The organism is Sphaerisporangium fuscum, from assembly GCF_018531465.1.
Lineage (GTDB): Bacteria > Actinomycetota > Actinomycetes > Streptosporangiales > Streptosporangiaceae > Sphaerisporangium > Sphaerisporangium fuscum.
This window is the reverse complement of record NZ_JAHDTF010000010.1, coordinates 170,065-226,382: the sequence shown is the minus strand read 5'-3', so window position 1 is coordinate 226,382 and position 56,318 is coordinate 170,065. Positions and strand designations below refer to the sequence as shown.

At 72.5% G+C, this 56,318-nt stretch carries 52 protein-coding genes (2 of these 52 only partly in view); 22 read left to right on the top strand and 30 right to left on the bottom strand.

The window, feature by feature from the left end:
- Together KIK05_RS13480 and KIK05_RS13475 are read left to right on the top strand one after the other, a co-directional pair.
- Positions 1–443 carry the 3' end of a 5'-3' exonuclease gene (locus KIK05_RS13480; RefSeq protein WP_214411002.1) on the top strand. It extends 463 nt beyond the left edge of the window, so only the last 443 of its 906 coding nucleotides appear in the window; its start codon lies off the left edge, out of view; it ends in the stop codon at positions 441–443.
- A gap of 101 nt (positions 444–544) precedes the next feature.
- Complete coding sequence (locus KIK05_RS13475) at positions 545–1,945, top strand: RNB domain-containing ribonuclease (RefSeq protein WP_308249894.1); 1,401 nt, start codon at positions 545–547, stop codon at positions 1,943–1,945.
- 54 nt (positions 1,946–1,999) lie between these two features.
- On the opposite strand, the gene KIK05_RS13470 is transcribed toward KIK05_RS13475, so the two are convergent.
- Positions 2,000–4,750 carry a DEAD/DEAH box helicase gene (locus KIK05_RS13470; RefSeq protein ID WP_214411001.1) on the bottom strand — a complete coding sequence of 917 codons (2,751 nt, stop codon included), beginning with the start codon at positions 4,748–4,750 and terminating at the stop codon, positions 2,000–2,002.
- Positions 4,751–5,036: 286 nt separating this feature from the next.
- Here KIK05_RS13470 and KIK05_RS13465 point away from each other — a divergent pair, with 286 nt between their 5' ends.
- Positions 5,037–5,924 (top strand): diacylglycerol/lipid kinase family protein, encoded by an 888-nt coding sequence (locus KIK05_RS13465; RefSeq protein WP_214411000.1) that lies wholly within the window; start codon positions 5,037–5,039, stop codon positions 5,922–5,924.
- 95 nt (positions 5,925–6,019) lie between these two features.
- On the opposite strand, the gene tatC is transcribed toward KIK05_RS13465, so the two are convergent.
- Genes tatC through KIK05_RS13440 form a run of 5 tightly spaced genes read right to left on the bottom strand, consistent with a single transcriptional unit; the run spans position 6,020 to position 9,530 of the window.
- Positions 6,020–6,880, bottom strand: coding sequence for a twin-arginine translocase subunit TatC (gene tatC, locus KIK05_RS13460; RefSeq protein ID WP_214410999.1), 861 nt, complete (start codon positions 6,878–6,880; stop codon positions 6,020–6,022).
- A 52-nt stretch (positions 6,881–6,932) separates the two neighbouring features.
- Positions 6,933–7,289: a Sec-independent protein translocase subunit TatA gene (gene tatA, locus KIK05_RS13455; protein ID WP_214410998.1), complete on the bottom strand. Its 357-nt coding sequence runs from the start codon at positions 7,287–7,289 to the stop codon at positions 6,933–6,935.
- Between the two features lie 31 nt (positions 7,290–7,320).
- Entirely contained in the window at positions 7,321–7,545 is a 225-nt protein-coding gene (locus KIK05_RS13450) for a hypothetical protein (RefSeq protein ID WP_214410997.1), read from the bottom strand.
- Between the two features lie 49 nt (positions 7,546–7,594).
- The gene (locus KIK05_RS13445; RefSeq protein ID WP_308249893.1) at positions 7,595–8,551 is read right to left on the bottom strand and encodes a helix-turn-helix transcriptional regulator; all 957 of its coding nucleotides are present in this window, start codon (positions 8,549–8,551) and stop codon (positions 7,595–7,597) included.
- Positions 8,552–8,585: 34 nt separating this feature from the next.
- Complete coding sequence (locus KIK05_RS13440) at positions 8,586–9,530, bottom strand: helix-turn-helix transcriptional regulator (protein ID WP_214410996.1); 945 nt, start codon at positions 9,528–9,530, stop codon at positions 8,586–8,588.
- A 37-nt stretch (positions 9,531–9,567) separates the two neighbouring features.
- Between KIK05_RS13440 and KIK05_RS13435 the strand changes: the two genes are divergently transcribed.
- The 4 genes from KIK05_RS13435 (at position 9,568) to KIK05_RS13420 (ending at position 13,021) form a co-directional block, all read left to right on the top strand.
- A complete protein-coding gene (locus tag KIK05_RS13435; RefSeq protein ID WP_214410995.1) occupies positions 9,568–10,641 on the top strand; it encodes a DUF3866 family protein in 1,074 nt (357 codons plus the stop codon).
- Between the two features lie 84 nt (positions 10,642–10,725).
- Entirely contained in the window at positions 10,726–11,394 is a 669-nt protein-coding gene (locus KIK05_RS13430; protein WP_214410994.1) for a serine/threonine-protein kinase, read from the top strand.
- Positions 11,298–12,416, top strand: coding sequence for a WD40 repeat domain-containing protein (locus KIK05_RS48845; protein ID WP_214410993.1), 1,119 nt, complete (start codon positions 11,298–11,300; stop codon positions 12,414–12,416). The genes KIK05_RS13430 and KIK05_RS48845 overlap by 97 nt, the downstream gene beginning before the upstream one ends.
- A gap of 122 nt (positions 12,417–12,538) precedes the next feature.
- Positions 12,539–13,021 (top strand): ATP-binding protein, encoded by a 483-nt coding sequence (locus KIK05_RS13420; RefSeq protein ID WP_214410992.1) that lies wholly within the window; start codon positions 12,539–12,541, stop codon positions 13,019–13,021.
- A gap of 3 nt (positions 13,022–13,024) precedes the next feature.
- Here KIK05_RS13420 and KIK05_RS13415 read toward each other — a convergent pair whose 3' ends face one another.
- Positions 13,025–13,591 (bottom strand): CGNR zinc finger domain-containing protein, encoded by a 567-nt coding sequence (locus KIK05_RS13415; protein WP_214410991.1) that lies wholly within the window; start codon positions 13,589–13,591, stop codon positions 13,025–13,027.
- 85 nt (positions 13,592–13,676) lie between these two features.
- Here KIK05_RS13415 and KIK05_RS13410 point away from each other — a divergent pair, with 85 nt between their 5' ends.
- The 3 genes from KIK05_RS13410 to KIK05_RS13400 all read left to right on the top strand — a co-directional run bounded on the left by KIK05_RS13410 (position 13,677) and on the right by KIK05_RS13400 (position 16,081).
- Positions 13,677–14,552 carry an alpha/beta fold hydrolase gene (locus KIK05_RS13410; protein WP_214410990.1) on the top strand — a complete coding sequence of 292 codons (876 nt, stop codon included), beginning with the start codon at positions 13,677–13,679 and terminating at the stop codon, positions 14,550–14,552.
- Between the two features lie 137 nt (positions 14,553–14,689).
- The gene (locus KIK05_RS13405) at positions 14,690–15,553 is read left to right on the top strand and encodes an NAD(P)H-binding protein (RefSeq protein WP_214410989.1); all 864 of its coding nucleotides are present in this window, start codon (positions 14,690–14,692) and stop codon (positions 15,551–15,553) included.
- A gap of 78 nt (positions 15,554–15,631) precedes the next feature.
- Entirely contained in the window at positions 15,632–16,081 is a 450-nt protein-coding gene (locus tag KIK05_RS13400; RefSeq protein ID WP_214410988.1) for a nitroreductase/quinone reductase family protein, read from the top strand.
- A gap of 25 nt (positions 16,082–16,106) precedes the next feature.
- On the opposite strand, the gene KIK05_RS13395 is transcribed toward KIK05_RS13400, so the two are convergent.
- A complete protein-coding gene (locus KIK05_RS13395) occupies positions 16,107–16,913 on the bottom strand; it encodes an SAM-dependent methyltransferase (RefSeq protein WP_250562708.1) in 807 nt (268 codons plus the stop codon).
- 114 nt (positions 16,914–17,027) lie between these two features.
- Between KIK05_RS13395 and KIK05_RS13390 the strand changes: the two genes are divergently transcribed.
- Positions 17,028–18,359, top strand: coding sequence for an MFS transporter (locus KIK05_RS13390; RefSeq protein WP_214410987.1), 1,332 nt, complete (start codon positions 17,028–17,030; stop codon positions 18,357–18,359).
- Positions 18,360–18,384: 25 nt separating this feature from the next.
- Here KIK05_RS13390 and KIK05_RS13385 read toward each other — a convergent pair whose 3' ends face one another.
- Together KIK05_RS13385 and KIK05_RS13380 are read right to left on the bottom strand one after the other, a co-directional pair.
- Positions 18,385–19,710, bottom strand: coding sequence for a glycosyltransferase (locus tag KIK05_RS13385; RefSeq protein WP_214410986.1), 1,326 nt, complete (start codon positions 19,708–19,710; stop codon positions 18,385–18,387).
- Entirely contained in the window at positions 19,703–20,305 is a 603-nt protein-coding gene (locus KIK05_RS13380; RefSeq protein WP_214410985.1) for a TetR/AcrR family transcriptional regulator, read from the bottom strand. The genes KIK05_RS13385 and KIK05_RS13380 overlap by 8 nt, the downstream gene beginning before the upstream one ends.
- A gap of 24 nt (positions 20,306–20,329) precedes the next feature.
- On the opposite strand from KIK05_RS13380, the gene KIK05_RS48095 reads away from it, so the two are divergent.
- The 3 genes from KIK05_RS48095 (at position 20,330) to KIK05_RS13370 (ending at position 22,411) form a co-directional block, all read left to right on the top strand.
- Positions 20,330–20,458, top strand: a complete 129-nt coding sequence (locus KIK05_RS48095) for a hypothetical protein (RefSeq protein ID WP_284681303.1) — start codon at positions 20,330–20,332, stop codon at positions 20,456–20,458.
- Between the two features lie 100 nt (positions 20,459–20,558).
- Positions 20,559–21,995, top strand: coding sequence for an MFS transporter (locus KIK05_RS13375; protein WP_214410984.1), 1,437 nt, complete (start codon positions 20,559–20,561; stop codon positions 21,993–21,995).
- Positions 21,996–22,003: 8 nt separating this feature from the next.
- Positions 22,004–22,411 carry a PPOX class F420-dependent oxidoreductase gene (locus KIK05_RS13370; protein WP_214410983.1) on the top strand — a complete coding sequence of 136 codons (408 nt, stop codon included), beginning with the start codon at positions 22,004–22,006 and terminating at the stop codon, positions 22,409–22,411.
- Between the two features lie 33 nt (positions 22,412–22,444).
- On the opposite strand, the gene KIK05_RS13365 is transcribed toward KIK05_RS13370, so the two are convergent.
- The 17 genes from KIK05_RS13365 to prcB form a co-directional block, all read right to left on the bottom strand.
- Positions 22,445–22,897, bottom strand: a complete 453-nt coding sequence (locus KIK05_RS13365) for a MarR family winged helix-turn-helix transcriptional regulator (RefSeq protein WP_214410982.1) — start codon at positions 22,895–22,897, stop codon at positions 22,445–22,447.
- 97 nt (positions 22,898–22,994) lie between these two features.
- The gene (locus KIK05_RS13360; RefSeq protein ID WP_214410981.1) at positions 22,995–23,471 is read right to left on the bottom strand and encodes a DUF3291 domain-containing protein; all 477 of its coding nucleotides are present in this window, start codon (positions 23,469–23,471) and stop codon (positions 22,995–22,997) included.
- 32 nt (positions 23,472–23,503) lie between these two features.
- Positions 23,504–24,142 (bottom strand): helix-turn-helix transcriptional regulator, encoded by a 639-nt coding sequence (locus KIK05_RS13355; protein ID WP_214410980.1) that lies wholly within the window; start codon positions 24,140–24,142, stop codon positions 23,504–23,506.
- A gap of 148 nt (positions 24,143–24,290) precedes the next feature.
- A complete protein-coding gene (locus tag KIK05_RS13350; protein WP_214410979.1) occupies positions 24,291–25,238 on the bottom strand; it encodes an FKBP-type peptidyl-prolyl cis-trans isomerase in 948 nt (315 codons plus the stop codon).
- 205 nt (positions 25,239–25,443) lie between these two features.
- Positions 25,444–26,802 carry a Pup--protein ligase gene (gene pafA, locus KIK05_RS13345; RefSeq protein WP_214410978.1) on the bottom strand — a complete coding sequence of 453 codons (1,359 nt, stop codon included), beginning with the start codon at positions 26,800–26,802 and terminating at the stop codon, positions 25,444–25,446.
- 123 nt (positions 26,803–26,925) lie between these two features.
- A complete protein-coding gene (locus tag KIK05_RS13340; protein WP_214410977.1) occupies positions 26,926–28,647 on the bottom strand; it encodes a hydantoinase B/oxoprolinase family protein in 1,722 nt (573 codons plus the stop codon).
- The gene (locus KIK05_RS13335) at positions 28,644–30,680 is read right to left on the bottom strand and encodes a hydantoinase/oxoprolinase family protein (protein WP_214410976.1); all 2,037 of its coding nucleotides are present in this window, start codon (positions 30,678–30,680) and stop codon (positions 28,644–28,646) included. The genes KIK05_RS13340 and KIK05_RS13335 overlap by 4 nt, the downstream gene beginning before the upstream one ends.
- Positions 30,681–30,782: 102 nt before the next feature.
- The gene (locus KIK05_RS48090; RefSeq protein WP_214410975.1) at positions 30,783–32,165 is read right to left on the bottom strand and encodes a PucR family transcriptional regulator; all 1,383 of its coding nucleotides are present in this window, start codon (positions 32,163–32,165) and stop codon (positions 30,783–30,785) included.
- The gene (locus KIK05_RS13325) at positions 32,149–33,141 is read right to left on the bottom strand and encodes an ABC transporter ATP-binding protein (protein WP_250562707.1); all 993 of its coding nucleotides are present in this window, start codon (positions 33,139–33,141) and stop codon (positions 32,149–32,151) included. Before KIK05_RS13325 ends, KIK05_RS48090 begins: the two co-directional genes overlap by 17 nt.
- A gap of 37 nt (positions 33,142–33,178) precedes the next feature.
- Positions 33,179–33,949: an ATP-binding cassette domain-containing protein gene (locus tag KIK05_RS13320; RefSeq protein WP_214410974.1), complete on the bottom strand. Its 771-nt coding sequence runs from the start codon at positions 33,947–33,949 to the stop codon at positions 33,179–33,181.
- Positions 33,946–34,818: an ABC transporter permease gene (locus KIK05_RS13315; protein ID WP_214410973.1), complete on the bottom strand. Its 873-nt coding sequence runs from the start codon at positions 34,816–34,818 to the stop codon at positions 33,946–33,948. Before KIK05_RS13315 ends, KIK05_RS13320 begins: the two co-directional genes overlap by 4 nt.
- Positions 34,819–34,891: 73 nt before the next feature.
- Entirely contained in the window at positions 34,892–35,908 is a 1,017-nt protein-coding gene (locus KIK05_RS13310; protein ID WP_214410972.1) for an ABC transporter permease, read from the bottom strand.
- Between the two features lie 3 nt (positions 35,909–35,911).
- Positions 35,912–37,531 carry an ABC transporter substrate-binding protein gene (locus KIK05_RS13305; RefSeq protein WP_214410971.1) on the bottom strand — a complete coding sequence of 540 codons (1,620 nt, stop codon included), beginning with the start codon at positions 37,529–37,531 and terminating at the stop codon, positions 35,912–35,914.
- Positions 37,532–37,547: 16 nt separating this feature from the next.
- Positions 37,548–39,077 carry a hydantoinase/oxoprolinase N-terminal domain-containing protein gene (locus KIK05_RS13300; RefSeq protein ID WP_214410970.1) on the bottom strand — a complete coding sequence of 510 codons (1,530 nt, stop codon included), beginning with the start codon at positions 39,075–39,077 and terminating at the stop codon, positions 37,548–37,550.
- The gene (locus KIK05_RS13295) at positions 39,074–40,174 is read right to left on the bottom strand and encodes an S-methyl thiohydantoin desulfurase family protein (RefSeq protein WP_214410969.1); all 1,101 of its coding nucleotides are present in this window, start codon (positions 40,172–40,174) and stop codon (positions 39,074–39,076) included. Before KIK05_RS13295 ends, KIK05_RS13300 begins: the two co-directional genes overlap by 4 nt.
- Positions 40,175–40,796: 622 nt before the next feature.
- A complete protein-coding gene (gene prcA / locus KIK05_RS13290; protein ID WP_214410968.1) occupies positions 40,797–41,582 on the bottom strand; it encodes a proteasome subunit alpha in 786 nt (261 codons plus the stop codon).
- Between the two features lie 39 nt (positions 41,583–41,621).
- Entirely contained in the window at positions 41,622–42,455 is an 834-nt protein-coding gene (prcB, locus tag KIK05_RS13285) for a proteasome subunit beta (RefSeq protein ID WP_214410967.1), read from the bottom strand.
- Between the two features lie 215 nt (positions 42,456–42,670).
- Between prcB and KIK05_RS13280 the strand changes: the two genes are divergently transcribed.
- The 6 genes from KIK05_RS13280 (at position 42,671) to KIK05_RS13255 (ending at position 51,045) form a co-directional block, all read left to right on the top strand.
- Entirely contained in the window at positions 42,671–44,038 is a 1,368-nt protein-coding gene (locus KIK05_RS13280) for an extracellular solute-binding protein (RefSeq protein WP_214410966.1), read from the top strand.
- 149 nt (positions 44,039–44,187) lie between these two features.
- Positions 44,188–45,072 carry a carbohydrate ABC transporter permease gene (locus KIK05_RS13275; protein WP_214410965.1) on the top strand — a complete coding sequence of 295 codons (885 nt, stop codon included), beginning with the start codon at positions 44,188–44,190 and terminating at the stop codon, positions 45,070–45,072.
- Complete coding sequence (locus KIK05_RS13270) at positions 45,069–45,938, top strand: carbohydrate ABC transporter permease (protein ID WP_308249892.1); 870 nt, start codon at positions 45,069–45,071, stop codon at positions 45,936–45,938. Before KIK05_RS13275 ends, KIK05_RS13270 begins: the two co-directional genes overlap by 4 nt.
- A complete protein-coding gene (locus KIK05_RS13265) occupies positions 45,935–46,999 on the top strand; it encodes an ABC transporter ATP-binding protein (RefSeq protein ID WP_214410964.1) in 1,065 nt (354 codons plus the stop codon). The genes KIK05_RS13270 and KIK05_RS13265 overlap by 4 nt, the downstream gene beginning before the upstream one ends.
- Entirely contained in the window at positions 46,996–48,231 is a 1,236-nt protein-coding gene (locus KIK05_RS13260; RefSeq protein WP_308249891.1) for a CehA/McbA family metallohydrolase, read from the top strand. The genes KIK05_RS13265 and KIK05_RS13260 overlap by 4 nt, the downstream gene beginning before the upstream one ends.
- Positions 48,232–48,297: 66 nt before the next feature.
- Positions 48,298–51,045, top strand: a complete 2,748-nt coding sequence (locus KIK05_RS13255; protein ID WP_284681302.1) for a glycoside hydrolase family 38 N-terminal domain-containing protein — start codon at positions 48,298–48,300, stop codon at positions 51,043–51,045.
- Between the two features lie 162 nt (positions 51,046–51,207).
- Here KIK05_RS13255 and KIK05_RS13250 read toward each other — a convergent pair whose 3' ends face one another.
- Complete coding sequence (locus tag KIK05_RS13250) at positions 51,208–51,417, bottom strand: ubiquitin-like protein Pup (RefSeq protein ID WP_189167324.1); 210 nt, start codon at positions 51,415–51,417, stop codon at positions 51,208–51,210.
- Between the two features lie 233 nt (positions 51,418–51,650).
- Between KIK05_RS13250 and KIK05_RS13245 the strand changes: the two genes are divergently transcribed.
- Complete coding sequence (locus KIK05_RS13245; protein ID WP_214410963.1) at positions 51,651–52,055, top strand: hypothetical protein; 405 nt, start codon at positions 51,651–51,653, stop codon at positions 52,053–52,055.
- A 121-nt stretch (positions 52,056–52,176) separates the two neighbouring features.
- The gene (locus tag KIK05_RS13240) at positions 52,177–53,064 is read left to right on the top strand and encodes a serine/threonine-protein kinase (RefSeq protein WP_250562706.1); all 888 of its coding nucleotides are present in this window, start codon (positions 52,177–52,179) and stop codon (positions 53,062–53,064) included.
- A gap of 57 nt (positions 53,065–53,121) precedes the next feature.
- Here KIK05_RS13240 and dop read toward each other — a convergent pair whose 3' ends face one another.
- On the bottom strand, positions 53,122–54,639 hold the full coding sequence (dop, locus tag KIK05_RS13235; RefSeq protein WP_372455587.1) for a depupylase/deamidase Dop: 1,518 nt from the start codon (positions 54,637–54,639) through the stop codon (positions 53,122–53,124).
- Positions 54,640–54,820: 181 nt separating this feature from the next.
- Positions 54,821–56,318, bottom strand: the 3' portion of a protein-coding gene (arc, locus tag KIK05_RS13230) for a proteasome ATPase (RefSeq protein WP_214410962.1). Its footprint extends 266 nt past the window's final position; the window shows 1,498 of its 1,764 coding nt (coding positions 267–1,764); its start codon lies beyond the right edge, outside the window; it ends in the stop codon at positions 54,821–54,823.

Here is a 56,318-nt window from a genome sequence, read left to right as displayed (position 1 = left end):
ACACGATCAAGGGCATCCGCAACCTGCAGGTGTTCGACGAGGCGCAGGTGACCGCCAAGTACGGCATCCCGGGCCGGGCCTACGCCGACTACGCCACGCTGCGCGGTGACCCCAGCGACGGCCTGCCGGGTGTGCCCGGGGTCGGCGACAAGACCGCCGCCGCCCTCGTCACCCGGTTCGGCTCGCTGGCCGCCATCCTGGAGGCGCTCGACGACGGCGTGGCCGAGGGCTTCCCGGCGGGGAGCCGCACCAAGCTCGCCAACGCCCGCGACTACCTCGAGGTGGCGCCGAAGGTCGTCAAGGTGGCGCACGACGCGCCGCTCCCCGACGTCCCTCTGGCCCGCCCGGTCGCCGCGCGCGATCCCGAGGCACTGGTCGCCCTGGCCGACCGCTACGGCCTCGACGGCCCCCTCAACCGCCTGCTGGCCGCCCTCGCCGGCTGACCGCACCTTCCGGCCGCTCCCGGCCCGGTGCGGGAGCGGGCCCAGGTACGCGGGATGGAAAGCGCCTAAGATCCTGGTTTGTGCGTCACAGAGCGATTCATGTGTCCGAGGCTCCGAGGCTCGCCGAGGGCTTCGAGCGTATCCGCGGTGAGCTGGAGCTTCCCGAGGAGTTCCCGGCGGCGGTGCTGGAGGAGGCCGAGCGGGCGGCCTCGGCCGCCCTCCCCTCCCTCCCCGACCGCACCGACCTGCCGCTCCTGACGGTCGACCCGCCCGGGTCGATGGACCTCGACCAGGCGCTGTGCATCGAGGAGCGGCCGCGGGGCTTCCGCGTCTGGTACGCCATCGCCGACGTCGGCTCGTTCGTCCGGCCGGGCGGCGCGATCGACGCCGAGGCGAGGAAGCGCGGCGAGACGGTCTACATGCCGGACACCCGTGTCCCGCTGCACCCGGCCGTCCTGTCGGAGGGGGCCGCGAGCCTGCTGCCCGGCGTCACCCGCCCGGCGGCGCTGTGGTGCCTCGACCTCGACGCCGACGGGCGCACCATCGGGGCCGACGTGACGCGCGCCCTGGTGCGCAGCCGGGAGCGGCTCGACTACGACTACGTGCAGGCGGCCCTCGACACCGGCACCGCCGACGGCACGCTGCGGCTGCTGCCGGTCGTGGGCGCGCTGCGGTCGGAGCTCGAACGCGAGCGGGGCGGGGTGTCGCTGCCCACGCCCGAGCAGGAGGTCGTCGCGCACGGCGACGGCTACCGCGTGGAGTTCCGCACCCCGCTGCCGGCCGAGGCGTGGAACGCCCAGATCTCGCTGATGACCGGCATGGCCGCCGCCGCGATGATGCTCGACGCCGAGATGGGCGTGCTCCGCACGCTGCCGCCGGCTCCACGCGAGACGTCGGACCGGGTCCGCCGCATCGCCGCCGCCCTCGGCGTGCCGTGGGCGGACGGCGAGAGCTTCGGGGAGGCCGTGGCGAACCTCGACCCCAAGATCCCGGCGAACGCGGCGTTCCTGCGGGAGTCGGCGGCGCTGCTGCGCGGCGCCGGGTACACCGCCTTCAACGGCGAGCCGCCGAAGGACGCCACCCACGCCGCGGTGGCCGCGCCCTACGCCCACGTGACCGCCCCGCTGCGCCGGCTCGTCGATCGCTACGGCACCGAGGTGTGCCTGGCGGTGGCCGAGGGCGTGCCGGTGCCCGAGCCCGTCCAGCAGGCACTGGAGGAGCTGCCGTCGCTCATGACCGGAGCCGGGCACCGGGCCTCCGCCGTCGAGCGCGCGTGCGTCGACCTGGTGGAGGCGTTCGTGCTGCGCGACAAGGTCGGGCAGACCTTCGACGCGGTGGTGGTGGACGTCCAGGAGGGCAGGCCCGGCGGCGTCGTGCAAATCACCGACCCCGCGGTGGTCGCCCGCTGCGACGGCGACGGCCTTCCCCTCGGCGAGAAGATCCAGGTACGCCTCACTCGCGCCGACCTCACCACCCGGGAGGTCCGCTTCACCGTCGCCTGACCCGACCCGCAAGTTCCCCGCTCGGAGACGCCGCCGAGCGGGGAACGACAGTGGTCAGCCGACCGAGGAGTAGGCGACGACGCCCCGGCGCAGGGAGTCGATGGCCTTCCCGGCGTTCTGCTTGACCTTGCTGTTCTGGGGGGCGGCCTTGCCGACCTGGTCGAGCAGGTCGATCAGCTGCTTGACCCAGCGCACGAAGTCGCCCGCCGCGAGGTCGCCGTCGGTGAGCACCGCGTCGAGGCTGTGCCCCTTGGCCCACCGGAACGCCACCCACGCGAACCCCAGGTCGGGCTCCCTGATGAACTGCAGGGCGTGGTCGCGCTCGATGTCCTCCAGCTCGGCGAAGATGCGCACCATGGCCCCCAGGGCGTCCTTGGCGCGTCCCTGTGGGATCTTGGGCGGCCGGGCGTCGTCGGCCTGCCGTGACTCGAACACCAGGGACGACACGCAGGCGGTCAGCTCGGCCGGGTCGAGCTCCTCCCAGATGCCGGCGCGCAGGCACTCGGAGGTGAGCAGGTCGAGCTCGGTGTAGAGCTGGGCGAGCCGGCGGCCCTCGGGCGTCACGGTCTCGCCGTCGAGGTACCCGAGCTGGTCGAGCACCCCGCACACCCGGTCGAACGTACGGGCGATCACGTGCGATCTGCTCTCGACCCGCCGCCGCAGCCCTTCGGTCTCGCGGAGCAGCTTGTGGTAGCGCTCGGCCCAGCGGGCGTGGTCCTCGCGCTCGTCGCACCCGTGGCAGGGGTGGGCGCGCAGCTCGCGGCGCAGCTCGGCGATCTCCCACTCGGGGGTGCCGGGCGTGGCGCCCCGGGCCAGCATGGCCTCGGCGTCGTGGTCGCGGGCCCGGACGGGGCGGCCGAGGTCACGGTCGCCGATCTTGGCGTGCAGGGTCGCGACGAGGTTGGCGCGGTCCTTGGGGGCGCGCGGGTTGAAGTTCTTGGGGATGCGCAACCGCTCGACCGGCTCCACCGGCACCGGGAAATCGGCCGCCGACAGCCGCTTGACCTGCTTGCCGATCGTGAGCACCAGCGGCGAGGGCCCTTCGGTGCGCATCGTGAGACCCGGATCGAGGATGACCGCCAAGCCGGCGCGCCGGCCCCCGGGGACGCGGATCACGTCGCCCGGCTTCAGCGCCTCCAGCGACCGGACGGCCTGCGCCCGCCGCGCCGAGCCGCGCCGGCGCGACAGCTCGGCCTCCCGGTCCGACAGCTCCCGGCGCATCCGGGCGTACTCCTGGAAGTCGCCGAGGTGGCAGGTCATCGCCTGCGCGTACCCTTCGAGGGCCTCCTCGGACCGCCGTACCTGCTTGGCGATGCCCACCACGGCCCGGTCGGCCTGGAACTGGGCGAACGACGACTCCAGCAGCGTGCGGGCCCGCTCCCTGCCGACCTGGCCGACGAGGTTGACCGCCATGTTGTACGACGGGCGGAAGCTGGAGCGCAGCGGGTAGGTGCGGGTGCTGGCGAGGCCGGCGACCGCGACGGGGTCCATGCCGGGCTGCCAGGCCACCACGGCGTGCCCCTCGACGTCGATGCCGCGCCGCCCCGCCCGCCCGGTGAGCTGGGTGTACTCCCCCGGCGTCAGGTCGGCGTGGGTCTCGCCGTTCCACTTGTCGAGCTTCTCGATCACCACCGACCGCGCGGGCATGTTGATGCCGAGCGCGAGGGTCTCGGTGGCGAACACCGCCTTCACCAGGCCGCGGGTGAACAGCTCCTCGACGACCTCCTTGAAGGCCGGGAGCATGCCCGCGTGGTGGGCGGCGAGGCCCCGCTCCAGGCAGTCGCGCCATTCGAGGTAACCGAGCACCGACAGGTCCTCGTCGGGCAGGTGGGCGGTGCGCTCGTCGACGATCTGGCGGATCTCGTGGCGCTCGCTGTCGGTGGTGAGCCGGATGCCGGCGTGCAGGCACTGCAGGACGGCCGCGTCGCAGCCCGCCCGCGAGAAGATGAACGTGATCGCCGGCAGCAGCCCCTCGGAGTCGAGCTTCTCGATCGCGTCGGACCGGCTGACCATGTTCGCGCCGCGGCGCGGCCGGGTGTAGCCGCGCCGGCCGCGCGCCTGGGCCAGGCGCTGCTCGTCGCGGGAGATCCGCATCAGCGAGGGGTTGATGCGCGGCCGGTTGTCCTCGTCGACGAACAGGTCGTACAGCCGGTCGCCGACCAGCATGTGCTGCCACAGCGGCACGGGCCGGTGCTCGTCGACGATCACCGTGGTGTCGCCGCGCACCTCGCCGAGCCACTCGCCGAACTCCTCGGCGTTGCTGACGGTCGCCGACAGGGCGACGACGCGCACCGACTCGGGGAGGTGGATGATCACCTCTTCCCAGACGGCTCCGCGGAACCGGTCGGCGAGGTAGTGCACCTCGTCCATGACGACGTGGCTGAGCCCGGCGAGGGTGGAGGAGCCCGCGTACAGCATGTTGCGCAGCACCTCGGTGGTCATGACCACGATGGGCGCGTCGCCGTTGACGCTGTTGTCCCCGGTGAGCAGGCCGACCTTCTTCGGGCCGTAGCGGCGCACGAGGTCGTTGTACTTCTGGTTGGACAGCGCCTTGATCGGCGTGGTGTAGAAGCACTTGCTGCCCTGCTCCAGGGCCAGATGGACGGCGAACTCGCCGACGACCGTCTTGCCCGAGCCGGTCGGGGCCGCCACCAGCACACCGTCGCCCGCCTCCAGCGCCCGGCAGGCGTCGAGCTGGAACTCGTCGAGCTCGAAGTCGTACAGACCGCGGAAGGAGTGGAGCGCGGGCCCGCTGCCGGCGTGCTTCTCACGGAAGGCGGCGTAGCGTTCCGCAGGCGTCGTCATGCACTTCAGCCTACCGATAACCGGATTCCGGTCCTGTCGGCTGCACCGGCCTTTCCGCGTCCGGACGAGGCCCGGACGCACCGATCCGGCCGCCCGGGACGCCGCCGTCCGGCGTCCGCCCTGGTCAGGGCGTGCCCTTCTCCCCCTCGCCCAAGGCCTTGCTCCGCCGGCGTCCCTCGCGCGCTTCTTCGGAAGACTTTTCCGGCGGCCGGAACAGGGAGCGTCGCGCGCGTGCCCCTTCCTTTGGGGGCTGGATCGGAGCGGCTCGGGCGGATAGGTTCCGGCTGTGGCTGGTGAGCTGGTACTCCTCGTGAACCCCGCGGCCCGCGGTGGCCGCAGCCTGCGGCTGCTCGACCCCGTCGTGCGCCGTCTGAAGGCCGGGGACCGCCCCGTCTCGGTGATCGTGGGCACCGGCGCCGAGGACGCCCTCGAACGGGCCTGTACGGCGGTCGCGGAGGGCCCGGAGGCGCTGGTCGCCTTCGGCGGCGATGGACTGGTGCACCTGGCCCTCCAGGCGGTCGCGGGGACCGACGTGCCGCTCGGGATCATCCCGGCCGGGACCGGGAACGACATCGCCGGCGCCCTCGGCATCCCCAGGAGGGATCCGCTCGCCGCCGCCGAGATCGTGGCCGCCGGCGGGACCCGCGTGCTGGACGCCGCCCGGATCGGCGAGGAGGAGTGGTTCGCCGGGGTGGCGGCCTGCGGCTTCGACTCCAAGGTCAACGAGCGCGCCAACCTGCTCACCCGCCCCCAGGGCACGGCCAAGTACCTCGTCGCCATGGTGCAGGAGCTGCGCTCGTTCGTCCCCATCCCGTTCAGGATCACCGTCGACGACGAGGTGATCGAGCAGGACGCCATGCTGGTGGCCGTCGGCAACACCTCGACGTACGGGGCGGGCATGCGGGTCTGCCCGGAGGCGGCGGCCGACGACGGCCTGCTGGACGTGCTGATCGTCGGCCCGATGCCGAAGTCGGCCCTGCTACGGACCTTCCCCCGGGTCTACCGGGGCACCCACCTCGGCCATCCGGCGGTGACCGCCCGCCGCGGGCGCCGGGTCACGCTGGAGGCTCCCGGCGTCGTCGCCTACGCCGACGGCGAGCGCGTCGGCCCGCTCCCGCTCACCTGCGCCGTCGAGCCCGGCGCCCTGCGCGTGCTCGCCCCCGCCACCGCTTGAAGCGCAGACCCAGTGCCTGCCACGGTCCGTCCTGGCCCAGTGGACGCGAGCCGGACGCGGCGCCGCGGCGGCCGTGCGAAGGGTGGAGGCCCGACTCAGTCGACGCCGGCGGCGCCCGGGCCGTCGAGCTCCTCTTCGAGCTCCCGCTGGCGCTGAGCCTCCTCGGCTTCCTTCTTGCGGTCGTGGAAGTACATGAAGACTTCGGCGATCATGAACATGCCGACCATCGGCAGCGCGAGCGCCAGCATGGTGATCGGGTCCTGGCTCGGGGTGGCGATCGCCGCGAACACGAACATCAGGAAGATGACCATGCGCTGGTGCTTGCTGACCAGCCGGAACGGCAGCACGCCGATGAGGTTGAGGAACACCATCAGCAGCGGCAGCTCGAAGGACAGGCCGAAGATGACCAGCATGGCCATCAGGAACCCGATGTACTGGTCCATGCTGATGAGCGGGATGACGTTGCCGGGAGTGAAACCGAGGAGCAGGGCGAGGCCCTTGTCCATCGTGAAGTAGGCGAGACCGGCGCCGGCGGCGAACAGCGGGACGGCCAGCCCGAGGAACGTCAGGGAGTACCGCCGCTCGTTGCGGTACAGGCCCGGCGTGACGAACGCCCAGATCTGGTACAGCCAGATCGGCGCGGCGACCACGGCTCCGAACATCAGGGCGACCTTGAGGTTCACCATGAACCCCTCGAAGACGCCCTGCACCACCAGGGTGCACTCACCGGTCTTGAGCTTCTGGGCCATCGGCAGCCGGCAGTACGGCTCGCTCATGAAGACCCAGAGCTTGTCGAAGAAGACGAACCCGACGATGGTGCCGACGGTCAGGCCCAGAAGCGCCTTGACCAGGCGGTTGCGCAGCTCACGGAGATGCTCCATGAGCGGCATGCGCCCCTCGGAATCGGGGGCGACCTTGCCCTTGTCGGCCGGGCTCGACCGTTTCAGCAATGCCATCGGGCGTCCTGATTCAGAGGGCGGTCAGAGTGGGAGGTGCAGGCGGTGCCCCTCAGGCCTGGTCCTTGGGGGTCTGCGCGAGGGAGGCACCGTTGACGGCGGCGTCGGCGGGACGTGCCTGGGTGCTGCGGAGCCGGGCGTTCTCCTCCTCCAGGGCGCGGAGCCGGTCCTCCACCGACGGCGTCGCGGCCTGCAGCGGCTGCGGGGCGGGAACGGGCTGCGCGGTCACGGTGGTGGACTTGGTGGCCTCGCGGGCCTCGTCCTCCTCGTGGAGCTTGGTCGTCTCCTTCTTGAACAGGCGAAGGGACTGGCCGAGCGCCTTTGCCGTGTCGGGAAGCTTCTTGGCGCCGAAGAGCAGCACCAGGACGACCCCGATGATCAGCAGTTCGGGAACTCCAAAGTTGGACATGTCACACCCTTACGCCGGACGACGTGCAATCTCAAGCTCGATCGTACGCTGCCGATGCCACTTCATTCACCCCTCCGACCGTCTTGATCCGCCGATCAGACCTGGCAAACTGCGCGCGCACCGGTTCCAGACGCCTGGTGGTCCGCTCGATTTCACGCGTCAGCCCCCGCATGGCCACCAGGACGCGGACCGAGAGCACCGCGATCGGGACGAGACCCGCGACCCCCAGGCCCACAGCGACGTAGATCCATACCATGGCCCGGGACTCTACCGAACGGGGCGGGAGCCCACTGCGGAGCGGGTGGTCACCGTGCCGTCTCGTACAGGGCCAGCGCCGCCGAGGCCGCCTCGCGCACCCTCTCGGCCAGGGACTCGGGGGCGACGATCCGGCCCTCGTCGCCCAGGCGCAGGGCGAGCCGTACGACCCAGCTCTGGTCGCGGGCCCGCAGGGTGACCCTCAGGCGGCCCTCGCCGAGCTCGGTGACCTCCTCGCAGGGGTAGTACTCGGCGACCCAGCGCCCGGCCGGGGTGAGCTCCAGCTCCGCCAGCTCGTCGGTCGGCGCGGGCCGGAACACCCCCTCGGTGACGTCGATCGGCTCCGCCTCGGCCGGGGGGTCGGCGGCGACGTCGAGCGCCTCGACGCTGACCATGCGGTCGAGCCGGAACAGCCGCATGCCGTCGGCCCGGTAGCACCAGCCCTCGAGGTAGGAACGGCCGTCGACCATGACCAGCCGGGTGGGGTCGACCTCTCTCGGGGTGATCTCGTCGCGCCCGGGAACGTAGTAGCGCAGGGACAGGCGGCGGCCCCTGCGCAGGGCGTCCCTGACCGTGGCCATGGCGTCGGGGGCGGCGTCGAGCTCGAAGGCGACCTGGCTGCTCACCGCCGCCGCGCCCTCCCCCGCCGCCCGCTCGAGCTTGGCGATCACCCGGGCGAGCGCGTCGCCCTCCTCGAACTCGGGCAGCTCGGCGAGCATCCGCAGCGCGACCAGCAGCGCGCTGGCCTCGTCGATGCCCAGCCGCAGCGGACGGGCGATGGTGTCGGCGTTGTCGATGAGGATCTCGCCGCCGTCCCAGGAGACGTCGATGAGGTCGCCGGGGGTGTGGCCGGGCAGGCCGCACATCCACACCAGCTGAAGGTCGTCGACCAGCTGCTTCTCGGTGAGCCCGAAGAGCCTGGCCACCTCGGGGACCTGGGCGCCCGGGTGGGACATCAGGTAGGGCACCAGCGCCAGAAGCCTGGGCAGGCGGTCGGCGGTGCTCACGCGGACTCTCCCTTCGGCCCGGTCCCGGACCCGCTCACGCCACCGCTCCCTTCAGCCGCCGGATGACCGCGTCACGCGCGTCCGGCGGGTCGATCACCTCGGCGTCGGCCCCGAACCCGACCACCGACCCGGCGAGCCACTCGGCGTCGGAGAAGTCGACCCGCACGACATCCCAGCCGTCGTCGCCCTGCTCGACCGTGCCGACCTGCCTCAGCCACTGGCAGGTGCCCTGGCGGACGCGGATGGTCGCGGCCCTCTCGGGGAGCAGGCTGTCGCGCGAGCCCACCATCGAGCGGATGTCGACCCCCTCGGGCACGGTGACGACGCCGGGACGGCCGACCGGCACCACGGGCCCGGTGATGCGGCTCAGGCGGAACACCCGGGGCGCGTCACGCTCGCGGTCGTGCCCGACGACGTACCAGCGGCCCCGCCGGCTGACCACGCCCCACGGCTCCACGGTGCGGGTGAGCAGGACCTCGCTGCCCGCCGCCCGGTAGTCGAAGCGGACGACCCGCCGGTCGCGCACCGCCTCCCACAGGGCCGGGAAGGCCGGGTCGCGGGTGTCGACGCGCAGCTCCAGCTGCCCCACGGCCGCGTCGTCGGTCTCGACACCGCCCGCGCGCAGCTTCAGCAGCGCGCCGCTGGCGGCCTCGGCGAGGTTGGCCCGCTGCCACACCTGGGCGGCCAGGCCCAGCACCGCCGCCTCGTCGGGCTCCAGGGGGATCTCGGGCAGCTCGTAGGCCTGCGGCATGATGCGGTAGCCCGGCTCGTCGTCCCAGGGGTCCTTGTGGACCTCGACGGGGATGCCGATCTCGCGCAGTTCGTTCTTGTCGCGCTCGAACATGCGCTGGAAGGCCTCGTCGTTGGCGGCGTCGTAGCCGGGCACGGCGTGGCGGATCTGCTCCGCGCTGAGCGGGCGCCGGGTGGCGAGCAGGCAGATGACGAGATTCAGCAGCCGCTCGGTCTTCCGCCGAGACATCGGGCCTCCCTTCCGAAGGTGACGCTACCCTTGCCGGGTGATCAGGTGGCGCAAAGGCGAGGTGCTTTCGGTCCGGCGTGAGTGGCCGGGCGCGATCGAGCTGGACGTGACCCTCCCCGAGGGGGAGTGCAGGGCACTGGCCTACCCCTCTCTGGTGGGACGCCCGGAACCGGGTGACACGGTGCTGCTCAACACGACCGCTCTCGCGATGGGCCTTGGTACGGGAGGTTACGCCATGGTGGTGGCGGTCCCGGACCGTTTGCCGGAAGATCCGCAAGGGCCGGGCCACCTGGTCAAGGCACGATACACGCCCCTGCAGGCGACCGTGCTGGGCGCCGACGAGCAGGACTCCCCCCACCACGAGATCCTCAGGGATGCCGACTCCCTCGACGGCATGCCCGTGATCGTCGCCGACCTGCACTCGGCGCTGCCCGCGATCCTGTGCGGCCTGTTCGGGACGGAGGCGGCTCCCCCGCCCCGGGTGGCCTACGTGATGCTCGACGGGGGCGCGCTGCCCGGCTGGTTCTCGATGTCGGCGGCCCGGCTGCGCGAGGTGGGCTGGCTGTGCGGGGTGGTCACCACCGGGCAGTCGTTCGGGGGTGACGTGGAGGCGGTGACCGTGCACACCGGCCTGCTGGCGGCCCGGCACGTCCTGTCGGCCGACGTGGCGATCGTGACCCAGGGGCCGGGCAACCTCGGCACCGGCACCCGCTGGGGGTTCTCCGGGGTCTCGGCGGGCGAGGCCCTCAACGCGGCGGCGGTCCTCGGCGGCCGTCCGATCGGCGCGCTGCGGGTGAGCGAGGGCGACGAGCGTGAGCGCCACGTCGGCGTCTCCCACCACTCGCTGACGGCCTACGGACGGGTGGCGCTGGCGCCGGCGCAGGTGGTGGTCCCGGAGCTGCCCGGCGAGTTCGGCGAGAAGGTCGCCGCGCAGGCCGCCGAGCTGGGTGTACGTCACGAGCTGGTCGGCGTGCCGGTCGACGGCCTGGAGGAGCTGCTGCGCCGTAGCCCGGTGAAGCTGTCGACCATGGGGCGCGGCCTGTCGGAGGACCTCGCGGGCTTCCTCGCCTCGGCGGCGGCCGGCCGCCACGCCGCCTCGCTGCTGACCTGACGCACCGCGGGGGAGGATCAGCGCCCGCCGAAGTCCCCGGCCTGTTGAACGTCGATCCGCCATGGGGACACAATCGCTTACCTCATGGACGCACTCACACCTTCCGATCCGTCCCGGCTGGGGCGGTACTGGCTGGCCGGCCGGCTCGGCGCGGGCGGGCAGGGCGTGGTGTACGAGGCCTACGACGAGACGGGCGCGCGGTTCGCGGTCAAGGTGCCCAGGCTGGACGACCCCGTCTCCCGGTCCCGGCTGGCCAAGGAGGCCTCCGCCGCGCAGCGGGTGACCTCGTTCTGCACGGCCAGGATCATCGAGGTCGCGGCCGAGGTCCCGCAGCCGTACATCGTCAGCGAGTACGTCCCGGGCCCGAACCTGCGGCGGGTGGTCCGCGAGAACGGGCCCTACGACGGCGACGCGCTGAGACGGCTCGCCATCGGGGCCGCCACCGCGCTGACCGCCATCCACCAGGCCGGGGTGGTCCACCGCGATTTCAAGCCCGACAACATCATCCTGGGCCCGGACGGCCCCCGGGTGATCGACTTCGGGGTCGCGCGGCAGGTCGGCCCCATTACCACGGGTCCGATCATGGGCACGCCCGCCTACATGGCGCCCGAGGTCCTGGCCGGGCGCGGCGCCACGGCCGCCGCCGACGTCTGGGCGTGCGGGTCGCCGACGGGCGGGTCCTCCTGGAGCGGCGGCTGCCTCAGCAGTTCGACGCGGTCGGCATCGACGAGGCCGAGCACGTCCTGCGCGTGATCACACTCGACGGGACGGTCCAGAGTTTCGACATCTCGCAGCTCTTCGACAAGCCCGTCCGGGAGGGCGGCGAGCGTTCACTTCTGAGCCCCGGCGGACACCTCCTCGCCATCGGCGCCTACAGGGACGTAGGGCTCTGGGACACCCGGACCGGTCAGCGGATCGGAGCGCCGGTCTCGGGACCGGGCAACATACTGGCGTTCAGCCCGGACGGCCGACGGCTGGCGGCCGCCGCCAGCTGGGACGACCGAGTCTGGATCATCGACACCGGTTCGGGCGGGGTGCTCGACTCGTTCAGGGCCTCCGCCAAGGAGGCGACCGGCATCGGCGGCCTCGCCTTCAGCCCGGACGGTCACACGCTGGCGATCTCGTCCTCGAGGCAGTACGGACTGCTTCCCCTCGAATTGCGCGACCTCAGGACCGGCTCGCTCATTCGCACGGATCTGCGGACCGGCGACGGCTTCGCCTTCCGGCCCGACGGGAAGATGCTCGTCGCGGGCGCCTCACCACAGATCGTCGACCCGGCCACGGGTGCTCGGCGCCCGCCCCCCGGAGGTCTCGGCAGTCTCACGGCCCCGTACGCGTTCCGCCCGGATGGGGGCGTCATCGCCGTCAACGCTTCGAGCCGGATCTCACTGTGGAAGAGCGACCTGTCGTCCTCGGTCGGAGATCTCGCCGAGGCGGCCCAGCCGTTATCCCTCAGCTGGTCACCGGACGGTGACACTCTCGCCTCGTACGAACGCGACGGTGGGATCCGGATCTGGGACGTGCCCCACAGGCAGCACCTCGGCCTCGTCTTCGAAGACCTGTCCTCCCTGGGATCCGGCGAAGCCGCCTCGGTGGCGTTCAGCGCGGACGGCAAGACGTTGTACGGCGCGACCCCCGGCGGCGTCCTGCGGCGCTTCCCCCTCGACGGCGAACGGGCCGCGGCGGCGGTCTGCGCCCGGGCCGGCCGGGGCCTGACCACCGGGGAATGGCAGCGCTACCTGCCCGGCACACAGCCCTTCACGGTGTGCGGGTGAGTCACGGCCGTACTTCCTGACGCCGGCCGCGACCCGCGCCGGCCCGCGGGTGTCACCGATGCCGTGAAGGGGACCGGCCCGCACCCCCTGGGGGCCGCCGACGGCGGGCCAGACTTGGAGGCATGACGGAGCGCGAGGTCGCCGTCCTCGTCGGACTGCAGGCGTCGGGGAAGTCCACCTTCTACCACCGGCGCCTGTCGGCCACGCATGTCCACGTGAGCAAGGACCACTGGCCGAACGCCCGCCACCGGCAGCGGCGCCAGCTCAGGGTGATCGCCGAGTCGCTGGAGGCGGGGCGGGACGTCGCCGTGGACAACACCAACCCCTCCCCCGAGGAGTGGAGCCCGCTCATCGTGACCGCCAAGGAGCACGGCGCGCGCGTGGTGGCGTACTGGTTCCCTCCGGACCTTTCCGCGTCCCTGGAGCGCAACGCCGTACGGCTCGGCCGCGTGCGGGTGCCCGAGGTCGGCCTCCGCGCCACATTCACCCGCCTGCGCCGTCCCCGCCTGTCGGACGGATTCGACGCCGTCCACACCGTGACCTTCGACGGCCGGGGCGGCTTCGCCGTACGAGCCGGGACGGACCCGCAGTCCTCTCCGCGGTGAGGCTCAGGCCGGCTTGTGGCGCCGGTAGTGGCGGGCCACGCGGACGCGGTTGCCGCAGCGGGCGGCCGAGCACCAGCGGCGGCGCGGGTGGGCGGGCAGGAACAGCATCACGCAGTCGTCGGCCTCGCACTGGCGGACCGTGGTGACCGCCGGGTCGGCCAGCAGTTCGGCGGCGGCCTCGGCCAGCCACGCCCCCAGCCGTTCGCCGGGTGGCCCGGCGCGGCGGCGGGTCGCGGTGACCGTCCCGTCGTCCCACGAGAGCTCGGCGATGGCGGGTGCCGCGCGCTGGGCCCGGTTGAGGACGTCCAGGTCGTCCGTCAGGGGTCGTTCGGCGCGGCGGACGTGATCGAGGGCGCGGGCGACGCGCTCACGCACGTCCCGGACGGCGGCCAGGTCCGCGGCGGTGAGATCGTGGCCGGCGAGGTCCCGTGCCTCGGCGAACCGGTCGGCCTGGAGTGTCAGCCAGGCCCGCAGATCGGCGGGCGTCGTCAGCAGGTCGCCGGCCGCCGGACGGGTGTTGACCAGATCCAGGGCCAGCGGCTCGCCTGTGAGCGGGGTCACGTCCTCCATGTCACTAATGCTACAACGCCGGATTGACACATTAGATCAATGACCGCTATACCTAATGCATCATTGCCGAAGAAAGGCATTAGTGATGTCACTCGTCCCGATCGCCCGCGTCGCCCACCGCCACCTGGACGTCGAAGGCGTCCGCGTCTTCTACCGGGAGTCGCTGCCGGAGCGTGCGGACGCGCCGGTGCTGCTGCTCCTGCACGGATTCCCCTCCGCCTCGCACCAGTTCCGCCGCCTGATCGACGCGCTCGGCGCGCGGTACCGGCTGATCGCCCCCGACTACCCCGGCTTCGGCCACACCCGGGCCCCGGAGGACTTCGTCCACTCCTTCGACCGGCTCGCGGACGTCACCGAGGGCTTCGTCCAGCGGCTCGGCCTTACCCGGTTCGTGATGTACGTGTTCGACTTCGGCGCGCCGGTCGGCTTCCGCCTCGCCGAGCGGCACCCGGAGTGGATCGCCGGGCTGGTCGTCCAGAACGGCAACGCCTACGCCGAAGGCCTGTCGGACGCGGCCCGCGACTTCGTCGCGCTGCGCCCTGAGACCCCCGGCGCCGAGGAGATCATCCGGGGCCTGCTCACCCTCGACGGGACGCGCGGCCAGTACGAGACCGGCGTGCGCGCCCCCGAGCTTCTGGCCCCCGACGGCTGGACGCTCGACCAGCACTTCCTGGACCTGCCCGGCCGCAAGGAGGCCCAGGTCGCGCTGGCGTTCGACTACCACTCCAACGTCGAGAGCTACGACCGCTGGCAGACCTGGCTGCGCAAGCACACCCCGCCGGCCCTCATCACGTGGGGCGTCGGCGACCCCTTCTTCCCGGAGCCGGGAGCCCACGCCTACCTGCGCGACCTGCCCGACGCCGAGCTCCACCTGTTCGACACCGGCCACTTCGCGCTCGAAACCCACCTGCCCGAGATCGCCCCGCTCATCGCCGGCTTCCTCGAGCGCACGTGGAAGTAGCGAGCGGGCCGCCTTTTCGGTCATGACTTTTTGCGACTCCAGTCGCTGAAAGAATAGCGTTTGCCCAGGTCAGCGATGAAACATGAACAGCGTGTTCGCGTTTGCGCCGGTTGGACGACCGGGTCGAAGCTGGGCGAATGCGAATTCTGGTGACCGGGGCGACCGGAAACGTGGGCAGGATCGTCGCCGAGCAGCTCGTGCGGGCGGGGGCCCGCGTGCGGGCGTTGAGCAGGACCGCCGGGCGGGCGGACCTTCCCGAAGGGGTCGAGGTGGTCCAGGGGGACCTCGCGCGGCCGGAGAGCCTGCGTGCGGCGCTGGAAGGTGTCGAGCGCCTGTATCTGTTCCCGGTCCCCTCGACGGCCGCGCAGGTGGTGCGGCCGGCCGAGGAGGCGGGCGTCCGCCGCGTCGTCGTCCTGTCCTCCGGCGCGGTGACCACCGGGCACGACACCGACTTCCACCTGCCGGTGGAGCAGGCCGTGGAGGCGTCGGGCATGGAGTGGACGCATGTGCGGCCGGGCGAGTTCATGCTGAACAAGCTGTGGCTGTGGGGCCCCTCGATCCGGGGCGAGCGGGTCGTCCGCGAGCCGTTCCCCGACCTGGCCTGGTATCCGGTGCACGAGCGTGACATCGCCGAGGTGGCCACGGCCGCCCTCCTGGAGGACGGGCACGGGGGCGCCGCGTACACGCTGAACGGTCCCGAGCTCGTCAGCCGCCGCGATCAGGTGCGCGCCATCGCCGACGCCATCGGCCGGGACATCCGCCTGGAGACCGTGACCCCGGCGAAGGCCCGCGAGCTGTACCTGGCGCAGGGCGGCTTCGCGGCGGCCAACGCCGGCTTCCTGACGGGTTTCGAGACGTACTCGGGCGAGGAGGCCGGCTCCTCGCAGGCCGGGGAGCCCGGCCCGGCGGCGTGGGGCCGCGTGCCCACCTCGGAGGACGTGACCGGCAGGCCGGCCCGGACGTTCGCCGAATGGGCCCGCGACCACGCCGGGGACTTCTGACGGCCCGGCCGTCCCCTCCGCCGAGGAGGTAGCCTGCTGATCACCGAAGCCCTCCCCCATCTTGCTCAGGAGCCGCAGATGTCCATGCCCGACGACATTCGAGCCATCAACCGCGCGGTCGTCGAGGAGTTCCGCGCCAACGGCGGACGGGTCACCACGCTCGAGATGCTCAGGGACGCCGACCTTGTGCTGCTCACCACCACCGGTGCGAAGACCGGCCGGCCGCACACGTCGCCGCTGGGGTACTTCACCGACGGTCCCGGCCGCATCTTCCTGTGGGCCTCGGCCATGGCGGCGCCGTCCCACCCCGCCTGGTACCACAACCTGGTCGCCCACCCGCGGGTGACCGTCGAGTTGCGGACCGGTGAAGGCGTCGTCGAGAGCTTCGAAGGCACGGCCACCACCGCGAAGGGCGCCGAGCGCGAGCGTCTCCTGGGGATCATCAGGTCCACCCGTCCCGAGATCGCCGCGCACCAGGACCGGACCGACCGCGAGATCCCCGTGGTCGTCGTGGAGTACGCCGGCTGACGGCGGTGCGGGGGCGGCCTTCCGGCTACCGGATCCGGCCGACCCCGCACAGGAAGTAGTTCTTCACCTTCTCCAGCTCCGGCGGCACGTAGGCGATGTCCGGGCGCCACTCGTGCAGGTTCACCATTCCCGGCTCCACGAGCTCCAGCCCGTCGAAGAACGGCGCGACCTCGCTGGAGACCCGCCCCACGAACTGCGCGGAGGCGTTGTCGTACACCCGCTCGACCGGCCGGGCGGCCTGGGGGTTCTCGTCGACGGCGACGTGCGAGATCGCCATGTAGCTTCCGGGGGCGAGCGACCGCCGGATCCGGCCGACGACGCCGGCCGGGTCGTCGGAGTCGGGGATGAAGTGGAGTATCGCCAAAAGCAGGACGGCGACCGGCTGGTCGAAGTCGAGGTGCTCACGCACCTCGGGGTCGTCCAGGATCTCCTCCGGCCGGCGCAGGTCCGCCTGGATCACCCGCACCTGGGGGCTGTCCTGCAGCAGGGCACGGGCGTGGGCCAGCACCTGCGGGTCGTTGTCGACGTAGACCGTGCGGGCCCCCGGGGCGTACTCGGCGGCCACCTGGTGCACGTTGCGCTGCGTGGGCAGCCCGGCGCCGATGTCGAGGAACTGGCGGATGCCCTGTTCGGCGAGGAAGCGTACGGCCCGGATCAGGAACTCGCGGTTCTCCCTGATCCCCAGCGGTATCCCCGGGACGTACCGCAGGACCTGCTCGGCCGCCTCGCGGTCGACCGGGAGGTTGTCCTTCCCGCCCAGAAAGTAGTCGTACATACGGGCCGCGTTCGGAACGTTGGGATCGAAACCACCTCCCATCGCGACCGGGTTCATCGCTGTCCTCCAATGCAGGGCGTCACGTTGAGGATCTTAATCGCTAATAACGAAAATTCTTCATTTCACCTGAAATGTCAGTAGAAGATCGCGCCGGGTGTCATGATCCCTCTCATGGCCGCTCCTTCCCGGCACCGGGTGCTCGGCGCGCAGCTCGCCGACGGCATCACCAGGGCCAACATGTGGGCGCTGCTGTCGATGGCCATCGCCTCCACCGCGGTGATCTCGTTCCTGCCGTCGACCCAGCCGCACATCCTGACCACGATCCTCGGTGTGCCGCAGTCCGCGCAGGGCAGGGCCGTCGGCCTGCTCGGCTCGGCCGCGGAGGTCGCGATGATCCTCAGCCTGGCCTGGTACGGCGCGCTCGCCGACCGGTTCGGCCGCCGGATGATCGTGGTCGCCGGGTTCGCGTTGTGCGCGGTCGGCACCGCGCTGTTCCCCTTCGCGGGGAGCACGGCCGTCCTGGTCGCGCTGCGGGTGATCTTCGCGCTGGGGGTCGCCGCGCTCAACGCCATGCTCTCCACGATCGCCATCGACTACGTGCGCACACGGTCGCGCGGCAAGTCGTACGGGCTCACCGGCTTCTTCGGCGGGCTGGGCGCGCTGGTGGCCGTGCTGGTGCTGGTACGGCTCCCGAGGACCCTCGAAGGCCGGGGACTGGCGCCGGTGGCGGCGACCCGGCTGGCGTTCCTGCTGATCGCGGCGGCCATCCTGATCGTCGCCGTGCTGCTGTGGCTCACGCTCTCCCCGGTCGGGGTCAGCGACGCCGCCGAGCGGACCTCTCTCCCCCGCCTGGTCCGCGAGGGCATCGTGCTGGCCCGCGACCCGGGGGTCGCGCTGTCGTACGCCGCGTCGTTCGTCGCCCGCGCCGACCTCGCTGTGGTCGTGGGGTTCCTGACGCTGTGGATCTCCGACTACGCGACCACCGAGCGCGGGATGCCGAGCGCGGAGGCGCTGGCCAAGGCGGGGGCCGTGGTGGGCGTCTCGCAGATGGTGGCGTTGCTGTGCGCGCCGATCTTCGGCTGGCTGGGCGACCGGATGCGGCGCGAGAACCTCGCCATCCTCGCCCAGGCCATCGCGGCGGCCGCCTACCTGTCCACCCTGCTCGTCTCCGACCCGCTCGGCACCGGCATGATGGTCGTCGCCGTGCTCATCGGCGTCGGCGAGATCGCCGGCATCACCACCGCGGGGCCGCTCCTGGCGCAGCAGGTGCCGGCGGACGTGCGGGGCTCGGCGTTCGGCGTCCACACGCTCTGCGGCGCGGCCGGGGTAATGATCATCTCCGCCCTCGGCGGCGCCCTCTACGACGCGTGGCGCCCCGCCGGGCCGTTCGTGGTGTCGGGGCTGTTCGGGCTGCTGGTGGTCGTGTTCGGCCTGACCGTACGGCGACGGGTGCGCCCCCGCACCGAAGCGGACCTGACCCGCGAAGCGATGCCCGCCGCCTGAAACGAGACCCGCCCGCTCGGTGCGGTCAGCTCGGCAGCGCCCGTGACGTCCCCGATGGCCCGGCCGCGTCGTGCCCGCCGAGGTCGGCGCCGGTCGTCCGTCCCGCGAGGGCCTCGAGCTCGGCGACCGCGCGGTCGGTGGCCGTCTCGGCGGCGATCTCACCGGCCAGGCGCCGCGCTTCGCGCCGGTAGGAGGGCTCGTGGAGGACACGGTCGACCGCACGGGCGATCGCGCGGGGTGAGGCGTTCTTGCCCACGGTGATCCCGGCGCCGGCGCGTTCGACGTGCCGGGCCACCTCACCCTGGTCGCGTCCCTGAGGCGTGCAGACCAGGGGGACGCCGGCGGCCAGGGACTTGACGGCCGTCCCGTGGCCGGCGTGCGTGATCGTCACCGCGGCGTGGCGCAGCGCGGCGTTGTGCGGGGCGGCCTCGGTGACCAGGACGTTGCCGGGCGCGCGGACCGTCGCCGGGTCCACTGCCGGGCCGGTGGTCAGCAGCCCGCGCACCGGCAGCGTGCCGAGGGCTTCGGCGATGCGCTCGAGATGCGCGCGCTGGTTCATGAACGACGAGCTCAGGCTGGCCAGGACCAGTGGCGCGTCACCCTCCGGCAGCTCCAGGTCCACGGCCCAGGCCGGGTCGTCGAGCCGTGGACCCACGTGCCGCACATGGGCGGGGAAGCGCCTGCCGGGGTGGTCGAGCGCGCGCGGGGACAGCACGAGCATCCGGTCGACGCGGCCGAACGCGTCGATCGGCGAGTCGACCGGCGGCAGGCCGTACCCGGTGCGGGCGGCGTTGAGCGCCGGCAGCCCCTTCGCCCACGGTTGGAGCACCAGCCGGGCCAGGATCCGATCACGCAGGCGCCCCATCATGCCCGTGGCGGGGGCGAGGCCCAGGCCGGGCGGGGGCGACCCCGGGGTGGGGAACAGATAAAGCGTCGTCACCAGCGAGGCCACCGGGATCCCGGCGGCCTCGCCGCCGATGAACGCGCCGAGCAGCATGTGCTCGGCGACCAGGACGTCGGCAGGGTGGGCACGCAACTCGGCCAGCGTGTCCCGGGCGTAGTCGGCCGCGGGGCCGCAGGCGATGCGGTCTCTCAGCCGCGCGAAGGCGCCCAGCGGCGTGCGGGCCTCGAAGTCCTTGATGACGTCCTTGGCCGGATCGGTGGTGTCGCCCTGGGGCGCCGTGGTCCAGGCGATCGGTTCCACGCCGGCGGCGGCGACCTCCTCGTGCAGCGACCTGTCGGCCAGCACCCGGACACCGTGGCCGCGTTCGCGCAGCGCGCGGGCGATCGACAGGACGGGCGGCACGGCTCCGCCGCCGGACCAGGTGGCGAACAGGAAGTTCTTACGCATCATGTCTCTTTCGGGGGTCGATCGAGGTCAGCAGGTCGCGCATGGCGCGTTCGGCGTCATCACGCGACAGGCCCAGGTCGCGCCGCCACAGCTTCCACAGGTAGACGTCCGTGGCGGCGTAGTGCAGGTTCAGCGCATGCTCGCGGGAGGGTCCGGAGGCCGGCAGACGGTCGGCGAAGATCCGCTCCAGCCACGCCCGGTGCTGGCGGCGGGCGTGGGCGGCCGCGCGGGCGACCGCGGGGACACGGTCGACCTGGGCGACCCACATCACGACGCCGTCGCCGTGACGTTCGTATTCCGCGAAGAGCACGGCCACGACCGCCTCGACGTCACCGACCGGCGCCTGACGGTTGATCTCCGCTTGAGAGGCCATCTGATCGGCCATGGCGTCGGCGAGCCCCTCCTTGCCGCCGAAGTGGTTGATGATCGTCTGCACCGACACGCCCGCCTCGCCGGCGATGTCCTGCAACGTGACGTCGTCGTACCACCGCCGCATCCACAGCCCGGCCGCCGCCTCCATCACCCGCTTGCGCGTGACCTCCACGGCCGCGGCGCGCGCCCCCATGCGGTACGGCCGCCTTGCCCCGCTTTCCATGGAGTCATACCTACATTCAATTTAATGGCGGGTCAAGTCAAAATCCGCACGGCGGCGCGCCGCACCACCTCCGCGCGTGCCGCCGCGGGCAACGGCGGGCGGCGGGAGGAGTCCGGGGTCATCGCCCGGTACGGAGCCGACGCCTCCCGTTGACGATCGTTCGCACCAGGAACTAAAATACTTCGCACTGCGTATATTTCGTACTACGAATAAGGTTGTCGATGAACGATCACATGACCCGCGGCGGTGCGCGGTGAGGGCCGGACGTGCCGGGACCAGCGGCAACAGGACTCTGGTCGCCCTGGTGGTGACGGTGTTCGGCTACGCGCTGATGCAGACCGTGGTGGTCCCGGCGCTGAAGCTGCTGGAGGTCCGGCTCCACACGACACCCGCCGCATCCGCCTGGATTCTCACCGCCTTCCTGCTGTCCAGCGCGGTGCTGACCCCGCTGCTGGGGCGGCTCGGCGACCTGTACGGCAAGCGCCGGGTGACGCTGGCGGTGCTGGCCGTCTACGCGGCCGGGATGGCGGGCGCGGCGGCGGCGCAGAACATCGGGCAGCTCATCGCCGCGCGGGTCGTTCAGGGCGCGGCGCTGGCCCTGGTCCCGCTGTCGATGGCCATCCTCCGCGAGGCGCTGCCGGCTCGGCGGCTGCCGTTCGCGATGGGACTGGTGTCGGGCATCGTCGGCGCCGGGGCAGGGGCGGGGCTGATCGTCGGCGGCCTGCTGGCCGACCATCTGTCCTGGCGATACCTGTTCGTCCTCGGCACCGTCCTCGCGGTGGTCGGCCTGGTGATGGCGGCGCTGTGGGTACCGGCCGACCAGGGCGGCGCCCGGGGCGGGATCGACCTTCCGGGTACCGCGCTGCTCGGCGGGAGCCTGGTCGCGGTTCTGCTCGCCCTGGCCAAGGGGCCGTCCTGGGGCTGGTCGTCCGGCCCGGTGCTCGGGCTCCTCGCTCTCGGGGCGCTGCTGTTCGCCTCGCTGATGGCGGTGGAGCGGACCAAGAGTGACGCCCTGATCGACGTCGCCGAGCTGAAGGAGCGCCCGATGCTGATGACGCACGCCGCGGCGTTCCTGTTCGGCACCGGCTCGTACTTCTTCTACCTGGCCCTTCCGCTGTACGCGCAGCAGCGGCCGGGCGCGACCGGGATCGGCTTCGGCTCCTCCGTCACCGTGGCCGGTCTGCTGATGCTGGCGGGGATGCTGGCCGTGATCCCGGCCGGCATGGCGGTCGGCAGGCTCGCGACGGCGCTCGGACCGCGGTGGCCGCTGGCCGGCGGCTTCGCGCTCATCACCGCGGGATCGGTGCTGTTCGTGCTCGCCCACGACCAGAAGTGGGAGCACGTGGTGTTCTACGCGATCGTCGGGGCGGGCACAGGTCTGGTGATGGGCTCGCTGCCCAAGCTCATCGCCGACATCGTGCCGCTGGCACGCACCGGCACCGCCAACGGCCTGAACAACATCGCCCGCACCGTCGGCAGCGCGGTCGGCACCGCGCTGGCCGCCGCGGTGATCGCCTCCGCGGACGCTCCGCGCGGCGCGACCCCCGACTCCACCTACACCACCCTGTTCTGGCTGGCGACGGCCGCCGGGGCGCTCGGCGTCGCGGTCGCCTTCCTCGCCGTGCGCCGCGAGACCCGCGCCTCCGCTCCGGTCCCGTCGCCTGCGGGACAGCCCCAGAGCACGAAGTGAGACGCCCCATGAGCATCTTCAGCGACGCCGAACTCGCCTATCTGTGCGGCGACCCGCACAGGCTCGGACGGCTGGCCACGGTCGGGCGGGACGGAACGCCGCACGTGGTCCCCCTCGGCTGGTCGCTCGACCCGACGGCGACCTTCATCGAGATCGGCGGCCGGAACTTCGGCAGCTCCAAGAAGTTCCGGGACGCGGCCGACACGGGCCGGGCGGCACTGGTCATCGACGACGTTCTGCCTCCCTGGCGCCCACGGGGAGTGGAGATCCGGGGGCGAGCCGAGGCCGTCCCGGGCCCTCGGGCGCACATCCGCCTGTTCCCCGAGCGCGTCATCAGCTGGGGCCTGCACGAAGGGGCGACCATCGAGGCCACCTACCGCGCACGCGATGCCGGAAAGGCAGGCAGGGATTCCTGACCGGACATCGAGGAGACGGTCGTCGAGCCGCTCTCACGCTTGGGCGGCCGGCCGCGTGAGGCCCTGCTCGGCGAGCATTCCCGCGACGACCGAGATCAGCCGGTCTCGGTCGTCGCGCTCCAGCCGCTCCGTCATCGAGTCCAGCCGGACGACCACATCGCCATGGGCCCCGGCGGCGAGCAGGCCGCCCTCTTCGGTCAACGCGACCCGGCAGGCACGCCGATCGGCCGGATCGGCCACCCGGGCCACCAGCCCACGCTTCTCCACCCGATCCACCAGACCGGTCATGCTCGACCTCTCCAGATGCATCAACCGGCTCAATTCGGTCATCCCGAGCGGCTCGGCGATCAGCATGCACACCAACTGCAACTGCTGCGGGGTGAGGTCGTGATCCCGGGCGACGTCGGCGAAAGCGTGCTGCACCAGATGCGACAGCCGCACCAGGGCGTCGGCAATGCCCAGCCCGCCGGACGCGTGCACCGTCATAACACCTCCCGGTGACGAGTCTAGCCGACGTTACTTCGCAGTACGAATTACCTCCGTCCGGCACGGCGGGGAGCCGGTGGTCCTTGGGGAGGGCGCCCTAGGCGCCGGTGGCGGCGGGCTCCTCGGACTCGCGGGGGGCGGGCGGCTCGTGGAAGTCGGAGAAGGTGAAGGCCTCGGGGCCGGGGCCCTCCTCCCGCAGCCTGCGGAGCCTCTCCCACCCCTCCTCCAGCGTCGGGACGTAGCCCTCGGGGACCCACCACATGACGCTGTACGGCTCGGCGACGCGCGTGAACCACTCCCGGCGGCGGCGCAGGTACTCCAGGTGCGCGGTGCGGTACACGAAGTTCCACAGCGTCTCGCGGGACTCCCACACCGAGAAGTTGATCAGCAGCATGTCGCCGTAGTCGTGCTGGACGGTGTCGGTGGGGTCGTCTCCGCCCTTGAGCCGCCAGACGAATCCGGGGGCGGCGTCGCTGATGGCGTTGATGGGTTCGAGCCCGGCGACGAAGTCGGCGAGTTCCGCCGATTCCTTGGCGGCGCGCATGTGGGCGACGTTGAGCTGAGCGAGATGCATGCGCCCAGCACACCATGACCGTCGCTTCTATGTCAATCTTCGTTGTTTTTAGAAAACGCCACGCAGCACTCCCCCGGCCGGGGGTCGATCCGGGCGCTCATCCCCGATTCGCCCACCGCCGACAGCAGCCCCTGGCACAGGGCGAGGTTCATCGAGCACACCAGCACCGGCCGCTCCTCCGCGAGCACGTGGAACGGGCAGTTGCGCAGGCGGACGACGTCACCGTCGTCGTATGGCTCGTAGCCGCGCTCCCGCAGGGCCTCGCGGAGGTCGCCGGCCGCGCCGGCGCGCTCGCCCACCCGGCGGGCGGCCCGCTCGGCCGCCTCCTCGCCGCCGAGCAGGTCGACCGTCTCGGCGAGCATCAGCGCCAGCGTGCGGTAGTCGCGCGGCGGGATGCTGATCTGCCGCTCCCCCTCGGCCCGCCGGTAGACCTTGGCCGGACGCCCGCCGCCGGGGCCGGTGCGGCCGCTCAGGCGGGTGAACGACGACTCCAGCAGGCCCGACTCGGTCAGCTTGTCCAGGTGATGGGCGGCGAGCGTGCGTCCCACCCCGGCGGCCCGCGCCGCCTCGTCCCGCCCCACGTCCCGCCCCTGGGCCGCCACGTAGTCGTACAGTGCCCGCCGCACCGGATCGCGCAGGACACCGAGGACGTCGAGATCGTCGCTGCTCACGGAAGCCGAGTCTAGAGCGGCCGTGACGGCGCGCGACGAGCGGCCGCCTTTACTATGTAGATCAGGTCAATGCCGGCAGGAGAACCGAAACGGCGACACCGCCCGTCGTGGACGGGCGGTGTCGCCGTTGCCGGAGTGCCGAAGAGGGTCAGTAGGCGCCGAGGACGTCGACCACGAAGACCAGGGTGTCGGTGCCCTTGATCTTGTCGCCCTGGCCCGCCTTGCCGTACCCGAGGTCCGGCGGGATGGCCAGCAGCACCCGGCTGCCGACCGGGACGCCCACCAGGCCCTGGTCCCAGCCCTTGATGACCTTGCCGACGCCGATCGGGAACATCACCGGCTCACCACGGCCCCAGCTGCTGTCGAACTCGAGGTCGCTGCCCCAGATCTTGCCGGTGTAGTGCACCAGGAGCGTCTGGCCGGACTTCACGACCGGCCCGGTGCCCTTGATCACGGTCTTGGCGACGAGCTGCTTCGGCGCGGCCTCACCGGTCTTGGTGGTCAGCTTGGGCGCCTGGTCGCCGCCGGGATTCTCGAGCTTGACGCCCTTGACGCCCGGGTCGACGGCGCTGCCCTGGGCGGCCTTGGCGGTGGGGACCCCCATCACGTCGACGACGTAGACGCTCGCGATGGAGGTGTCGGCGCCCTGCGACTTGGCCTGCGCCAGCTGGTCGGCGGTCAGGCTGTCCTTGGCGACGACGGCGAGGAACCGGCCGCCCGGCTTGCTGTCCTGGAAGGCCTTGTGGACGACGGAGGGCAGCTTGGCGTCGACCTTGATCAGCTGCGGCGCGCCGTCGTCGTAGGTGGAGCCGGAGGAGGCGTTGGTCTTGCCGTCCCAGCTGTAGGCGGTGAGGTTGGCGACCACCGAGTCGCCGTCCTTGACGGGTGAGCCCTGGCCCTGGGAGATGGTCGCGGACGAGGACGTCGCGGGCGGCTTGCCCGAGGGGAAGGTGACCTGCGGTTTCTTACCGAACTCCCCCGCCACCTTGACACCCGAGGCGGATGTCCCGGTCTTGGCGGTGACGTCGCCGCTGTTACTGCCGCAGGCGGCGGCGAACAGCAACGGAAGGGCGGCGAGAACGGCCAGTCGGCGCATAGGTATCCCTCGGAAAGACGTCACGTTCGCGTAACACTACCGGACCCCCGCCACCGCGCGGGTCGCTCGAACCGATCTTGCCGAAGGCGTGACCTTACACTCGCAAACCTTTCCTGTCAGGGGTGTGTGGCGACGGGACGAGGAGGAGATACGGGAGATCCGCCGGGCATGTCCGCTCGAATGGACAGCCCCGGCGGATCCTCCCTCACATGCCGGCGATCAGCTTGTCGACCCGCTCGTCGACGCTGCGGAAGGGGTCCTTGCACAGCACGGTGCGCTGGGCCTGGTCGTTGAGCTTCAGGTGCACCCAGTCGACGGTGAAGTCGCGGCGCTTCTCCTGTGCCTTGCGGATGAACTCGCCGCGCAGCCGGGCGCGGGTCGTCTGCGGCGGCACCGACTTGGCCTCGAAGATCTTCAGGTCGGAGGCCACCCGCTCCACCGCGCCGCGCTTCTGCAGCAGGTAGTACAGCCCCCGCTTGCGGTGCACGTCGTGGTAGGCGAGGTCGAGCTGCGCCACCCTGGGCGAGGACAGCGGCAGGTCGTACTTGGTGCGGTACCGCTCGATGAGCTGGTACTTCGTCACCCAGTCGATCTCTCGGGAGACCAGGTCGAGCTCGCCGGTCTCCACGGCGCGCAGGGTGCGCTCCCACAGCTCCAGCACCCGCAGGGTGGTGGCGTCGCCGCCGCGGCGGTCGACGAAGTCGCGCGCCTTGGTGAGGTACTCCTGCTGGATCTCCAGCGAGGACGCCTCGCGCCCGTTGGCCAGGCGCACGCGCCTGCGCCCGGTCATGTCGTGCGAGACCTCGCGGATCGCCCTGATGGGGTTCTCGAGGCTGAGGTCGCGCATGACGGTGCCGGCCTCGACCATGCGCAGCACGAGGTCGGTGGCCCCGACCTTCAGCAGCATGGTGGTCTCGCTCATGTTGGAGTCGCCGACGATCACGTGGAGCCGCCGGAACCGCTCGGCGTCGGCGTGGGGCTCGTCGCGGGTGTTGATGATCGGGCGGGACCTGGTGGTGGCGCTGGAGACGCCCTCCCAGATGTGCTCGGCGCGCTGGGAGACGCAGTAGACCGCTCCACGGGGCGTCTGCAGCACCTTGCCGGCCCCGCAGATGATCTGCCGGGTCACCAGGAACGGGATCAGGACGTCGGCGAGGCGGCCGAACTCGCCGTGCCTGCCCACGAGGTAGTTCTCGTGGCAGCCGTAGGAGTTGCCCGCCGAGTCGGTGTTGTTCTTGAAGAGGTAGATGTCTCCAGCGATGCCCTCTTCGCGTAGCCGCTTCTCGGCGTCGACGAGCAGGCCTTCAAGAATGCGCTCCCCCGCCTTGTCGTGGGTGACGAGCTCCACGACGTTGTCACACTCGGGGGTGGCGTACTCGGGGTGGCTGCCCACGTCGAGGTAGAGGCGGGCGCCGTTGCGGAGAAAAACGTTGCTCGATCGGCCCCAGGACACGACTCTGCGGAAGAGGTACCGCGCCACCTCGTCGGGGGACAGCCTGCGCTGCCCCCTGAACGTGCAGGTGACGCCGTACTCGTTCTCCAAGCCGAAGATGCGACGATCCATCACATCACACTATGTCCCCGAGGCCGCGGAAGGGAGGGATCTTCTCGGTGTTTCCGCGCGGGTTCGGCCTCCGGGACGACCTTTCGCTCACCGGCGGCGGAGATCTCCCCTACCTTGACGCCCTCACCCCTCCCCGGGGAAGGCGTGGGGGTAGTGGCGGCGGGCGTGCTCCTCGGTGACGTACCCCTCGCGAAGGTCGTCGGCCACCGCCCGCGGGTCCCGCTCGGCCGGGTCCCCGTAGCCGCCGCCCGAGCCGGTGCGCAGGTGGACCACGGCGCCCTTCGGCAGCGGGACGCGGGTCCTGAGGGAATGGTCCTCGGCCGAGCCGTCCGGGTACTCGACGGTGAGCCGGTTGGGCCGTCCGGGCAGGCCTCCCGACAGTCCCCACGGCTCCAGCGCCGTGCGGGCGAGCGCCGAGGTGAGGTACTGGTCCTCCAGGCACCGGAACGTCAGGTCCAGGCCGAGCCCGCCCCGGTACCGGCCGGGGCCTCCGGAGTCCTCGGCGAGGGCCAGCCGTTCGATGCGCCAGGGGTTGCGGGCCTCCCACACCTCCGCCGGGGTGAAGCGGGTCGCCGACTCGGAGATGTACATCAGCGCGCTCGCCCCGTCGCCGTGCGGCGAGGCGCCCTGCCCGACGGGGTGCGGGGCCCCGTCGGCCCACGGCGCGCCGCCGTCCTCCCTGGTGCCCCACCAGACCAGCGCGTTGATGTCGCCGCCGCTCGCCGCGGGCACCGAGGCGGGTACGGCCGGGGCCAGCGCCTTGATGATCAGTTCGATCGCGTGGTCGGACGGGATGCCGTACATGAAGCAGGGCGCGGGCTTGACCGGGTGGAACAGCGAGCCCTCGCGGGTGACGAGCTCCAGCGGCATGAAGTGGCCCTCGTTGGGCTGCTCCCCCGCTCCGGCCAGGAAGGCGACGGCGAGCCGGCACGCCGCCACCGTGGAGGGCAGAGGACAGTTGATCGGCCCGGCCGTCTGGTCGGGGCAGTCGGTGAGGTCGACCTCGATGCCGGATCCCTCGACGGTGACGCGGACCCCGAACGGCACCGGGACGCCGCTGACCCCGTCGGAGTCGATCACGCTGGAGGCGGTGTAGACGCCGTCGGGCAGCTCGGCGAACCAGCTGCGCACCAGCGCCTCGCCGTGGGCGTACATGCGGGCGACGCACCTGCGGAAGGTCTCCACGCCGTACCGCTCCACGATGGCGGCCAGGGCGTCGGCCCCCGCCCTGGCCCCGGCGACCATGGCGTTGATGTCGCCGATCACCGCCTCCGCCATCCGGCTGTTGGCGAGGATGAGCCGGTAGACGTCGGTGACCAGCCGTCCGGCGTCGTAGAGCTTCACCCCCGGGAAGATCGTCCCCTCCTGGTACACGTCGATGGTGTCGGTGCAGTAGGGGTCCTTGCCGCCGATGTCCAGCCAGTGGGCCTTGATCGCCGAGTAGGCGACCAGTTCGCCGGCGACGAAGATCGGCACGACCATGGCGGCGTCCTGCGGGTGGGAGCCGGTGCCGTAGGGGTCGTTGTAGAGGATCACGTCGCCGGGGGCGAGCGCCTCCGGGCCGCCGATGCCGTCCACCGCGGCCCGCACGCAGAAGCCGAGCGTGCCCATGAACGCGGGCAGGGTCGGGGCCTGGGACAGCATGCACAGGTCGGCGTCGTAGAAGGCGACGGCGAAGTCCAGCGCCTCGTAGATGATCGGCGAGAAGGCCGTGCGGATCAGCGACCTCTTCATGTGGTCGGCGGCCGCGTTGAGCCCCTGCCGGATGATCTCGGTGGTGACGGGGTCGGCGCCGTCGCCGAGCCCGGGGCGCGGCTGGGAGAAGGTCGTCCTGACGGTCGTCATCGCGCCGCCTCCGTCCCGCGCCGGGTGATGATCAGGCATCCGCTGGGATGGGTCTCCACGGTGAACCCCTCGTCGACGTAGGTGGTCGCGGTCGGCTCGACGACCACGAGCGGGCCCTCGGCGGGCCCGTCGAGGGCCGCCCGCGGCACGGCGCGGGCGGCGGCGTGGGCGCGGCGGCGGAAGGACCACACGCTGATCTCGCGTCCGGGCAGGTCCGGGGCGGGCGGCGCGGGGACGAGCTCGTGCTCGCGCTCGAGCGGGACGCGGAGGGTGGAGCGCACGGTCACCACCTCCAGCGGGTCGGCCAGCTCGTGGCCGTAGGAGCGGTGGTAGGCGGTCGCGAACCGCTCGCGGATCGCCGCGGCGTCCTCTCCGGGTCGCAGCCGGACGGTGAGGGTGTGCTCCTGCCCCCGGTAGCGCAGGTCGAGGTCCACCTCCCGGACCTCCTCGGCGCCCGCGCCGGCCTCCCCCGATCCGTCGCGCCCGGCCAGGCGGGCGAACAGGGCGCCGGCGGTCTCGGCGATCTCCTTCAGGGTGGTGTCGTCGAGGAGGCGCACCAGCGTGCGGGCCGCGCTGCGGACGATGTCGGCCTGCATGAGGCCGACGGCCGAGAAGTTGCCCGCGTTGGGCGGGACGACGACGCGGTCGGCCCCGAGCTCGTCGGCGAGCAGGCAGCCGAACAGCGGTCCGGCGCCGCCGAAGGCGACGATGGCCGATCCGCGCAGGTCGACGCCGCGGTCGACGCCGACGCCGCGCACGGCCTGGGCCATGTGGGCGGCGGCGATCCTGATCACGCCCTCGGCGACGGCGTCGGTGTCCGGCAGCCCGGACGGCGCGGCGAGCGGCGCGAGGGCCTCCGCCGCCCGTTCGGCGGACAGGACGATGCCGCCGGACATGTCCCCGGCGGGGATCATGCCGAGGTGGAGGGCGGCGTCGGTGACGGTCGGCTCGGTGCCGCCCCGCTGGTAGCAGGCCGGGCCGGGGACGGCGCCCGCGCTGCGCGGCCCCACCCGCAGCAGCCCGCCGGCGTCGACGTAGGCGACGGACCCGCCGCCCGCGCCGACCGACCGCACGTCCGCCCAGGGGCTCTGCAGCGGGAGTCCCTGCACCTCGCCCTGGAACAGCAGCGGGAGCCGGGCGTCCTCGATGAGGGCGGTGTCGAAGCTGGTGCCGCCGACGTCGGCGACGACGGCGGCGCCGATGTCCAGCACGCGGGCGACCCGGGCGGTGGCGGCGGCCCCGGCGACCGGCCCGGACAGGATGGTCTCGAACGGCCGCGCGGCGGCCTCGGCCAGGGTGAACGCCCCGCCGCCCGAGCGGGTGACCAGCAGCCGCCCGGCGAAGCCCCTGGCCCGCAGCTCGCGGTCGAGGTTGTGCAGGTAGGGGCCCATGCGGCGCCGCACGAAGGCGTCCACGACGGTCGTGGTGGTGCGCTCGTACTCGCGGTACTCCCCCGACACCTCGTGCGACAGCGAGATCTCGCCGGTGAACCCGGCCTCCCGCAGCAGGTCGCGGACGAGGAGCTCGTGCTGGGGGTTGGCGTAGGCGTTGATCAGCACGACGGCGACGGCGTCGACGCCTTCGGCGTGGAAGACCTCGGCGGCGGCGCGGACGTCCTCCGCCGACAGCTCGCGCACCGGCGCCCCGTCGTGGGCGACGCGCTCGCGCACCTCGCGGCGCAGCCGGCGCGGCACCAAGGGGGGCGGAGGGGTCCAGAACAGGTCGTAGGGGTCGGCGCGGTCACCGCGCCGGATCTCCAGGACGTCCCGGAAGCCCTCGGTGGTGATCAGGCCGACCGTCGCGCCGCGCCGCTCCAGCAGCGCGTTGAGCCCGACGGTGGTGCCGTGGACGAGGTAGGAACAGCGGGCGAGCAGGCCGTCGCCGGCCGCCGCGTCGACGGCGGCGAGCACGCCGAGCTCGGGAGCCCGTGGCGTCGTGGGCTGTTTGCCGACCCTGATCTCGCCGCTGGCGGCGTCGTAGGCGACCAGGTCGGTGAAGGTTCCGCCGACGTCGACCCCGATGACTGTGGACATACCGGGCAAATTACGTCCGCCGCCGCGACGCTGTCGATGTGCCCTCACGACGACGGCTCCCGGGCTGTTGTCCCGCGAGGACGGTCGGCGCCCGCGGGACGCTCAGGCGCCGGTCTCGGTGAGGACGTGACAGGCCAGCTGGAGGGCGAAGCGGGTCTGCGGGTCCGCCAGGTCGAGGTCGAGGACCTCGGTGATGCGGCGCACCCGGTGAGCGACCGCGTTCGGGTGGAGGTTGAGCATCGCCGCGGCCTTGGTCCGCGAGCCCCACGTGTCGAGGTAGGCCTTCAGCGTCGGCACGGCGTGCGGCGCGAGGGCGCCGAGCCGGCCGAGGGGGGCCAGCATGTCGCGGGCCGCCAGGACGGCGCTGTCGCTGGCGGTGAGTTCGGCGAGCACGGCGTGGACGCCCAGCCGGTCGAAGGCGGCCACCTCCCCGGGGGCCGCCCGGCCGGCCGCCGTACGCGCCTGCGCCGCCGTGCGCCTGAGCCCTTCCGGGCCGCGCTGGCAGGTGCCGAGCCCCGCCACCAGGCCGGCGGGCAGCGATTCGCCCAGGCGGGCGGCCTCCATCGGGTCCTCGCCCCGCCCGGGCGGCTCGTCCACCGTGCGGACCACGAGCAGCCCGTCCTGCCAGGGCGTGGCCAGCACCGAACCGCCGCCCAGATCGTCCGCGCTCCACGGCGAGGACGGAACGGCGGCGGGCGGGCGGTCGGGGCGGAGGAAGACTGCGACGTGGCGGCCGTCCACGGGGACGCCGCCGAGTCTCGCCCGGCGGGCCGCCGCGGGCAGGTCGCCGGCCGGGGCGCGCATCAGGGCGAGAAGGGCGGCGGCGCGGGCCTGCTCGGCGGCCCTGGCGGCCGCGCGCACGCGGCCGAGCATGGCGGCGACCACTCCGGCCACGATGGCCGCGGCCGGGTCGTCGTCGGCCCAGCGGACGTAGCCGTCCGCGCGCCCGTCCACCCTGATCACCGCCGAGGTGGCCGCCGACTCGGCGAGGTCCGCCACGCCGTACGCCACGCCGACCGCCTCGGAGGCCGCCGCGAGGATGACCTCCTCCCCGGCTCCCTCCACCGCGCCCAGCCGCTCGACGGCGTCCCGGGTACGGCGCAGCAGGAGTTCCGGGTCGGAGCGGACGACCTCCCGCAGGCCGGCCGCCAGATCCGCCGGCCTCTGGTTGAACGCCCCGGCCAGCAGGGCGACGCGGACCCTGCGGGCCAGGTCGACGACGGCGGGCGAGGTTCCGGACGAACCGGGCAGCACCAGGCCCGCCAGTCCCCGCTCCCCCGCGGTCCGCAGCAGGCCGGTCACCGAGACGCCGGCCCTGAGGACGTCGCGCGACAGCACGCAGACGGCCCCGCCGGGGACCCGTTCGAGGTCGCCGGGGTCGTCCACGAGCACGACGCCCTCCACCGGCCGCGCGTCCCACGGCCCGGCGACCAGCGTCAGCCACCGCCCGGCCGGGGTCCGCAGCAGATCACCGACGTGCAGCACCCGAGAGGACCTCCTCGGCGCGGTGGCACGCCACCCGGCGTCCGTCCAGCGGCCGCAGCTCCGGGGCACGGGTGCGGCACTCGTCCACGGCCAGCGGGCAGCGCAGCCGGAACGGGCAGCCGTCGGCGGCGGGGGCCGCCTCGGTGCGCCCGGTGGCCCGCGGCGGTGCGCCGCCGATCGCGGGCACGGCGTCGCGCAGCGCCATCGTGTAGGGGTGGGCGGGACGGGTGAGCAGCTCGCGCGTGGGGCCGCACTCCACCACCCGCCCGGCGAACAGCACGTGGGAGGTGCGGCAGAGCCGGTCCACCACGGCCAGGTTGTGGGTGATCAGCAGGTAGGTGAGGCCTCGCCCGTCGCGCAGCGCGTCGAGCAGGTCGAGGATGCGGGCCTGCACGGTGACGTCCAGCGCGCTGGTGGGCTCGTCCAGCACCAGCAGCCGGGGGTCCACGGCGAGGGCGCGGGCGATGGCGGCGCGCTGGCGCTGCCCTCCGGAGATCTGGTGCGGCCTGCGGGCGGCCAGCGCGGGGTCGAGGCCGACGTCCGTCAGGAGCTCGGCCACCCGCTCGGCGCGGGCGGCGCGGCCGAGGCGGTGGTGGGCGGTCAGCGCCTCGCCGATGGACGACCCGACGCGCATGCGCGGGTCGAGCGCCTCGCTGCCGTCCTGGAACACCGGCTGGACGGCGGCCCGGAACCGCGCCGTGTCGCGGCGGCCCATGGCGGCGAGGTCCCGCGAGCCGTACAGGATTTTGCCGGAGCGGGGCCGCAGCAGGCCGAGCAGGGCGCGGGCGAGGGTGGTCTTGCCCGAGCCGCTCTCGCCGACCAGCCCCACGCCGCCCTCCTCGACGGCGAGGCCGACGCCGTGCACGACGGGGACGCGCCCGTAGGCGAGGGTGACGTCCTCGGCGGCGAGCAGGGGCACGGGCGTGGCCTCGAGGTCCGCCGGTCCGGGGCGGGTCTCGGCGGGGTCCGGGGTCATGGGACGGCCTCCAGGAGCTCACTCGGCAGGGGGCCGGTCACAGGCCGGCCTCCGGGAGTTCGGGGACCGCGGCGATCAGCTCGCGGGTGTACGGGGCGGAGGGGCGGGCGAACACCTCGGCCGCCGGCCCGGACTCGACCACGGCGCCGTCGCGCATGACGAGCACGTGGTCGGCGATGGCGGACACCAGGGCCAGGTCGTGGGAGACGAGCAGGACCGCCAGATCGCGCTGGTCGCGCAGGCGGCGCAGCACGCCGACCACCTCCGCCTGCACGGTGACGTCCAGCGCGCTGGTGGGCTCGTCGGCGACGATCACGTCGGCTCCGAGGGCGATGGCCAGCGCGATCGCGAACCGCTGGGCCTGGCCGCCGGACACCTCGTGCGGGTACCTGCGCAGGATGCCGGGATCGAGGAGCACGGCGGCGACGGCCTCCTCGGCCCGCCGCGCGGCCTGCTCGCCCTTGACGCCGTGGCGGGCCAGGGCGCGCCGCATGAGGGTGCCCAGGCGCATCGTCGGGGTGAGCGCGGCCCTGGGCGACTGCATGACCAGGGCGACCCGCGCGCCGCGGATCTCGCGCAGCAGCCTCTCGGGCGCGCCGATCACGTTCGTGCCGCAGACCTCGACCTCGCCGGTGACGTGGGCCCCGTCGAGCAGGCCGAGGGTCGCCATCAGGGCCGTGGTCTTGCCCGATCCGCTCTCCCCCACGATGGCGACGCACCGTCCGGGATCGACGTCCAGGGCGGGGACGCTGGAGATCACCCGGTCGCCGACGCGGACGACCAGGTCACGTACCTTGATCAGTGTCATCGGGGCCGCCTGTGCGGGTCGAGCGCGGCGCGCAGTCCCTCGCCGAGCACGTTGAAGGCGAACGCGGTCACCAGGATCGCGAGGCCGGGGAAGGTGACCACCCACCAGTCGGTGGTGAACAGCGTCTGCCCCTGCTCGACCATCAGGCCCCACTCGGCGGTCGGCTCGTGGGCGCCGAGGCCGAGGTACGACAGCGCGGCCGCCGTGAGGATGACCCCGCCGCCGTCGAGGGACAGCTGTACCAGCACGGGGGTGAGCGAGTTGGGCAGCACGTGCCGCACCACGATCAGTGGCGCGGGCACGCCGAGGCAGCGGGCGGCGTCGATGTAGCCGCGTCCCGCCACCGAGGCGGCGACGGAGGCGGTGAGACGGGCGTACCAGGGCCACCAGGTGACCGCGATGGCCACGATGACGGTGGTCACGGACGGCTGGAGCACCACGGCCAGGGCCAGCGACAGCAGCAGCGCGGGGAAGGCGAGGAACACGTCGGTGACCCGCATGATCACATCGCGGACCCAGCCGCCCGCGTAGCCGGCCACCACGCCGAGGGCGACCCCGACGACGGCGGCGACGGCGAGCACGGCCACGGCGATGAACAGCGAGGTGCGGGCGCCGTACAGCACCCTGCTGAGCACGTCACGCCCCACCTGGTCGGTGCCGAACCAGTGGGCGGCGCCCGGGGGCAGCAGCGCGTCGGCGGGGTGCGTGGCGGCGCCGCCGTCGTCGGGATAGGGGGCGATCCAGGGCGCCAGCAGGGCGGCCAGCACGATCAGCAGCAGGATCACCAGCCCCGCGGCGGCCAGGACGTCGGCACGGGCGAGGTCCCCCAGCCTGCGCAGCGGGGTGCGGCGCAGCGCGACCGCCGTCATGACGCCCTCCCGCGGGCGCCCGCCGGGTGGCGGGGCGCCGGGCACTCGCCGTGGGTGCCGGACGGACGGCGGCTCATCTGGTCCTCGCTCTCGGGTCGACGACGCCCTGCAGCAGGTCGACGACCAGGTTGGCGACGACGTACAGCAGGGCCACCAGGAGGGTGACTCCGGCGATGGCCGGGGTGTCCAGGGACCTGATGGAGTCGGCGGCGTAGCGGCCGAGGCCAGGCCAGTTGAACACCGCCTCCACAAGGAAGCCGTTGACGACGGCGTAGGCGAACACCAGCGCGATCAGCGACAGCACCGGGTTGAGCGCGGGACGCAGGGCGAAGCGGGTCAGCACGGCCGTCTCGCCGAACCCCAGCGCCCGCGCCAGCCGGGTGTGGTCGTGGCCCGCCTCCTCGATGAGCGCCGCGCGGGTCATCTGGGCGATCAGCCCGGCCGGGTAGGCGGCGACGACGAGCGCGGGCAGCACCAGGTGGGACAGGGTGCTGGTGAGGATCGGCCAGTTGCCGGTGATCGCCGCGTCCACGGCGGTGATGTTGGTGTAGACGTGCAGCGGGCTGGTGGTGTCGAGGGAGTTGTCGTACTCCCCCGCCACCGGGAACCAGCCGAGGTTGCTGGCGAACACGGTCTGCATGGCGAGCGCGAGCCAGAACACCGGTACCGACACCGCCAGCATCGACGACACCCGCGCCGACAGGTCGGGCAGCCGGCCACGGTACCGGGCGGCCAGCCCGCCGAGCGGGACGCCCACCAGCACCGCGATGATCAGGGCCGCGCCCACCAGCTCGATCGAGGCGGGGAAGGCCGTGGCGAGGTCCCGGGCCACCGGCTGCCGGGTGTGCAGGCTGGTGCCCCAGTCGCCCGCGAACAGGTCGCGGGCGTAGTTCCACAGCTGGACCGGCGCCGGGTCGTCCAGGCCGAACCGCGCGCGGGCGGCGGCCAGCTCCGACGCGCCGGCCTTGGGCCCGGCGTAGGCCACGGCCGGGTCGCCGGGCACCAGCCGGGTCACCGCGAAGGTGAGCACGATCACTCCGGCCACGACCAGCGCGGCCTGGCCGAGACGGCGGGCGAGGTAGCCGACCACCCGTTACGCGCCCGGCTTCAGGTCGTAGACGAACACGACGTTGGGGTAGGCGGGGTTGTCGGTGTAGTCCTGCACGCCCTTGGCGAAGGCGCGCTGGTAGTTCTGGGTGAAGAGCACCGCCACGGCGGCCTGGTCATCGATGATCTTGGTCTGCAGGTCCGCGTAGGCCTTCTCGGCCGCCGCCCGGTCGGTGGCGGTCAGCGCCGGCAGCTTGTCGATCTCGGCGTCGACGCCGGCGTCCTTCAGGTACGACAGGTTGAACGACGGCTTGTCGGAGCTGCGGAAGACGTTGAGGAACCACGAGTAGGCGTCGGCGTAGTCCGGGTACCAGTACATGACGAAGATGTCCTGGCGCTTGGCCGGGTCGGGCGACTTGCCCTGGTCCCACTGGGTGTTCCACTGCAGCGGCTTGGCATCCAGCCTGACGTTCAGCTTGCTGAGGGCCGATCCGAGGAGGGTGGCGAACAGCTGCTGGTCGCCGTCGCCCTGGGCGTAGGTCATGGTGAGCGTGAGCTCCTTGCCACCCGGCCCGTACCCGGCCTCCTTCAGCAGCGCCTGCGCCCCGGAGAGGTCCTGCGCGGGCTCGCGCCCGGCGACGTGGCCGAGCAGGCCCTCGGGCACCAGGCCGCTCGCCTTGACACCGGAGCCCTTGATCGCCGCCACCAGGCCGTCGTAGTCGATCGCCTTCTGGACGGCCTTGCGCAGCCGCACGTCCTTCAACGGGCCGCTCGCGGTGTTGAACAGCGCGAGCAGGTTCTGGAAGGACGGCGTCTGGGAGGTCTGCGCGCCCTGGCTCTGGGCCTGGGCGAACAACTGCGGGTTCAGCCGCTGGACGAAGCTCACCTCGCCGCGCTGCAGCAACTGCCAGGCGGTGGTGGTCTCCGGGGTGACGCGGTACTCGATCCGCTTGTAGTGGGAGCCCGACCAGCCGCCCCAGTAGCCGTCGAAGGCCTTCAGGGTCAGCTCGGTCTCCCTGCCCTTCTGCCAGTTGTCGATGGTGTAGGGGCCGGATCCGGCGTCGTGCCCCTCGCCGAACCACTTCTTCAGGTCGCTCGCGGCGGTGGTGTCGTAGACGTAGGAGCCGTAGTCGGAGGAGGCGATCAGGTCGAGCGGGGCGGCGTACTTCAGGGTGAAGACCACGGTGGCGGGATTCTCGGCCTTGACCGACTCCACCGCGTCCCAGATGTAGGCGGCGCCGCCGCCCTCCTTCTTGGTGCGCTCGACCGACGCCTTGACGGCGGCGGCGTCCACCGGCTTCCCGGTGTGGAACTTCGCTCCCGAGCGGAGCGTGAACGTCCAGGTCCGGCCATCGGCGGAGGACTTCCAGGAGGTGGCCAGGCGGGGCTCGGCCTTCTTGGCCTGCGGGTCGTACCTGGTCAGCGACTCGTAGATGTTCTCCATGGCGATGATCTCGTTGGAGTACGAGCTCGCGGGGTCCCAGTCGGTGACGACGTCCAGGTTGGGCACGTACACGAAGGTCGCGTTCGGCGTCCCGGCGGTGGATCCGGTTCCGGCCTGCGGGGTGCCCTGGGCGCCCCGTACCTGGCCGCCTCCGCACGCCGCGGCGGCCAGGGCCAGCGAGCCCGCGGCCGCGACGGCGGGCAGGCCCTTGTGCCAGCGCATCATGAGGTCCTTTCTGTCAGGTCAGGGGTCCGGCGGCCTTGACGTGGACGCGCACGGCCGGCTCGGGGAGGTAGCTGAGCGGGACCTCGGTGAGCTCGACGATCTCGACCCGCCCGGCGTCGGCCCCCGCCGCGACGGCCCGCGCGGCGGCCTCCTCCTTGGCGCGCTCGACCGCTGCCGCCCGTCCCGCACCGGCGGGGGCGATCGTCTCGAAGCGCCCGCTGGCCAGCGCGATGGCCGCGCCGACGGCGTTGGCCACGGCCGCGTCCGCGGGGCGGATCACCTTGCTCACGCCCGGTACCGCGTCGGGCAGGATGAACGCGCCGCCGCCCACGGCGATCAGCGGCCGGTCGGCCTTGCCCAGGGCGATCCGGTCGACCGCGTCGACCACCATCTCGTCGGCCAGGCGCAGGGCTCGAGCGAGCCGCTCGCCGGCGGCGACGGGGTGGGTGCCCACCGTGCCCCGGCCGGCGGCCACGGCCGCGTCGGTCATGGTGGGGGTCGATCCGCCGAAGGCCAGGGCCTCCTGGGCGATGCGGTAGCCGACCGAGCGGGGGCCGAGACCCTCGCCGATGACGGTGCCGCCGCCGAGGGCGACCGACAGGATGTCGGGCATCCGGAAGTTGGTGGTGACCCCGCCGATCTTCACGGCGGCGGCCGACTCGCGCGGGAACCCGCCGGTCAGCACGCCGAGGTCGGTGGAGGTGCCGCCCACGTCGGCGACGATCGCGTCGCCGACCCCCGACAGGAAGGCGGCGCCGCGCAGCGAGTTGGCGGGCCCGGACCCGATCGTGAGCACCGGGTAGCGGGCGGCGTAGTCGACGGCCATCAGCGTGCCGTCGTTCTGGGCGAAGAACGTCTCCACCGTCAGGCCGCGCTCGTCCAGGGCCTGGCGCAGCGCTCCGGTGACGTCGGCGGCGACGCCGTACAGGGCCGCGTTGAGCACCGTGGCGTTCTCGCGTTCGAGCAGCCCGAGTGAGCCGATCTCGTGGCTGAGGCTGATCGCGACGTCCGTGCCGAGCTCGGCGCGGACGATCTCGGCGACCTGGCGCTCCTGGTCGGCGCTCGCCGGGCTGAACACGCCGGTGATCGCGACGGCCTCGACGGGACCGGCCTCGCGGGTGCGGCTCAAGAAGCGCCCGACCTCGCCGGCGTCGAGCGGGGCGATGGGGCGGCCGTCGACGTAGTGGCCGCCCCGGACGATCGCGGCGCCCGCGGCCACGGTCTCGCGCAGGTCGGCGGGCCAGTCCTCCAGGGGCGGGATGGAGGTGGTCGCGGGGGCGCCGAGGCGGACGATCGCGACCCTGCCGAGCGAGCGGCGCTCCAGGATGGCGTTGGTGGCGTGGGTGGTGCCGAGCATCACGCGCGTGACCTCGCCGGCGCGGTGGCCGAGCTCGTCCAGCACGGCGGCGAGGGCGGCGCGCAGGCCGCCGGTGACGTCCTGGCTGGTGGGCCGCTTGGCGCGCGCCACGATGCGGTCGGAGGAGTCCAGGACGACGGCGTCGGTGTTGGTGCCGCCGACGTCGATGCCGATCCGCAGGCTCATCGGGCCGCCTCCTCTCCGCCTCGGCGGCCTCGCGTGATCTCCTCGACGGGGACGTAGTCGAGGTCGTAGCCGAACGCCCGGGGGCCGGCCGTGCGCAGCCCCATGGGCGTGCGCCACAGCGGGTCGCAGGGCCAGGCCAGGACGCTGACGCGCTGGCCGTACCGCAGCGCCTCGGTCTGGACGGCGGTGGCGGCCTGGGTGTCGACGACGGTGATCAGGTCCGGGACCATGGCGAGCACCCGGCCGTCCTCCAGGGCCACCAGGTTCTCGTTCTGGATCTCGAGGGTGACCGTGCGGCCCTTGTCGTCGCCGACGCCCTCGACGGTGACGGTCCCGCGGACGAAGCCGCCCTCGGTGCGCCGGGCGACGTCGGTGACCTTGCCGCCGACCAGCCGCTCGGCGGCCAGGGTCTCGGTGAGGGCGGCGAGGGGGTCGGCGGCGTCCTCGGTGGCCCGGCCGACGGCGATGGCGCGGGTCACGGTGCGCTCGATGACCGCTCCCCTGGCCTCCCGGGCCGTCAGCACGTAGTCGGCCATCAGCGCGCTGGACCCGGCGGCGACGCAGACGGCGCGGGCGATCTGCTCGGCCCACAGGCCGTCGACGGGGCGGATGGTGACGACGTTGCCGGCGACGTCCGTCATGATCACGAGGTTGGCGGGGAGTCCGGCGACGTACATCGACACCATCTGGACCTCGGGGAAGGCCCGCCCCATGCCGTCAGCGTCCAGCAGCGGCACCCCGAGGCGCGCGGCCCAGGCGACGGGGGCGACGCCGTTCGCCCCGCCGATCTCCGACGACATCACCGCGGCGGGCGGACGGCCGAAGATCCGCTCGATCTCGTCGCGGACACGGTCCGGTTCGGCCTCGGCGTGGATCATCTCGTGGCTGACGGTGGGGGCTCCGATGCCGGAGAGCGGGACCACGAGGGCGTCGTCGTCGAGGTCCGCCAGGGTGACGAGAGGGACCTCGCCGTGCTCCCGGATGGCGCGGGCGGCCGCCAGCGCCCCTGACCGGACATCCCCGCCGCCCCCGGTGCCCAGCACCGCGCAGCCGCGCGCGAGCGGCGCGACGTCGTCCAGGGTTATGGCTGCCTGCATGGCGAGAGCATGATGCAATTAGGACATTCCTCTCAATGTCGCCACATAATAGGACATGGACATTTATTGTCACCAGACGACAACGAGAGCGCGCCCTTACCACCTCTAGACCATCAGACGACCCGCCCCTCGGGCAATACCCGCCCCCCTCCGCCAGAGCCCACCCGCACCCCTCGGCGAGGGCCCACCGGCACCCGCCGTACGACGGCGCCGAACCCCACCGCCCCACACCCCGCCGACGCGGCGCCGGGAGAGCGGCAGCATGCCCGACGAGCGGAAGGGGTCACCACAGCGAGGGGTGAGGGAGCCCGGGGCGAGAGCTGAGGAAGCCCGGAGCAAGAGGTGAAGGCGCCCGGAGCAAGAGGTAAGGGAGCCGGAGCGAGGTGAGGGCGCCCGGAGCGAGAGCCGGAGGCGAGAGGTAAGAGCGAGAGGTGAGGGAGCCCGGAGCGAGAGCTGAGGGCGAGAGGTGAGGGCGAGAGGTGAGGGCGAGAGGTGAGGGTGAGAGGTGAGGGTGAGAGGTGAGAGCCTTCGGAATCAGAGGTCAGGGCGGGCCGGGGGTGAAGTGCGGGGAAACAGAACGTCCCGGCGCCCGAGGTCGGGGCCGGGACGTTCGGTGGGTCGGTCAGGATTCGGAGCCGGTGTCGATGTCGCCCTCGGGGGCGGTGGCGGGGGTGTCGGCGCCGCCCTCCGCCGGGGGCTCCCCGGTCGGGGCGGGACGGCCGGACCCGCCCTCGGCGATCAGGCGCTCCAGGCGGGGGCCGGTCAGCCGCTGGAACTTGCGGTGGTAGCGGGTGCGGTCGAGCACCGCCACCTCGAGCTGGCTGACGGGCGGGCGCTCGCCCCCGGGCTCGGTCAGGGCCGCCAGGGCGGCGTCGAGCGCCTCGGGAAGGGCCATGCCCTCCCGGAAGCGGTCCTTCAGGCGGCCCGCCACGGCGTCGGCCACGCCGCCCATGGCCACGAAACCGTGCTCGTCGGCCACCGAGCCGTCGAAGGTGAGCCGGTAGATCTGGTCGTCCTCGGGGCCGTCGCCGACCTCCGCGACGACGATCTCGACCTCGTACGGCTTGCGCGACTCGGTGAAGACCATGCCGAGCGACTGGGCGTAAAGGTTGGCGAGCCCGCGGGCGGTGACGTCGCTGCGGTCGTAGGTGTAGCCGTTGATGTCGGCGTAGCGGATGCCGCCGAGGCGCAGCGCCTCGAACTCGTTGTACTTGCCGACCGCGGCGAAGCCGATGCGGTCGTAGATCTCGCTGATCTTGTGCAGCGCCCGCGAGGCGTTCGGGGCGACGAACAGAATGCCGTTCTCGTACTGCAGCACCACGACGCTGCGGCCGCGCGCGATGCCCTTCCGCGCGAAATCGGCCTTGTCCCGCATCTCCTGTTCGGGGGACACATATCCAAAGGGCATGGACACCGGTGGTGATCCTCTCGTGGCCGTGGGTGATGACTAGCGCAACGGTGCGGTGGGCCCGTCGGGGTCGCGCATGCGGACGTCGAGCACCCGCTGGACGTACCCCTCGACCTCCTCGTCCGTCAGGCGGCGGAAGCCCTCGTCGGTGATCATCGCGATCAGCGGCCAGATCTTCCTGGTGACGTCGGGGCCACCCGTGGCCGAGTCGTCGTCCGCGGCGTCGTACAGCGCGTTGATGGTGGCCAGCACGGTCTCCTCGGCCGACGCGCCCTCGCGGTAGAGCTTCTTCAGCGCCCCGCGCGCGAACAGCGAGCCCGAGCCGATCGCCGCGAAGTTCTTCTGCTCGTACGGCCCGCCGCCGACGTCGTAGGAGAAGATGCGGCCGCCCTCGCGCTCCTCGTCGTAGGCGGCGAACATCGGCACGACCACCATGCCCTGCAGCGCCATCGGGAGGTTCCCCCGGATCATGGTGGCCAGGCGGTTGGCCTTGCCCTGGACCGACAGGGTGCGCCCCTCACGCTTCTCGTAGTGCTCGAGCTCTACCTGGTAGAGCCGGGCGAGCTCGATGCCCGTGCTCGCCGCGCCCGCGATGCCCATGCACGAGTACTCGTCGGTGCGGAAGACCTTCTCCATGTCCTTCTGGGAGATGAGGTTCCCCGAGGTGGCCCTGCGGTCGCCCGCCATCACCACGCCGCCGGCGAAGGTCGCGGCGACGATCGTGGTCGCGTGCGGGATCAAATCGCCGGCAGGGGCCGCCGACTCGAATCTGCTCGGCAGAAGCCCCGGAGCGTAGGACGCGACGAACTCGGTGAACGATGTCGACCCCGTGTCCAGGAAAAGGTCGTTCGTCCAGCCCCTCTGTGCTGCCACGCGGCTCCCTCCCAAGTGCCTTACAACTCCTACGCCGACCCTACTCGTGGTGCCGTGGTGGATGCACTTCCCACGATCAGCTCAGCGCGAACCGCTTTCGTCCATCTCGTCTCATCTTCCCCAAAAATAATCTTTACGGCGAAGAGCGCCCGTGCGATTGTCGAGTTGTCGTGACATGCAAACAGGTCAGCCTCCGTCCCCCAGGGAGGTCCCCCGTGAGACTCGCACGAATGATCGCCGTCCTGGCCGGCGCCGCGTTGCCGCTGGCCGCCTGCGGTTCCGGAGCATCCTCCGGCGGCGACACCACTCTGACGATCACCGCCAACGCCATCTCCGGCGGCAAGAACGCCGCGACGGCCGACTGGACCAAGAACTGGCTGATCCCGAAGTTCGAGGAGGCCCAGAAGGCCAAGGGCAAGACGGTCCACGTCCTGTTCCAGCCCAACGGCGTCGACGACGAGAAGTACAAGACCAAGGTCGCGCTGGACCTGAAGTCGAGGACCGGCGCCGACGTGATCGACCTGGACGGCATCTGGGTCGGCGAGTTCGCCCAGGCCGGGTACATCAAACCGCTGGCCGCCACCGCGGGCCCCGAGGCCGAGCAGTGGGACGGCTGGGGTCAGATCCCCCAGGCCGTGCAGGGCCTCGGCATCTTCGACGGCAAGAAGTACGGGGTGCCGCAGGGCACCGACGGCCGGGTGCTGTTCCTCAACAAGACGCTGTTCGCCAAGGCGGGGCTGCCCGCCGACTGGCAGCCGAAGAGCTGGCAGGAGATCATCGACGCCGGGAACGCCCTGAAGAAGGCCGGGGTCCAGGTCCCGATCCAGATCGACGCGGGCACCGCGATGGGCGAGGCGACGTCCATGCAGGGCGCGCTGCCGCTGCTGGCCGGCGCCGGCACGGAGATCTACTCCGGCGGCAAGTGGACGGGGGCCTCGCAGGGGCTCAAGGACGTCCTCGGCTTTTACCGGCAGATCTACACCACCGGCCTCGGCGACCCCCGCCTGCAGCAGGAGGCCAAGGGCCGCGACAAGTCGTTCGAGGAGTTCGCCGAGGGCAAGGTCGGCATCCTGGCGGAGGGCGACTACTTCTGGCGGGCCGTGGTCGAGCCCAAGCTCGGCGTGGCGCCCATGCCGGACCGCGACAAGGCCGTCGGGTACGCCCTGATCCCGGCCGAGCGGCCGGGCGCCGGGGTGCGCGGCCAGGACTACGTCAGCATGTCGGGCGGCGCGGTGCGGGTGCTGAACCCCTACTCCAAGAACCCCAAGCTCGCCTGGGAGCTGCTGTCGTTCATGCACTCGGCCGAGGCCACCAAGCAGGGCCTGGCCGGGGAGGCGCGGATCACCTCGCGCACCGACGTCAACGAGGAGGTGCTGAAGGACGACCCGATGCTGAGCTTCGTCTCGGAGAAGGTGCTGCCCATCACCTCCTACCGCCCGCCGCTCGCGGTCTATCCGCAGGTCTCGGTCGCCCTCCAGGAGGCCACGGCCGCCGTCGTGGCCGGCAGGACCGTCGACGAGGCCGCCGCCGCGTACCAGCAGAAGATCCAGTCCCTGGTCGGCCCCGCCAATGTCGCCCAGTGAGGGCGCGCGTGATGGCGCGCCGGCGATCTGACTGAGGAGGGAGCAAGTGCGAGGAACGAGCGCTTGTGAGCGACGATGGAAGATCGCCGGCTCAAGGGGCGCCATCACGCAGGCGAGCGGAGCGAGCCGATTGAGCACCGGCGAGCGCCATGAGCACTGACGCGGCCGGGCTCGGGAAGGGCAGGGCGGCCGGGTTCGTGATGCCGGCGCTGGTGCTGATCGGGATGTTCCTGGTCTTCCCGGCGCTCTGGACGATCTATCTGGGCCTCACCGACTTCAGCCTCACCGGCCTGGCCGCGGCCGACCCGCACGTCGTCGGCGGCGCCAACTACGCCGAGGCGCTCGGGGACGGGCGCTTACACACCTCGCTGTGGCTGACCACGGAGTTCGTGCTCGGCTCGGCGGTGATCGGGCAGGCGGGGCTGGGCTTCGCGGTCGCCTGGGCGCTGCGCAACCGCACCGGACCGGTGAAGCGGCTGGTGGAGGGGCTGGTGCTGCTGGCCTGGATCCTGCCGTCGTCGGTGGTGGCGTTCCTGTGGATCGCCCTGCTCGACCGGGACGAGGGCACGCTGAACGCCCTGCTGCACACCCCCGGGTTCGCCTGGCTGCTGGACTACCCGATGGTCTCGATCATCGTGTTCAACATCTGGCGCGGCACGGCGTTCTCGATGATGCTGTACGGCGCCGCGCTGGAGAACGTGCCGCCGTCGCATCTGGAGACCGCCCGGCTCGCCGGGGCGTCGGCGTTCCAGCAGCTGCGGGACGTGGTGTTCCCGAGGATCAGGGGGCACATACTGACGAACCTGCTGCTGATCAGCCTGTGGACGTTCAACGACATCACCACCTTCCAGATCACCGCCGGCGGGCCGGAGGGCCGGTCGGAGATCCTGCCGATCTACATCTACAACGTGGCGATCAGCGGCGGCCGGCTGGGCTTCGGCGCCGCCGTGTCGTTCCTGGTCCTGCTCATCAACCTGGTCCTCGCGCTGGTGTACCTGCGCCTGCTCCGCGGCCGGAGAGGGGTGGCGGCGTGACCGCGGTGACGGGGCGGACGACGGCCGGGCGGGAGGAGGCGGCGGCGCGCGTCCGGCACACGATGGCGGTGATCGGCCGGGCGACCTTCCTGGCGGTCGTGGCGGCGTTCTTCGCGCTGCCGCTGCTGTGGCTGGCCACCGCTCCGTTCGACGCCCACCCGAAGATCACCACCTCGGTCCCCGAGTTCACGCTGCGCAACTTCCGGGCGCTGCTGGACAACCCGTACGCGCTGAGCTCGCTCGGCAACTCGGTGGTGCAGTCCGCCGCCAGCGCGGCCCTGGTCGTCGTCCTGGCGGCGCTGGCGGCCTACGCGCTGTCGCGGGTGCGCGTCCCGGGCAGGGACGCGCTGCTGTACGTGCTCCTGCTGCTGTCGTCGGTGGTGACCGGCACCGCCGCGATGGTGCCGATCTTCGAGCTGGCGACCCGGCTCGACCTGGTCGACACCCACCTCGGCGTGGTGCTGGCGCTGTCGGGGGGCCTGCTGCCGGCGGCGATCTTCATCCTGAAGGACTTCATGGACGGCACCCCGACGTCGTACGAGGAGTCGGCCCGGGTGTTCGGCGCGAGCCCCCTGCGGATCCTGTGGGACATCGTGGTGCCGCTGGTCCGGCCGGGCCTGGCGACGATCGCCGTCTGGGCCGTCGCCTCGGTCTGGGGCAGCTTCCTGACGCCGTTCATCCTGCTGCGGGACCCGGAGAAGGCTCCCGGCGCGGTGATCCTCTACACCCTCTACACCGAGGGCGGCTCGCCGCGTCTGGACCTGATCTCGACGTTCTCGCTGCTCTACTCCCTCCCGGTCGTCCTGATGTACGTCTTCGTGAGCCGCAAGTACGGGTTCCGCTTCCACGGAGGGATCAAACGGTGATCTCGCTGCACGGCCTGACCAAGGAGTTCCCCGGTGGCGTCCGGGCGCTGGACGCCCTCGACCTGGAGATCGCCGACGGCGAGTTCTTCGCGCTGCTCGGGCCGTCGGGGTGCGGCAAGACGACGCTGCTGCGCACGATCGCCGGCCTGGAGACCCCCACCTCCGGCAGGGTGACGATCGGATCGGCCGAGGTGACCGGCCTGCCGCCGGGCAGGCGCGACGTCGCCATGGTGTTCCAGGACTACGCCCTGTTCCCCCACATGGACGTCACCGCCAACATCGCCTACCCCCTGAAGATCAAGAAGGTGCCGCGGCCGGAGCGCGAGGCGAAGGCCGGCGAGACCGCCTCCCGGCTGAGCCTGTCGGAGCTGCTGACCCGGCGGCCGGGCCAGCTGTCGGGCGGCCAGCAGCAGCGGGTGGCCCTCGCCCGGGCGATCGCCTGCCACCCGTCGGCGTTCCTGTTCGACGAGCCGCTGTCGAACCTGGACGCCCGGATGCGCCTGGAGGCGCGCACGTTCCTCAAGCGACTGCAGCGCGAGCTCGCGGTCACCACGGTCTTCGTCACCCACGACCAGGGCGAGGCCCTGGCGATGGCCGACCGGATCGCCGTCATGTCGGCCGGGAGGATCATGCAGGTGGGCACGCCGCGCGAGGTGTTCCAGCGCCCCGCCGACACCTTCGTCGCCTCGTTCATCGGCTCCACGCCGATGAACCTGCTGCCGGGGGTCGTCAAGGACGGCACGCTGCGCGTCGCCGGGGCCGTCCTCCCCCTCCCGCCGGGCCTGGCCGACGGCGAGGAGATCGTGTACGGGCTACGGCCGGAGTACATGGACCTGACCGCCACGCCCCGGGAGGACGGCTTCGCCGGGCACGTCTCGGTGGTGGAGAACCTGGGCACTTCCTACCTCGTGACGCTAGAAGTGCGATCGGAGTCCGGCGACCTGCTGGTGCAGGCCGTCGTGCCCGAGGACGCCGAGCCCGCGACGGGCGCGGCGGCCTGCGCCGTGCCGCGCCATCCGCGCGCCCTGGTCTACCGCGAGGGGAAGCTGGTGACGACGTGAGCGACCTGAGGCAGATCAGGCTGACCGGGCGGGCGACGCTGGACGACCGCCTCATCAGGCAGGTCTGGGCCGTGCCCTTCGAGCCGCCGCCGGGCACGCGGGCGTTCACGGTCGAGCTGTCCTACGACCGGTCGCGCGGGGTGCTGGACCTCGGCTGCGAGGGGCCGGGCGGCTTCCGCGGCTGGTCGGGCGGCGCCCGGTCGCGGTACACGATCGCGCCCTCGTGGGCCACTCCCGGCTACCTGCCGGGCGAGCCCGAGGCGGGCACCTGGCACGTCCTGCTCGGCCTGTACCGGGTCCCCCTCGACGGGCTGCCGTACGAGATCGCCGTCACCCCGCACGACACGCCGCCGCCCCCGCCGGGCCCCGGCCCCCCTCCCCCGCCCGCCGAGGTCGTCCCCGCCGCCCTGCGGCGCGGCCTGCCCGCCCTGGACGGCCTGCGGTGGCAGTCCGGTGAGCTGCACGCCCACACCGTGCACTCCGACGGGACCCTGACCGTGCCGGAGCTGGCGGCGCTGGCCCGCGCGCAGGGGCTCGACTTCCTGGCCGTCACCGACCACAACACCGTCAGCCACCACGCCGAACTGCCCGGCGCCGCCGCCCGTGCCGGGATCACCCTGGTCCCCGGCCAGGAGGTCACCACCGACCTCGGGCACGCCAACGCCTTCGGTGACATCGGCTGGATCGACTTCAGGGAGCCCGCGGACGCCTGGGCGCCGGTCGCGGGCGGGCGCGGGGGGCTGCTGTCGCTCAACCATCCTCTGGGGGCCGACTGCGCCTGGCGGCATCCGCTCACCGAGCGTGTGCGCACCGCGGAGGTGTGGCATTCGGGCTGGTGGGACCGCACGTGGGGGGCGCCGCTGTCGTGGGCGCAGGCCTGGCGGGACGACCTGGTGTACCTCGGCGGCGGCGACTTCCACCGGCCGGAGGAGAACCACCCGCCCGGCGCGCCCGCCACCTGGGTGCTCGCCGAGCCGCCCGAGCGAGGGGCGGGCGGGGAGGCGGTGGTGGAGGCGATCCGGGCCGGGCGCACGGCGGTCTCGGCCGGCCCCGACGGGCCGCTGCTGCTGCGCCACGGTGAGGAGTTCGTGGTGCTCGACGCCGACGGCCTGGTGCTGTGGGGGCCCGAGCACCGTTCGGTGATCCGGGGCGACCGCGTGCGGCTGCCGGCGCGCCCCGGCCCGCACCGCCTGGAGACCACGCGCAACGAGGTCATGGCCCTGTGCACGTGAGCATGTGCCGGTCCGCGTGCCCGGTGGACCCGCCGCCGTACGTCACCACCACCAGGAGGCACCGCGTTGAGTGAGATCGTCGTCGTCCCGCACACCCACTGGGACCGCGAGTGGTACCTGCCGTTCCAGCGCTTCCGCATGGGCTTGGTGCGGATGCTCGACGAGGTGCTCGACACCATGGCCGCCCACCCGGCCTACCGGTTCACCATGGACGGCCAGCTCGCCGCGGTCGAGGACTACCTGGAGATCCGCCCCGAGCGCCGCGCCGACCTCGCCCGGTTCGTCGCCGAGGGGCGTTTCGCGGCCGGGCCGTGGGCGATCCTCGCCGACGAGTTCCTCTGCTCCGGGGAGACGCTCATCCGCAACCTGGAGCACGGCCTGCGGGGGGCCCGGGAGCTGGGCGGCGCGATGGAGGTGGGGTACCTGCCCGACCAGTTCGGGCACTGCGCCCAGATGCCGCAGATCCTGGCCCTCGCCGGGCTGCCGGTGGCCTGCCTGTGGCGCGGGGTGCCGATGTCCGTCGAGAGTGACGCGTTCGCCTGGAAGGGCGCCGACGGCACCGTGATCCGCACCCAGTACCTGCCGGGCGGGTACGGCAACGCGGTGGCGCTGTTCACCGGGCCACCGGAAGGGCTGCCCGACCGGCTGGCGGCGTTCACCGCCACCATGCGGCCGTGGCGGCGGGAGGGGCCGCTGCTGGCCATGTACGGCGCCGACCACTCGGCGCCCTCGGGGGACATCACCGCGGCGGGGCTGCGCCTGGCCACCCTCGGCGAGTACCTGGCGGGCGCCACCGCGCCCGACGGCCTGCCCGTGGTGGAGGGCGAGCTGCGCTCCCACGCCCGGGCCAACATCCTGCCGGGGGTCATCTCGGCCCGGATCCCGCTGAAGCAGGCGATGGGCCGCGCCGAGCGCGTGGTGACCCGCTACGCCGAGCCTCTGACCGCCCTCTGGCTCGGTGGCCCCGCCGGCCGCCCGGCGGGCGAGCGGAGCGCGGCCGGGCGGCTGATCGAGCTGGCCTGGCGGGGCCTGGTCGCCTGCAGCGGCCACGACTCGATCACCGGGTGCGGCGCGGACGAGACCGCGCAGCAGGTCGCCGCGCGGATCGCCGAGGCCGAGCAGATCGGCCAGGCGGTGGTCGACCTGGTGAGCTCCTCCCTCGCGCGGACCGCGCGGCGCGACCAGCTCGTCGTCGTCAACCCCTCGCCGTTCCCCCGGACCGCGCTGGTGCTGGCCGACCTGCCGGAGCGGCGCTCGGGGCTGGCCGCCCTCGACGGCTCCCCCATGCCCGTGCAGCGGCTGGAGCGGGCGCCGACGCTCCTGGACGAGTCGTCCATGGACGACCTGACGCAGCTCCTCGGGCGGGTCCACGAGCGGGAGCTGTTCGGCCACGAGATCGTCTCCTGGACGGCCGAGGAGGACGTCTTCACCGTCGTGGTGAGCCGCCACGCCTCCACGGCGTACCGCCACGCCGACCTGAAGGCGGACGTCGACCGGGCGGCGGCCGCACGGCCCGGCCCCTGGCGGGTGCGGACGGTCGCCGAGCCGGTGGTCACGGTCGCGGCCCGCGTGGAGGTCCCCGCGCTCGGCCGCACGACCCTGACCTCGGTGCCGGCTCCCGCCCCCACGGCCGCGGCGGAGCCGGAGGGCGACGGGGTGCTGGACAACGGGCTGCTCAGGGTGTCGGTGGCGGCCGACGGGACGCTGTCGCTGCTCACCGCCTCCGGGCTGCGCGCCGACGGGGTCGGGCGGATCGTGGACGGGGGCGACGCCGGCGACACCTACAACCACGCGCCCCCCGCGGCCGACCGCCTCGTCGAGACCCCCGCCTGGGTCAAGGTCGCGCGGGTCTGCTCGGGGCCGCTGGTCTCGGTGCTGGAGGTGGCCCGGGGGTACCGCTGGCCGACGCGGGCGGCGGGTGAGGGCCGCGCCGGGGAGGACGCCGAGGTGACGGTGACCACGCGCGTGGAGCTGCGGGCCGGGGAGCCGTTCGTGCGCCTGGAGACGTCCTTCGACAACGCCTGCCGGGACCATCGGGTGCGCTGGCACGCCCGCCTGCCCCGGCCGGCCCGGGAGTCGTTCGCTGGCGGGCAGTACGCCGTCGTGCGGCGCGGGCTGGGCGCCGAGGGCGGGTGCGGTGAGGTGCCGCTGCCCACGTTCCCCGCGTCGGGCTTCGCCGCGGCCGGTGGCCTGGCCGTGCTGCTGGACCACGTGGCCGAGTACGAGGTCGTGCGCGGGCCGGGCGACGGAGGAGGGGCGGAGGAGGAGGGCGGTGAGCTGGCCGTGACGCTGCTGCGCGCGGTGGGTCACCTGTCGCGCAACCGGAACGCCTACCGGGACGAGCCGGCGGGGCCGCAGATCGCCACGCCGCAGGCGCAGTGCCCCGGGCCGGTGAGAACGCGGTTCGCCGTGCACCTCCACGAGGGCGGGTGGGACGAGGCCGGGCTGGTGCGCCTGGCCGAGGAGTACCACCACGATCTCCTCGCGGTCCCCGGCTCGGCCGCCACCGTCGAGGGCGGCGGGCGTCCGTCACCCGGCGCCACGGGGCCGGAGGCCGCCGGCGAGCACGGGGCGCGGCTGGAGGTGGCCGGCGACGGGGTGGTCCTCGGCGCGCTGCGCGAAAGGGACGGGTGGCTGGAGGTGCGCCTGGTCGCGATGCGCCCCTCACCGGCCGAGGCCGTCGTGCGCGGCCCGTTCACCACCGCGCGTACGGCCGACACCCTCGGCCGCCCGCTCGCCTCCCTGGAGGTCGCGGACGGCGCCGTACGGCTCCCGATGCGCGCCTTCGAGATAGCGACACTCCACCTCAGGTGAGCTCATAGTGCCGAGGGCCGCGGAGGTGATGATCCTCAGCGGCCCTCGGCGGTGGAAAGGGCGGCCGGCCCCGGTGTCCCGGTGGGGGACGCGGGCCGCCGCTCGCCCTGCCCCTGGGCGGCCCCGGGGCCGAGCGCGGAGCGGGACGGTGGCCTGTTCCCCTTACTGACCACCCTTTTGCACGTAGCTGCGGACGAACTCCTCGGCGTTCTCCTCGAGGACCTCGTCGATCTCGTCGAGGATCGCGTCGACGTCGTCAGTGAGCTTCTCCTGACGCTCCTGGACGTCCGGAGACGCCTGCGCCTCGGTCTCCTCGACCTCGGTCTCCTGCCGGCCGGTCTGCTTCTGGCCGCCGGTGTCCTTCGTCGCCATGTGGTACCTCCGCTTGGGGGACGCATCTGATTCATATCTTCCCCGAACCGGCCGACAATTCGCGCGGATCGTCCCGTGATCTACGCGAGACCTGCCGAGGCGGGGGCGTCCCGTCAGACAGCCTCCCCGCAAGCGCGCCTGCCAAATCAGGGTAATTAGTCCGATTTCTCTCACCTGGACAGTGCTACTATCCAATTATTGGATAGAACTACTACCCAACCTTGGAAGGTCCGATGTCCCCCGCCTCGCTCGGCACCGCCGGAGTGCTTCTCATCACAGTCCCCACGATCGCCTTCGGTGGCGCGTCCCTGCTGTCCTTCATCGGGCGCCGCACCCCGGGATACCTCGACAACCCCACCCGGCGCGGGCTGTGGCGGGCCGGGCACGCGCACGCCGGCGTCCTGGTGATCTTCGCGCTGGTCGTGATGCTCTACGTCGACCAGGCACACCTCTCAGACGGCCTCAAGGGCGTCGTACGGACGCTGGTGGTGGCCGCGCCGATCCTCATGCCCCTCGGGTTCTTCCTGTCGGTCCTGAGGCCCTCAGACACGCGGCCGAACAAGCTCATCTGGCTGGCCGGCCTCGGCGGCCTCTGCCTGGCGGCGGGCACCCTCACCCTGGGGGTCGGACTCGTGTAGGCCGATCGTCCCCTCCGCGGTATGGCATTCTGTGGGAGATCCGCCCATAGGCATCCCGCTCCGGACGTAAGGATGGAGCGGCTGTGGGGGCAGGGCACGATGCCAACCGTGAACGGGTGAAATGAGAGCCGACCACGCACAGATGCTGCTCGGGGACAGGTACCGGCTGATCTCGCCGCTCGGCCAGGGCGGCATGGGCATCGTCTGGCGGGCCCACGACAACCGGCTCGCCCGCGACGTCGCCATCAAGGAGCTGCGGCCGACCCGCCACGACGACGAGATCGACGTCCAGACGGCCAGACGCCACGCGCTGCGCGAGGCCCGCTCGGCCGCCAGGCTGAGCCATCCGGCCATCGTGACCGTGCACGACCTCCTGGAGGAGGACGGGCGCCTGTGGATCGTCATGGAGCTCGTGGAGGCCCTCACCCTGCAGGCGACGGCCTGGCACCTCGGGCGCCTGCCCGTCCACTGGACCGCGTGGATCGGCTTCCACCTCCTCAGCGGACTGCGGCACGCCCACGCCGCCGGAGTCCTGCACCGCGACATCAAGCCCGGCAACGTGCTGCTCACGGGCGAGCGGGTCGTGCTCAGCGACTTCGGGATCGCGGTGCTCCAGGGCGAGCCCATCACCCACACCAACAGCGCGCCCGTCGTCGGGTCCCCCGGCTACATCGCGCCCGAGCGGCTGCGCGGCTACCCGGCCACCCAGGCGGCCGACATGTGGTCGTTCGGCGCCACGCTGTACTTCTCGGTGGAGGGCAGGCCGCCGACGATCGGGGGCGGCGACATCCTGGCGGCCAGCCCGCCGGAGATCTCCCGGCCGCCCAAGAGGGCGGGCGCGCTGCGCGTGCTGCTCGAAGGCCTGCTCCAGCCCGACCCCGTCGACCGGCTGACCAGCGACCAGGCCGCGATGCTGTTGTCGGAGATCCTCCGCAAGGAGGGCATCGCGGTGCCCCCGATGCGGCTCATGGGCAGCGGGCTCTTCCCGCCGGGCGCCTTCACGAAGTAGGGCGGCCGGCCGTCCGGAGGCCCCGGCGGGACCGCTCGGTCCCCCGGGGCCGGGCGGTCAGCGCTCGCCGGTGAGGGCGTTGACGAGGTCGGCGGCGGTGCGGCAGCGGTCGAGCAGCTCGCCCACGTGGGCCTTGGTGCCGCGCAGCGGCTCCAGGGTCGGCACCCGCTGCAGCGACTCGCGCCCGGGGATGTCGAAGATGACCGAGTCCCACGAGGCCGCCGCCACCGACTCGCTGTACTGGCGCAGGCAGCGGCCCCGGAAGTAGGCCCGGGTGTCGTTCGGCGGCAGCTCGATGGCCCGCTGGACGTCCTCCTCGGTCACCAGGCGCTGCATGCGGTCGCGCGCCACCAGGCGGTTGTACAGGCCGCGGTCGGGACGGATGTCGGAGTACTGCAGGTCGACGAGCTGGAGCCGCGGGTGGGACCAGGGCAGGCCGTCGCGGGTGCGGTAGCCCTCCAGGAGTTCGAGCTTGGCGACCCAGTCGAGCTCCCTGGACAGCTGCATGGGGTCCTCGGCGAGGCGGGTGAGCACCGACTCCCATCGGGCCAGGACGTCCTTGGTCATGTCGTCGACGGCCGCCCCGAAGCGGTCCTCGACGTACTTGCGGGCCTGCTCGAGGTACTCCATCTGCAACTGCACGGCCGTCATCTTGCGCCCGTCGCGCAGGGTGACCTCGTGCCGGCAGGTCGGGTCGTGGGAGACGGCCCGCAGCGCCGCCACAGGGCTCTCGACCGACAGATCGCCGGTGAGGAAGCCGTCCTCGATCATCGCCAGGACCAGCGCCGTGGACCCGAGCTTCAGGTAGGTGGAGATCTCGGACATGTTGGCGTCGCCGATGATCACGTGCAGGCGGCGGTACTTCTCGGGGTCGGCGTGCGGCTCGTCGCGGGTGTTGATGATCGGCCGCTTCAGCGTGGTCTCCAGGCCGACCTCGACCTCGAAGAAGTCGGCGCGCTGGCTGATCTGGAACCCCTCGCCCCGGGAGTCCTGCCCGATGCCGACCCGGCCGGCGCCGCAGACCACCTGGCGCGAGACGAAGAACGGCGTCAGGTGCCGGACGATGTCGGCGAACGGGGTGGCCCGCCGCATGAGGTAGTTCTCGTGGCAGCCGTAGGAGGCGCCCTTGTTGTCGGTGTTGTTCTTGTAGAGCTGGATGGGGGCGTTGCCCGGCATGGCCGACGCGCGGACCGCCGCGTCGTGCATCACCCGCTCGCCCGCCTTGTCCCAGATGACGGCGGCACGGGGATTCGTGCACTCGGGCGTGGAGTATTCGGGATGGGCGTGGTCGACGTAGAGCCGCGCGCCGTTGGTGAGGATCACGTTGGCGAGCCCGAGATCCTCGTCGGTGAGCTGCGTCGGGTCGGCGATCTCACGGGCGAGGTCGAAGCCGCGGGCGTCGCGCAGCGGATTCTCCTCCTCGAAGTCCCACCTGGCGCGGCGCGCCCGGGCGGCCGAGGCCGCCAGGTAGGCGTTGACGACCTGTGAGGAGGTCACCATCGCGTTCGCGCCCGGCTGCCCGGGTACGGAGATGCCGTACTCGGTCTCGATGCCCATCACCCGCCGTACCGTCACGCTCTCAGCCCTTCATCTGTGCTCTGCCGCACCCGGACCCCCGACGTCGTGTCATCCTTTACCACGAGCCTAGACCGTCGGACGGGCGCCACGACCGTCCGGTCCGCTGCCCGCCGGCCCCTGGTGGAAACAGCGACGGCGCGGCCCCGGGAGGAACCACGCCGTCGCATGCCGGTGTCAATCAGAGGTACTGGCCGGTGTTGGCGACCGTGTCGATGGAACGCCCGGCCTCCGTGCCCTGCTTCCCGGACACCAGGGTGCGGATGTACACGATCCGCTCGCCCTTCTTGCCGGAGATGCGGGCCCAGTCGTCGGGGTTGGTGGTGTTGGGCAGGTCTTCGTTCTCGCTGAACTCGTCGACGCACGCGGCGAGCAGGTGCGCGATGCGAAGGCCCTTCTGCCCGGTCTCGAGGAACGCCTTGATCGCCATCTTCTTGCCCCGGTCCACGATGTTCTGGATCATGGCGCCGGAGTTGAAGTCCTTGAAGTAGAGGACTTCCTTGTCGCCGTTGGCGTAGGTGACCTCGAGGAAGCGGTTCTCCTCACTCTCGGTGTACATGCGCTCGACCACCCGCTGGATCATGCCGGCGACGGTGGCCTCACGGGAGCCGCCGTGCTCGGCGAGGTCGTCGCCATGGAGCGGGAGCTCGGCGGTGATGTACTTCGAGAAGATGTCCTTGGCGGCCTCGGCGTCCGGCCGCTCGATCTTGATCTTGACGTCCAGGCGGCCGGGCCGCAGGATCGCCGGGTCGATCATGTCCTCGCGGTTGGAGGCGCCGATGACGATGACGTTCTCCAGGCCCTCCACACCGTCGATCTCCGACAGCAGCTGGGGGACGATGGTGTTCTCGACGTCGGAGGAGACGCCGGAACCGCGGGTGCGGAAGATCGAGTCCATCTCGTCGAAGAACACGATCACGGGGGTGCCCTCGGAGGCCTTCTCGCGCGCCCGCTGGAAGACCAGGCGGATGTGCCGCTCGGTCTCGCCGACGTACTTGTTCAGCAGCTCCGGGCCCTTGATGTTGAGGAAGAAGCTCTTGCCGGACTGGCCGGTCTTCTCCGCGACCTGCTTGGCCAGGGAGTTGGCCACGGCCTTGGCGATGAGCGTCTTGCCGCAACCGGGCGGGCCGTACAGCAGCACGCCCTTGGGCGGGCGCAGCCGGTGCTCGCGGAACAGGTCGGCGTGCAGGTAGGGCAGCTCGATGGCGTCCCTGATCTGCTCGATCTGCCGCGACAGACCGCCGATCTCCTCGTAGGAGATGTCAGGGACCTCCTCGAGGACGAGCTCCTCGACCTCGGACTTCGGAATGCGTTCGTACACATAGCCGGAGCGCGGCTCGAGCAGCAGGGAGTCGCCCGCCCTGATGGGCTGGTCGAGCAGCGACTCGGCGAGGCGGACCACGCGCTCCTCGTCGGCGTGGGAGATGACCAGGGCGCGCTGGCCGTCCTCGAGGAGCTCCTTCAGCATCACGATCTCGCCCACGGTCTCGTAACCGAGGGCCTCCACCACGTTGAGCGCCTCGTTGAGCATGACCTCCTGGCCGCGCTTCAGCGAGTCGATCTCGACGGCGGGGCTGACGTTCACGCGGAGCTTGCGCCCACCGGTGAACACCTCGACCGTGCCGTCCTCACGGGCCTCGAGGAACACACCGAACCCCGAGGGGGGCTGGGCGAGCCTG

Bases quoted from the DNA above. Each gene is read 5' to 3' on its own strand.
- KIK05_RS13470 (WP_214411001.1), bottom strand. From the start codon at position 4,750: ATGACGACGCCTGCGGAACGCTACGCCGCCTTCCGTGAGAAGCACGCC.
- tatC (WP_214410999.1), bottom strand. From the start codon at position 6,880: ATGGCATTGCTGAAACGGTCGAGCCCGGCCGACAAGGGCAAGGTCGCC.
- tatA (WP_214410998.1), bottom strand. From the start codon at position 7,289: ATGTCCAACTTTGGAGTTCCCGAACTGCTGATCATCGGGGTCGTCCTG.
- KIK05_RS13450 (WP_214410997.1), bottom strand. From the start codon at position 7,545: ATGGTATGGATCTACGTCGCTGTGGGCCTGGGGGTCGCGGGTCTCGTC.
- KIK05_RS13440 (WP_214410996.1), bottom strand. From the start codon at position 9,530: ATGTCTCGGCGGAAGACCGAGCGGCTGCTGAATCTCGTCATCTGCCTG.
- KIK05_RS13430 (WP_214410994.1), top strand. From the start codon at position 10,726: ATGGACGCACTCACACCTTCCGATCCGTCCCGGCTGGGGCGGTACTGG.
- KIK05_RS13420 (WP_214410992.1), top strand. From the start codon at position 12,539: ATGACGGAGCGCGAGGTCGCCGTCCTCGTCGGACTGCAGGCGTCGGGG.
- KIK05_RS13415 (WP_214410991.1), bottom strand. From the start codon at position 13,591: ATGGAGGACGTGACCCCGCTCACAGGCGAGCCGCTGGCCCTGGATCTG.
- KIK05_RS13410 (WP_214410990.1), top strand. From the start codon at position 13,677: ATGTCACTCGTCCCGATCGCCCGCGTCGCCCACCGCCACCTGGACGTC.
- KIK05_RS13405 (WP_214410989.1), top strand. From the start codon at position 14,690: ATGCGAATTCTGGTGACCGGGGCGACCGGAAACGTGGGCAGGATCGTC.
- KIK05_RS13400 (WP_214410988.1), top strand. From the start codon at position 15,632: ATGTCCATGCCCGACGACATTCGAGCCATCAACCGCGCGGTCGTCGAG.
- KIK05_RS13395 (WP_250562708.1), bottom strand. From the start codon at position 16,913: ATGAACCCGGTCGCGATGGGAGGTGGTTTCGATCCCAACGTTCCGAAC.
- KIK05_RS13390 (WP_214410987.1), top strand. From the start codon at position 17,028: ATGGCCGCTCCTTCCCGGCACCGGGTGCTCGGCGCGCAGCTCGCCGAC.
- KIK05_RS13385 (WP_214410986.1), bottom strand. From the start codon at position 19,710: ATGCGTAAGAACTTCCTGTTCGCCACCTGGTCCGGCGGCGGAGCCGTG.
- KIK05_RS13380 (WP_214410985.1), bottom strand. From the start codon at position 20,305: ATGGAAAGCGGGGCAAGGCGGCCGTACCGCATGGGGGCGCGCGCCGCG.
- KIK05_RS48095 (WP_284681303.1), top strand. From the start codon at position 20,330: ATGGCGGGTCAAGTCAAAATCCGCACGGCGGCGCGCCGCACCACCTCC.
- KIK05_RS13370 (WP_214410983.1), top strand. From the start codon at position 22,004: ATGAGCATCTTCAGCGACGCCGAACTCGCCTATCTGTGCGGCGACCCG.
- KIK05_RS13365 (WP_214410982.1), bottom strand. From the start codon at position 22,897: ATGACGGTGCACGCGTCCGGCGGGCTGGGCATTGCCGACGCCCTGGTG.
- KIK05_RS13360 (WP_214410981.1), bottom strand. From the start codon at position 23,471: ATGCATCTCGCTCAGCTCAACGTCGCCCACATGCGCGCCGCCAAGGAA.
- KIK05_RS13350 (WP_214410979.1), bottom strand. From the start codon at position 25,238: ATGCGCCGACTGGCCGTTCTCGCCGCCCTTCCGTTGCTGTTCGCCGCC.
- pafA (WP_214410978.1), bottom strand. From the start codon at position 26,802: ATGGATCGTCGCATCTTCGGCTTGGAGAACGAGTACGGCGTCACCTGC.
- KIK05_RS13340 (WP_214410977.1), bottom strand. From the start codon at position 28,647: ATGACGACCGTCAGGACGACCTTCTCCCAGCCGCGCCCCGGGCTCGGC.
- KIK05_RS13335 (WP_214410976.1), bottom strand. From the start codon at position 30,680: ATGTCCACAGTCATCGGGGTCGACGTCGGCGGAACCTTCACCGACCTG.
- KIK05_RS13325 (WP_250562707.1), bottom strand. From the start codon at position 33,141: ATGACCCCGGACCCCGCCGAGACCCGCCCCGGACCGGCGGACCTCGAG.
- KIK05_RS13320 (WP_214410974.1), bottom strand. From the start codon at position 33,949: ATGACACTGATCAAGGTACGTGACCTGGTCGTCCGCGTCGGCGACCGG.
- KIK05_RS13315 (WP_214410973.1), bottom strand. From the start codon at position 34,818: ATGACGGCGGTCGCGCTGCGCCGCACCCCGCTGCGCAGGCTGGGGGAC.
- KIK05_RS13305 (WP_214410971.1), bottom strand. From the start codon at position 37,531: ATGCGCTGGCACAAGGGCCTGCCCGCCGTCGCGGCCGCGGGCTCGCTG.
- KIK05_RS13300 (WP_214410970.1), bottom strand. From the start codon at position 39,077: ATGAGCCTGCGGATCGGCATCGACGTCGGCGGCACCAACACCGACGCC.
- KIK05_RS13295 (WP_214410969.1), bottom strand. From the start codon at position 40,174: ATGCAGGCAGCCATAACCCTGGACGACGTCGCGCCGCTCGCGCGCGGC.
- prcA (WP_214410968.1), bottom strand. From the start codon at position 41,582: ATGCCCTTTGGATATGTGTCCCCCGAACAGGAGATGCGGGACAAGGCC.
- KIK05_RS13275 (WP_214410965.1), top strand. From the start codon at position 44,188: ATGAGCACTGACGCGGCCGGGCTCGGGAAGGGCAGGGCGGCCGGGTTC.
- KIK05_RS13250 (WP_189167324.1), bottom strand. From the start codon at position 51,417: ATGGCGACGAAGGACACCGGCGGCCAGAAGCAGACCGGCCGGCAGGAG.
- KIK05_RS13245 (WP_214410963.1), top strand. From the start codon at position 51,651: ATGTCCCCCGCCTCGCTCGGCACCGCCGGAGTGCTTCTCATCACAGTC.
- KIK05_RS13240 (WP_250562706.1), top strand. From the start codon at position 52,177: ATGAGAGCCGACCACGCACAGATGCTGCTCGGGGACAGGTACCGGCTG.